The sequence below is a fragment of the Collinsella aerofaciens genome, assembly GCF_018785265.1.
Classification (GTDB): Bacteria; Actinomycetota; Coriobacteriia; order Coriobacteriales; family Coriobacteriaceae; genus Collinsella; species Collinsella aerofaciens_AI.
On the sequence record NZ_WQPK01000017.1, the window covers coordinates 1 to 57,671 of the forward strand.

The window sequence follows — 57,671 nt, forward strand, 5'->3', positions numbered from 1 at the left end:
TACGACGTCTACTACCGCGTCCACGCCTCCAACATCGGCTGGATGGCCTGGGCCAAGGACGGCGAGGAGGCCGGCACCACCGGTATGTCGTGTTCCCTCGAAGCTATTCAGATTAAGCTCATTAAGAAGGGCGCCTCCCATCCTGATACATCGGGGTATTCCCATCTTGAATTACCTACGGTGACGTATTCCTCTCAGGTGAAAGGTGCTTGGCAGAATTCTGTCCCCGCTGGAGAGGTGTCCGGTACAACCGGTCAGGGAATTCCCATCACCGGGTTTTCAGCTAAAACTACTTCATCTGTTGCCGGCGGGATTTATTATCAACTGCATCTTTCGAATGTGGGCTGGACGTCTGGTAAGTCAAACGGAGTGCAGCTTTCGTCTACCGCTGAATCCAATTCGGTTGAGGCTATTAAAATTTCTCTTTCTGGTGACTTGGCAACCTATTTTGATGTTTGGTACAGGGTCCATGTCGATAACGTCGGCTGGCTTGGTTGGACTAAAAATGGCTCCGTTGCCGGTAGTACTGGCTATGGGGCCCATGTCCAAGCTATCCAAGTTCGACTTACGAGGAAGGGCGCCAATGCCCCCGGGAGCACCGTTTCGCCGTGTTTGCTTGGGGAACCAACCGCGTTTGCAAATCCCATGCAGAAGAAAATTGTAGATCTTGCCCGACAGGTGCCGTCTCCTGGCCCTGGTTTGTGCTCTGAGTGGATTGCAGACATTTATGAGCGTGCCGGATTTAGGAACGTCCATACAGATGCCTGCGATTACTACTGGGATTATTGTAAATTCACCGATTATTCTCAGCTGAAAGTTGGAATGGTCATTGCCGTTCCTTCGCATACGCATACCCGCATGGGCAGCATTTACGGTCACGTTTGTCTCTATATTGGCAATAACCAGGTTATGGATAATGTCGGTCAGATCAGGACGCTCGATATGGCGTACTGGTTGGATTATTATTCCACCTCATATAAGCCAAAGTGGGGTTGGTATGACAACGTGCCGCTTGCATAGCTGATCGAAAGTCATGCCTTCGCACAGGTTCTAGCAGTTACTCTGGTTAAAAACGAACGGGTCGTTTTGCAACGGTCCGTTCGTTTCTATTTAAGTGCCATTCACGTTTTCGGTATTTAAGCAATTGCCGAAACGATAAATAATGATGCTAAAGATGGTCGATTGATGGGGAAGTCGAATGAAAAAGACGCAACGACTGCTAGCAACGGCAATGACGCCATTACTGATTCTTCATTGTCTTCTGACGCCCCTTTCTGTCTGGGCTGATTCTTTACCGGTGCAGCCGGAGTCTACTGATTATTCCAATAGCGCCGCCAGCAGCTCGGAAGACGAGAGTTTCGTCCTAAATGATGAACAGCAGGGGGTTGAAGTCGAGCAGCCGACTGTGTCAGACAATGATTCTCCCTCATCCGTTTCTAGCGAGTCTGCTTCCAATGCGACTGATTCGCCGAAACCCGAAAATGATGTATCCGCTGTCTTTGGTTCTGTTTCATACCAGACTCATGTACAGGATATTGGCTGGCAGGCTCCCGTTTCAAATGGAATGACGGCTGGCACAACAGGTCGTGCTAAGCGCGTTGAAGCCCTCAAGATCAATCTGCTTTCACAAGATGGCACCCCTTTGGGGAATGACAGCATTTCGGTCCAATCACACATTTCCGGGATCGGCTGGGAGCCTCAGCCGGTGGGTAACGGGCAGACATCTGGAACAGTTGGAAAGTCGCGAGCCATCGAAGCGATCAAGCTATCTTTGTCGGGCGGTCTTTCTGACTCGTATGACATTTGGTATCGCGTTCATTCTGCAAATGTTGGTTGGCTTGGCTGGGCCTCAAATGGTGAGCCTGCTGGAACACAGGGCTATGCTTATCAGATCGAAGCTATTCAGATAAAGGTGCTTCCAAAAAATGCTCAAGATGCGCCAGCGCGAGGCGATGCCTTTAGGGACCATTCCCAGGAACCGCCTACTGTTTCCTATCGATCTCATATCTCCAATGTTGGATGGATGGGTGTTGTCGCGGACGGAAAGACATCGGGGGTCATTGACTCAAGAAATGCAATCGAGGCACTGTCGCTTAGTGTTAATTGGTATGGCCACGGAGGCTCTATTTCCTCTCGCGCGCACGTCTCTGGCATTGGTTGGCAAAGCTGGTCTTCAGGTACTGTTGGCACGACCGGGCAGTCTCGGTCAGTTGAGTCCGTTCAGTTTAAGCTCAATGACGAGATATCTGCAACTTACGACATTTGGTACCGTGTGTATGCTTCCAAATTGGGCGGATGGTTGGGCTGGACGTCCAACGGGTCTCCTGCGGGCTCGGTGGGGAAGGGTGCCGCCATTCAGGGTATTCAGGTTATGTTGGTCGAAAAGGGCTGCTCTGCTCCCGGCGATACGTTGAACCATTTCATTGGAGCTACGGGTGTTCTAAGCGGGAGCTCGCTTGGTCTTAACGGTAAAAGCCTGGGCTCCGTACAAGGCAAATCAATCCTATTGGGCTCCGAGAACGGCTCTGAACCTTTAACCTCGCTCTCCATTTCGTTTGATAATCAAGAGATTTTAGGCTCAATTGACTATTCCGGCTTTTTTGAATTTGGCGGATGGAGCGGTGCTGTTTCTGACGGTGCTGCGCTTAACTCTAAAAACGATGGGCGTGTTCTAAAGGCGGTGAGATTGGCTCTTACTGGAGATTTGTCTAATGCCTATGACATTTGGTATCGCTGCTTTGACTCCAAAAAAGGATGGCTTGGTTGGGCATGCAATGGCGCGGATGCAGGGGCAACGATATCGGGTTCATTCCTTAAGACTGTCGAAGTAAGGATTGTCAGTAAAGGCGGCGGCGCTCCCGGAATAACGGACGGAGCATTTGTTTCCGATACTTCCGCCGATTGCGCTCACGTTGTATATCAGGCTCATTCGGCTAACCGTGGGTGGTCTCCTTCTGTATTTGATGGGCAGGTAACCGGCACAACGGGACAATCGCTTTCTCTTCAAGCTTTGAATGTGTCGTTGTCCGGTGTGGATGACGATTCTCAAATTGAGGCAAGAGCACATGTTGCCAATATTGGTTGGCAGGAATGGCGATCTTCCGGTTATATTGGGACCGTTGGACAAGGATTGGCCATTCAGGCTCTTGAGCTGCGCTTAAATGGTTCCCTCGCGAATCAGTATGACATTTACTATCGAGTTCATTCGGCGGGCTATGGTTGGTTGGGTTGGGCAAAAAACGGCGATTCCGCTGGAACTACCGGGCTTAATATCCAGATAGAAGCTGTCCAAATTGAACTTGTTGCGAAAGGCGGGGATCCAGGCGCGTCGTCTGCGCCCGCGTTTATCACGGCACCAGCCCTAACGCTCCAGGCGCATGTCGCCACGCTTGGTTGGATGAATCCGGTTGGCAACGGCGATGTTGCGGGCACGACCGGTAGGGCACTTGCGATTGAGGCTCTGAAGCTAAATGCCTCCAGTAGCGTATCGGGCGGTATAGAGTACTCCGCCCATGTGCAGGATGTCGGTTGGCAAAGCTGGACTTCCAACGGGGATATCGCTGGAACGGTAAGCCGCGCAAAGCGTATCGAGGCTATTAAGATTAGGCTGACCGGTGGCTTATCGAACTACTTTGATGTCTGGTATCGGGCATATTGCCAAGACTTTGGATGGCTCGATTGGACTTCTAATGGGCAACCTGCGGGCACATCCAAGATTGGATATAGGATCGAGTCGGTTCAAGTGACGATTGTGCCTAAGGGTGCTGGAGCTCCCGGTTCAACTGGGCGTCCGTATACCGATCAGCCTTTGCTGCCTGCCGACATGATGGCCATGCTTAATCGGGCTAATAGATATTCGAGCAATACAAACTGGCTCATTATGGTTGACAGGCAAGCATGCCGCCTTGGAGTTTTTCGTGGACAGCGCGGGTCGTGGAGTTATGCTCAATACTGGACTTGCTCTGCCGGCGCCCCTAGTACTCCAACGCCTACGGGTGAGTATACCGTCACCGGCAAGGGCTACTCGTTTGGACATGGGTATACTTGCTACTACTATACGCAGTTTTACGGGGACTACCTGTTCCATTCAATACCGTATTACCAGGGAACTTTTAATCCCATGGACAGCCGGATGGGAATGCATATTTCACAAGGCTGCGTGCGTTTGCCCATCGATCGCGCTAAATGGATTTGGGATAACGTGCCTCTTGCTACCAAGGTGGTAATCTACTAGTTATTCCTGTAAACGCCGAGAGTTTGTTAGGGGGCCCTTTCCTGTTGCCGTTGACTTGGCAACGGAAAGGGCCCTTGCCTTTGGATAGGGCTTCTATTTCTTCGTTCACCTAATTGGTGGCCTTAATGAAGCTAACTCCCGATAGTATGGTTATTGACGGCTGTCTATCTAGGAGGCGATTCTCTTGAAAAGGCAATTTAGAGCATTTGTTGTTCTGATTTCCTGCTTCATGTCGATGCTGCTTTTGAGCCCTTTGGCTTGTTGGGCGGATCAAAATATTGGTGCCAACGAATATGAATCCGTTCCAGAGACACAATCCGACTCCTCGGATCAAACTGCTGCTGCAGCCGATGAAACGGCGCCTTCGATTGATGTTGCCGTGGAGCCCAAAGAGGCGGCCCCGGACGTCAGCTATAAATCTCACATTTCAGGCATTGGCTGGGAGTCGACGTTTACATCGAATGGTTCGACCTCTGGTACAACGGGCCAGTCTCGTAGGCTTGAGGCGCTCAGGGTTACTCTCCCTAATTCAGAAGACCTTGGTATCGAATACCGCTCTCATGTTCAAAATGAAGGCTGGCAGGATTGGGTTTCTAATGGAGCCGTCTCCGGCACAACGGGAAAGGGCCTTCAGATTGAAGCCGTCGAGCTCAAGCTGACGGGTGAAAGAGCAACTTCTTATGACCTGTATTATCGCGTTCATGCTTCTAATTTCGGTTGGCTTGGATGGGCCTCAAATGGGTCGACTGCGGGAACCACCGGTTGGTCTTATGCCGTTGAAGCAATACAGATCGTCATTGTAAAGAAGGGCGAAGCGGCGCCCGGCGATACTGCTGGAGCCTATGTCCCGTATGTCTTTAATTGCTCTCTTTCTCAGGTTGGGGAGACGACTAAAGTAACCCTGAATATTCCGCAGGTCGAGGATATAAAACGACTCGGTATTGCCGATTCGGTAAAGGTGTCTGGCTTCATGTCGTATGGAGGGAAGGTTACCCGATCTGTTTCCAGCACGATTGCATTCGGAGACCTGGGCTCTAGCTCCAGTGAAATTGACTTTAGCGATTATGGTCCGTTTGACGTTACGTTGCAGTATTTGAAGAACGGAAACATCGTTCATGAGGACCATCAGTCAATTGGCATTTCTGCGAGCGAGTACAACCTTGCCCCTTTGAGTGCTTCTTTCCCCGTTGTTCTCTATTCGCTATCTTTCTGGGATATCAGCACCTCTTCTGCTGGAACGACCATTCCGTCGATCGTAATGCTCGATCGTCCAGGTGCCTATAACTGGAACTCGCTTCCATCCGGGATGTATGGTCTTCCGTATCTGACTCATGAGGAAAATGCTTCTAGTTCGAGCTATCAGGCGTTCGCGGATTATGTCGCTGCTCTCTATAAAATCAACCCCAAGGCAAAGTTCAATCTGTATATCAATGACATCACCTGTTCGTTGATTCATAGGATGATTTACGCCAATAAGATTCCCACTGGCCAATACTCCATTCGGCTGTTGTCGGATGGATCTGCCACGTATGTTTTTACCAACGAGGCTTTCGATGTTAAGGATCCAGATTCTAAGCAAGCGGAGCTGATTGCTTTATGGAACGCTGCCAAGAATAAGGAATACGAAACCGGTGAAGTCTCAATGTCGTATAGCGATTATCACGATCACTGGGATTCTATGTATGCCGTGCTGAGTATTGAGCCCGGCACTCAGTGGTGGATGACTCGAACGAATCTGTTTACGAGCGGTGACGATAATGCCTTTGCGAATAAGATCGCATCCGATCCTAACGTTAAGAAGATGAACGTTTCGAGCATGCTTACGAGCCTGCAGAATAGGGGAGAGTACACGGTCCAAGCGTTTAAGGCTCTGTACAACTTTAACGATGGTTATTTTGATGCGGCTACTCAGCAGGGCAAAAAGGTAATGATGCTGCTTGGAACGTATGTTACTTACGAGCAGAATTTTGACGACTATGCCAACTTGACCGAGGTTATCTATGGCGATGACTATTTGTATTATTACAAGGGGCATCCAAACACGCCGACGGGCATGTATCCCCAAAAGCAGGAACAGCTTGACCGTCTGAGCATTACCGATGTCGATTCTTCCGTTGCTGCAGAGCTGATTCTCTTCTTTAATCCGGAGATCGGTCTGTCTGGATATGGGTCTAGTACGTATAACTCGGCCAGCGCCGATGCTGCTGGTGGACTTTGGAATTCAACGAAGGCCGAGGCCTTGAAGCCGGGTGCCGTTATCGATTATTCGATTATGGATTGGTTTGCTTCTCCGGTTACCGAAGACACGGATGCTGCAATCAGATCCCTTTGCAAGCAGGGTGACTCTTGCTATCTCGTAGAATTTTCGGATTCCATCCTTGCTTCGGCAAATTACGACTTTGCTATTTATTCGCACAATAGCGGCGCTCTGACTTATTTCAAGAAGGACGAGTCGGGCTACGACGTCGTCAAGGTGTCACGAGGCTCGCTTGATGTTTTGGCAACTTCGCATGTTTCGAATGACGGTTGGCAGTCGGCTTCCAAGGGCGGAAATGTTTCTGGCACCGTTGGTCAGTCCAAAGCTGTCGAGGCTATAACTCTCAATCTGCAGAATGCTCCCTACGATGGCAGCTTGGAGTACAGGACGCATGTTTCCGATTACGGTTGGCAAGACTATGTGAAAGAGGGAGAAGTCTCCGGTACTACTGGTCAGAGCAAGTCTGTCCAGGCTATCCAAATTCGACTTACTGGTGAGATGGCCAATCGTTATGACGTTTACTATCGCGCTCATGTTCAGGACAAGGGCTGGCTTGGCTGGGCCTGCAATGATCAAGTTGCCGGAACGACTGGGTTTGGCTTGAGGCTCGAGGCATACCAGGTCGTTTTGGTTGAAAAGGGTTCGCCTGCACCAGGGGATACGAGTCAGCCCTCTATTCAGAAAACTTTTTCAATAAAGGCTCATGTTTCAAACCTTGGTTGGCAGGAACCTGTTTATGAGGGCATGACGGCGGGCACAACTGGTCGAAATCTTGCTGTTGAGGCGTTGGCTATTAGCAAGCCCGAACTCGGGTATTCCGGTAACATCGAATATCGAGCTCATGTTCAGAATATCGGCTGGCAAAAGTGGGTCAAGAACGGCAAGCTGGCCGGCACCACGGGTAAGTCTCTTTCTATTGAAGCTGTAGAAATTAAGCTTACGGGTGATCTCGCCAAGCATTATGACGTTGTCTATAGGGCGCATGTGCAGGGTAAGGGTTGGCTCGATTGGGTTAAATCGGGCGAGTGCGCAGGTACAACTGGAGAGGCCCTACATATGGAAGCGATTGAGGTTAAGTTGGTTGATAAATAGTAAGTGATGCAAGTCTATCATCTATCCGCTATTGCAGTAATTCAGTGGTTTAGTCCAACTGTATTAGTTTAATCTTGAAGGAGTTTATGATTTTTCGTAAACTCCTTTAGTTTAGCTATTAATTAATTATAGGGACTCGTTTATGAATTCATGTGCAAAACGATGCAAGTTTTATGGCGTTTTATTTGCTGTAATGTTTGTGGCTGCGTTATTAGTCGCAATTTATTATTGCAATTTGAAAACAGGGTTTCATGTTGACGAGCTGTGGACTTTCGGTCTCTCGAATAGTTTTTATTTTCCACATATTTTTTGGGAAAACAATATGGATGCCAACTGGATGGATCCTACGTTCATTCAGTCTTATTTGACAGTTGATACAGGGCATGTGTTTCGGTTTGATTCGGTTTTATATAATCTGAGTAATGACGCACATCCTCCTCTCTATTTTTTCATTATTCATACCGTTTGCTCACTGTTTCCGAATGAATTTAGCAAATGGTTTGGCTTGGTTCCTAATCTATGTTTCTATTCACTCAGCTTAGTATTTTTATTTAAGCTTTCTTACAAAGTGTTTCAGAGTAAGCCAGTCGCCCTAATTTTAATGGCTCTTTGGGCTTTCTGTCCCATAGCGTTAAATCTAGTGACCTACATTCGAATGTATCTGTTATTGGTGACACTTGCCCTAGCATTTCTTGATGCGTTATTCGATATGTTTAATGCTTCCTTCGCCAATCGATCGGTTTATTTCCGCCTATTTGTTATTTCTTTATTGGGGTTTTTAACTCATTTCTATTTCTATATTTATCTCTTTTTTGTTTCCTGTTTTTTTACTATTTATTTTTGGGCAAGAAAAGGGTGGAGGTTCTCCTTTAAATATGGAGTCACGATTGTCTTATCGGTTTGTCTGTCATTTATCATATTTCCTCCAGCATTAAGCAACATGTTTGGGAATCACTATGTCGAATCGGCCTCATCGCAATCAGGGGTAATGGTATTACTTAGACGAATTTGGCAATTTCTAGGGTCGTCGTCCGTTGATTTGTTCTTCGGATCAAGGCTTCTTTTGATTGCCTGCTTCTGTTTGTCAATTGCCCTTTGTTTCTACTTGCTATGGAATAAAAAAATTAATCGTGAGCATCCTGAGTCGATTTATATAGTTTTATTATTTAATTCATCCCTTGTTTTTTACGTCACAGCTTGCTATGTATCTCCTTTTACTTCGTCAAGATACATATGCTTGGCATATCCAGGATTACTGTTATTTGGATTTGGAATGTTCTTGTATCTATTTAGATATTTGCAAATTCGCTATAGAAATAATACTGATTTCAATTTTCGGGGCACTATTTTAGTTTCTGTTGTATTTGTTTGCGCAATTATTGCTGCAGATTCTGTTTTCTTTTCTTCCAATGCTTTGTATTTATATCCGAAATCTGCTGACAATGAAGCCGCAGTAGAGAAGTACGCGGGTTCAACGGGGCTCTTTGTCTCTTATGATTACTATCAGCTCACTGCGAAGCTACTAGAAGTTGCCAAATTGTCTCGCATTCATGCGCTGATTCCTGATCAGAAAGCTATTAGCAGTTTTTGCGATAGAAATTATATTGATTCTGATGATCTGGTTGTTTACATGAATAATCACGACTGCGAAGAAGAGGTTCTTTCTCAACTGAAAGATGAACTAGGATATAGTGGTTTTAAAAAACTGCCCGGATATACTCAAATCGATGATGGAACCTCTTGTTTTGTTTATGTCCTTTATAGATAACAGTAGGAAAAGGGTCTTTAATGAAACGAGATTCGGTGATTCAATTTCTGAAGTTTTCGATTGTTGGACTTTCAAATACAATCGTTTCTTACTTAGTTTACGCGGCACTCCTTTTTATTGGAGTGAACTATATTGTCGCCAATATAGTTTCATATTTTGCTGGTGTCATCAATTCCTTCTATTGGAACAATAAATATGTTTTTGATAATGAGAGATCGGATTTGAGTTCACTTATTTCAAGTTTTTCCAAGCTACTTGCTTCGAGTGCTTTTACTGGATTGATTATCAACAACATCCTTTTGTACTTTTGGGTTAGTGTGCTTGGAATTTCTTCTATTCTTGGTCCACTGCTTAACTTGTTTGTAACTTATCCTCTTAATTATATTTTAAGTAAGTATTGGGCATTTAAGTGATAGGTGCTTGCATGACAAAGATGGACATATTGCCGATTCTCTATCTCGTGGTTCCTTGTTATAACGAGGAGAGCGTTTTGCGGGAAACCTCTAAAAGGCTTTTTGAGAAGTTTTCCACTTTAGTAAAATTGTCTCAGATTAATGCGAACAGTAAGGTTTTGTTAGTTGACGATGGGTCATCCGATAAGACTTGGGAGATCATCGAAAGTCTTCATCAGTCTAATTCCTTATTCTGTGGACTTAAGCTCTCTAGGAATTGTGGCCATCAGAAGGCTTTACTTTCTGGGTTACACAAGGCAGCGGAGTTTGCTGATTTAATAGCATCGATGGACGCTGATTTACAAGATGATATCAATGCGCTTGATGAAATGGTTTCAAGAGCTCGCGAAGGCTATGAAGTTGTATATGGTGTACGAAATGATCGTTCTAGCGATTCCTTTCTAAAACGTTTTACCGCACAGTCTTTTTATCGCTTACAGTCTTCGTTGGGTGTCGATGCTGTTTATAACCATGCTGACTATAGATTGATGTCCAAGCGTGCTGTTCTTGCATTGTCTCAATTCCGTGAGGTTAATCTATTTCTTCGTGGTTTGGTTCCTTTAGTTGGTTTCAAATCTTGCTGCGTGTATTATTCGCGAGGGAAACGGTTTGCCGGCGAATCTAAATACACGCTCGGTAAAATGCTGTCATTTGCTTTTGAAGGTATAACGTCTTTTAGTACTAAACCGATTAGGATAATTACTCTCACCGGTTTAATCATTTCTATTTTTAGTTTATTTGCACTTGTATATCTTTTAATTGGTCATTTTATTGGCGATGTACAAGTTGGCTGGACAAGCATTATTATGTCAATTTGGTGTCTTGGCGGACTTCAACTTTTGGCTTTGGGTGTCATCGGCGAGTACGTTGGAAAGACTTATATGGAGACGAAGCATCGTCCTCGCTATTTTATTGAGGAATTTTTGTCCGATAAGGAGGACAAGGATGCCTAAAGTTAGTGTGTTGATGCCTTGTTTTAATGGTGCTAAGTACATTTTGAAGGCAATTGATTCGGTGTTAAGCCAGTCTTTCCGCGATTTCGAATTATTAATTTTCGATGATCAGTCAACTGATGGAACATTTGAGATTGTTTCCAAGCTAACGGATTCTCGAATTAAGGTATTTAGAAACGCCAGTAATCTCGGTCTTGTTGGAAACTGGAATAATGCCATTGAGAAATCTTCTGGCGAGTATATTCATTTCCTCTTTCAGGATGATATTTTGTTACCCGGGGCTCTTGAGTCTGAGGTTGCAGCACTGGATGCTAATCCAAAGTGCTCCCTCTGCTTCAGCGCTTCATGTGTTATTGACTCGAATGGTGCCATTACAATGAAGAGGAGACCTTTTAAGCGGGATATGGTTTTAAAAGGCTCTGATTTTGCCCGCAAGACATTTCGAACTCATAATATCTATGGAGAGCCTTCTAATGTCATGTTTCGTAGAGATTGCTGGCAAAAGGTTGGACCCTTTAATGATTCTTTGTGTTACTCCCCTGATTGGGAGTATTGGATTCGTCTATCACTTAATAGTGATGTCTGCTATCTAGACTCAATTTATTCCTATTTTAGAGTGTGCAACGAATCTACTACGAACTCACTTTTTAAGGATAAAAAAGAGCAATTGAAACGCGATGAGTTTGATTTTGTGCGAGCAATCTGTTCACTCGATGGTATCAATATATCGTCGGTTGATTTAACCGCTCGTAAATTGTCGCTCTCAATCAGGAACATTGCTAAACGGATTTATTTTTCCGTTCACTGACTTTGGAAGTGATTGAATGAAAGGCATCATCCTCGCCGGCGGGTCCGGCACGCGCCTGTACCCGCTCACGCTCGTGACCTCCAAGCAGCTGCTGCCGGTCTACGACAAGCCCATGATCTACTACCCGCTCAGCACACTCATGCTGGCGGGCATCCGCGACATCCTGGTCATCTCCACGCCGACGGACCTCCCCAACTTCGAGCGCCTGCTCGGGGACGGCTCGCGCTACGGCGTGAACCTCTCCTACGCCGAGCAGCCGAGCCCCGACGGCCTGGCGCAGGCCTTCACCATCGGCGAGGAGTTCATCGCCGGAGAGCCGTGCGCGCTGGTGCTCGGCGACAACATCTTCTACGGCAACGGCCTGTCCCGCCACCTGACGCGCGCCGTCCAGAACGCAGAGTCGGGCCGCGCCACGGTCTTCGGCTACCACGTGGACGACCCCGAGCGCTTCGGCGTCGTGGAGTTCGACCGCGAGGGGAGGGCCGTCTCCATCGAGGAGAAGCCCGCCGAGCCCAAGAGCTCCTACGCCGTCACCGGCCTGTACTTCTACCCGGGCGACGTGGCCGCCAAGGCGCATAGGGTGGAGCCGTCCGCGCGCGGCGAGCTGGAGATCACCGACCTCAACCGGATGTACCTGGAGGAGGGGACGCTGTCCGTCGTGACCCTCGGCCGCGGCTACGCCTGGCTGGACACCGGCACCATGGAGAGCCTGCACGAGGCCGCCGAGTTCGTCCGCGCCGTGGAGCACTCCCAGGACCTGCCCGTGTCCGTCCCCGAGGAGATCGCCTGGGAGAACGGCTGGATCACCACCGAGGGGCTCAAGCAGGCCGCCGAGGCCTACGGCAAGTCGGTCTACGGCCAGCACCTGAAGAAGGTCGCCGCCGGCGAGATCGTCAACAGCCCGCGCGAGTACTAGGAACAAGGAGATACGAACATGGCAGAGGAGACCTTCTCCCCCAAGAACATCATCGTCACGGGCGGCTGCGGCTTCATCGGCAGCAACTTCGTGCACTACGTCGTGGACAACCACCCCGACGTGCACGTGACCGTCCTGGACAAGCTGACCTACGCCGGCAACCCCGAGAACATCGCGGGGCTGCCGTCGGACCGCGTGGAGCTCGTCGTCGGCGACATCTGCGATGCCGAGCTGCTGGACCGCATCGTCCCGGGCCACGACGCGATCGTGCACTACGCCGCCGAGAGCCACAACGACAACTCCATCGCGGACCCGGAGCCGTTCCTGCGCACCAACGTCGAGGGCACCTTCCGACTGCTGGAGGCCGTGAGGAAGTACGGCATCCGCTACCACCACGTCTCCACCGACGAGGTCTACGGCGACCTGGCGCTCGACGACCCGGCCAAGTTCACCGAGGAGACGCCCTACAAGCCGTCCTCTCCCTATAGCTCGACCAAGGCGTCCTCCGACATGCTGGTCCGCGCCTGGACCCGCACCTACGGCCTGCGCGCCACGATCTCCAACTGCTCCAACAACTACGGCCCCTACCAGCACGTGGAGAAGTTCATCCCCAGGCAGATCACCAACATCGTCGACGGCGTCCGCCCCAAGCTCTACGGGAGGGGCGAGAACGTCCGCGACTGGATCCACACCGAGGACCACTCCTCGGCCGTCTGGGACATCCTCACCAAGGGCCGCACGGGGGAGACCTACCTCATCGGCGCCGACGGCGAGAGGGACAACATCACGGTCCTGCGCATGATCCTTACGGCCATGGGCCGCGACCCGGAGGACTTCGACTGGGTCGCCGACCGCCCCGGCCACGACCGCCGCTACGCCATCGACTCCACCAAGCTCCAGCGCGAGCTGGGCTGGAGGCCGGCGCACACCGACTTCGCCGAGGGCCTGAAGCAGACGATCGACTGGTACGTCGAGAACGAGTCCTGGTGGCGCCCGGCCAAGGAGGCCACCGAGGCGCGCTACCGCGCACAGGGCCAGTAGGAGGGGAGAGACAGATGGCAGACATCGCATTCGAGAAGGACCTGACCGTCGCCGAGACCGGCATCGGGGGCCTCAAGGTCGTCGACCTCGCCGTCCACGGCGACTCGCGCGGCTGGTTCAAAGAGAACTGGCAGCGCGCCAAGATGTGCGCCCTGGGCATCCCGGACCTAAAGGTCGTCCAGAACAACGTCTCCTACAACGAGAAGAGGGGCGTCACCCGCGGCATCCACGCCGAGCCCTGGGACAAGTTCATCTCCGTGGCCCGCGGCTCGGTCTTCGGCGCCTGGGTCGACCTGCGCGAGGGCAGCGCCACCTACGGCAAGGTCTACACGACCGTGCTGGACCCCTCCAAGGCCATCTACGTCCCGCGCGGCGTGGGCAACTCCTTCCAGGCCCTGGAGGACGGCACCGCCTACACCTACCTGGTGGACGCCCACTGGTCGCTGGAGCTCAAGAGGACCTACACCTTCGTGAACCTCGCCGACCCCGAGCTCGCCATCCAGTGGCCCATCCCGCTCGACCAGGCCACCGTCTCCGAGGCCGACCTCAACCACCCGATGCTCAGGGACGTCGTCCCCATGGCGCCCAAGAGGACGCTCGTCACCGGCTGCAACGGCCAGCTGGGGCATGCGGTCCGCAGACTCGCCGAGGAGCGCGGCGTCGCCAAGGACTTCGACTTCTGCGACATCGACACCTTCGACATGTCCGACCCGGACGCCTACTCCAAGTACGACTGGTCGCTCTACGGCACCGTGATCAACTGCGGCGCCTACACGGCCGTGGATAGGGCGGAGACCCCCGAGGGCCGCGCGACCGCCTGGAAGGCCAACGCGACCGGCCCGGCCCTGCTCGCCCGCACATGCTCTGATCACGGGATCACCCTCGTCCACGTGTCCTCCGACTACGTCTTCGACGGCACGGCCGAGGTCCATACCGAGGTCGAGCCCCTCAGCCCGCTTTCCGTCTACGGCCAGACCAAGGCCGCCGGCGACATCGCCGTGGCCGGGTGCCCGCGCCACTACATCATGCGCTCCAGCTGGGTCATCGGCGAGGGCCACAACTTCGTCAAGACCATGAAGGGGCTGTCCGACCGCGTCGCCGACCCCGACGACAAACTCACGCAGGTCACGGTCGTCGACGACCAGCTGGGCCGCCTGACCTTCACGCGCGACATGGCCGCCGCCATCTTCCACGTGCTGGGGACGCACGCCCCCTACGGCACCTATAACTGCACCGGCTCCGGTGCGGTCAAGTCCTGGGCGGACATCGCCCGCGCCGTCTTCGAGGCAGCCAACGGCAACGGGGAGAAGGTCGTGCCGGTCAGCACTGCCGACTACTACGCCGGCGCCGTCGGCCCCATCGCCCCGCGCCCGGTCCACTCCGCGCTCGACCTTTCCAGGCTCGAGTCGGTCGGGTTCCACATGCCCGACTGGGAGGAAGAGCTAAAACTTCATTTTGATTAGATGCCTTTAGTACATTGTTTGCATTCTTAAAATCAGTGAGAATGCAAACAATGCCATGGGCATTTATGCCATTTTGCCAAGTTGCACCAGGAATTTTTTGGATGGTTTTCAATGCATTTTAAACTTGCAAATTTGATTTTTAACGGATCTGATGCGATGTTGCAGTATCCATTGCTTTGCTATAGGGCAACGGAGGGTCTTGTTATTCCAACTTCGAATGGCGCTATTGAAATCATGAAATCGACCAATGTTGATTTCACAACATATTTTAATGCGCTATCCATTTATAAGTGGCGAAAATACACTACTGCAAAGGCGTTTTATCTTCATATCGAGTATTGCGGCTCCGCCTTAACGCTTCAGCAGACGTATGCAAATAATTATTCTTGGATTCCTTCTACAATTGATGGCTCTGCGGTTAGTTTGCAACGATCCGATGAATGGAGTACGGCTGAAATCGAACTCTCCCTTTGTGAGGGAGAGATTCTGCACGCTTTTAATATCAGTACTGAAGGCCCTGTTAATATTCGGAATGCGTATTATTATTGCGATTGTGAAGAACTGGATATTCATCCAGTTGAGCTAGCGCTTGCAACTACTACGTTTAAAAAAGAAGACTATATTGTCCGTAACGTATCTCTTTTACAAAAGAACATTATTGATTCTGATGAAGAGATTGCTGATCATTTCCACGTACACATTATTGATAATGGCCGTTCGCTGAATAGTGCAAACCTGGATTCATCGCGTGTTACTGTTCATCCAAATCCTAATGTCGGCGGGTCTGGTGGTTTTGCTCGGGGGATGATTGAGTCACTTGAGCAGAATCCTAAAGCGACTCATGTTCTCCTGATGGACGATGATGTCGAGGTTCTTCCCGAGAGTTTTATCCGCACTTTCAACCTGCTCTCTCTTCTCAAAGAAGAATATGCTGAGGCCTTTTTATCGGGTGCCATGATGAGCTTGGAAGAGCCCAATTTGCGTACCGAGGATTTAGGGTTCTTTACTGCTAAGGGAACTTTTTCTCCCCTTAAGCCTGCAGGCTATATGACCTCACTTCATGATGTCGTTGAGACCGAGATATATAAGGCCCCAACTGGCCTTTATGAGGACACTGCCCAACAGTATGCTGGCTGGTGGTATTGCGTTATACCTACCGCAACGATTGAACGTGAGGGGTTGCCCTTGCCCTTATTTGTTCGTTCTGATGATGCTGAGTATGCGCTTCGTTGCAAACCCAAGTTCATGTCCATGAATGGTATTTGCGTTTGGCATAATTCCTTTAAGTTTAAGTATAGTGCTGCCGTGGAGCGTTATCAGGTAAGCCGAAATACGCTAATCAGTCAGGCGACAACTGGCGCTGCGCCTCTCTCTGATTTTCTTTATGAGATTCGTCGTGAAGTTGAGCTCGACTTGAAGAAATTTAATTACGATGAAGCTGCTCTTGCCGTAAAAGGTCTTGAAGATTTTTTGAGAGGTCCGGAGTGGATTTCTCATCCTGTCGCTGAATCCCGTTTTATGGCGGCAAATCGTGAAAGGGAACAATTGATTCCCATCGAGCAGCTCATCCCTCAGGCACAAGAATTGGGTGTCGACTTGACGCAACTGACTTTTGGCAATTTGAGCCTTGGGGGCGACAGGTCTAGGCTGCAGGCATTTAAGGATTATCTGACCATTAATGGCCACCGTTTTGTTAACGACTCCGCTAAACGTAACGGTAGGGTTGCTGTTATTGATGCTGCGGGATGGGTTTATCCCGCAGGTAAAATCAGGGATGTTGACACGCTTATTGTGGTAGATATGCCTAATAAAAAGGGTGCCATTAGACATATGGATAAGAAGCGATTCAAAGAGGTTTGGAGTCGTTTTCGTAAAGCCGAGAAGGAATTCAAGCGAAACAAAGATAAGATTTATACCGAATACGCTTCGTATAGAGATGTCTTTACTTCGATCGATTTCTGGAAACAGTATTTGAAAGAGGCGTCGGAGTAGTCTTCATGTGAGTGGGTTTCAAGGTGGGACCCACTCATTCTTTTGTATCATATGAGTAATTGTGCTTCGTTCATTGTTTGTTGTTGCGAAGGTTAAGCCATGTCCTTGCTTTCTACTATTAAAAAGATCCTCCCTGGCTCATCCCGATCGTTGCATGCTATGCATGAGGATATGGACCGTCGTTTTGACGAGGTTTTCGCCCGTATTGAGCAGGCCGATAACGGTATCAATATGAATATCAATTACAAATTCGATACTCGGCTATTTCCAGAAATTGAATTGCTCAAGCAACGCCAACAAAGTCTGTCAGAACAAATGAGGCTTCGCTTTGAATTGTTAGCGCGACGTGCGTACCCCGATCTCACCCCTTTTGAGCTCCGTTGCAAAATCTTTGATGCATTGCCCGACGCCGAGGGTGATATTCGATTGATGCAGCAGGCAAACGCGGCGTTGATGAGTAAGCTAGACGCGATTTGTGCTGCCAATAATATTCAATACTGGCTTTCTTATGGTTCTCTTGTTGGCACCTTGTCTCGATCGGGTTTTATTCCTTGGGACGACGATATTGATATCTGCATGCTTAGGTCCGATGTGGATAAGCTCACTGCCGCTTTAAAAGACGACCCTGAATATCAAATCACTCTTGTATATGACTGGTTTGTAAAGTGCCGTCAAGTTCGCTTTTGTTCAACTAATTCGCTTATACCTTGTTTTGTGGACATTTCGATTTACGACCGTGCGGCCGAGAATTCCAAGCGCGCGAACGATCGACTTAGGCAACTCAGAATTGAGCTTATGGATTTCTTTGACCAGCATGAACTTGATTTCAGTTTTTGGAGAGACAATCCTTGGATGTTCCATCCCGAGAGCGGTTATTGTGTTCAATGCGGAGATGTGGACCTAAAGACGCAGAGAGCTGCCATAACTAAGGCGGATGTCGATCGAGTTCAGGAAGTATTTGATCAATTTAATGATAAGGCTCATGAACTCTGCTTGTTGACTAGTGATCCTTGTGGCGATTTTGCATATGCAATAGACAATATGTTTAATGCACCAAAGCGGAAAATCATCTGGGACCATAACGATATCTTGCCCGTCGGTAAGCATGCTTTTGAGGATTTCTCCTTTTCAATTCCTTCGAACGCTGAGGGAGTTGCGGATGATTGTTTCCCTGGATGGCCTTACATGCCAATGGACATCTGTGGGCATGATCATTTTGCAAAGGATGTTTTGTCTGATCCCGATGTTCGCTCCGCGATGGCAAGGTTTGTCGACGAATGTAATTAATAGTTACAACGGCTTTGATTAAGGTATTTAAAATGCAGTTTAAACTTGCGAATGTTGTACTTAAAGTTGAAAAGCATGCAAAGGATTTTCCTGAACTCTACTATCGCGTGCTCTCTGGTGATGCTTCGTATGATGACGACATTCATTCACTTCATGTCAATGGACATGTTGACTATCTGACGTATGTAAATGGCTTATCTGCTGGCAAATGGCGTCAGTATGCGTCTGTTGACGGCGTCGTCTTGCATATGGCTTTATTTGGCAGGGGCCGGGTTGTCGTTCATGGAGTGAGATCTGGCGAGCTGAATCCTGTCGAGCTTAAATCGAATCCTTTTTATGGTGATGAAGTTGATCCTTGCGTTCTCGATATTGATATCGATACAACCGGCTACGACTTGATCGGTTTTAGGATTGAGTGTGATAGGGGCTGTTCTGTTGACCTCTTGAACGCCTCTTATCTGACCGATGTTCCTGAGGACTCAATTAACCAGATCAATCTTGCTCTTTCTACTACTACATTTAAAAATGAGCAGTACATTCTTCCGAATATTGAACTCGTTAAAGCAGGCATCTCCAAAGAGGACGGTCCGATTCGCGACCACTTCCACATGTTTGTCGTCGACAATGGGCAGACGCTCGATTCTGCATCACTTTCCGATGGGCTAGTCACCGTGCTCCCGAATCCCAATACGGGCGGTTCGGGGGGATTCGCGCGTGGAATGATGGCGGCTACTGAAACTCCTGATCGGTTCACCCATATCATCTTGATGGATGACGATGTCTCTATCATGCCCGAGAGTTTGATTCGTACGTTCAACCTGCTCTCTCTTGCTAGGGGCAAATATAAGGATGCCTTTATTAACGGCGCCATGCTTTCGATGGAGGATCCCACTCGTCAGTTTGAGGATGTCTCGTATGTGACGACTACTGGTGCCTATCGTCGAGTAAAAGAAGATCTGAATGTTGGCAAGCTGGCTGACATTCTCGAAAACGAGCGTACGAGTGTTGAGGTTGACCAGGCCTATGGAGCTTGGTGGTATAGCTGCATTCCGGTGAAGGCTATCGAAAAGAACGGTCTTCCCATGCCTTTCTTCATCCGCTGTGACGATGTTGAGTTTGGCATGCGCAATAAGCCTGTCTACATGACCATGAATTGCATTTGCGTGTGGCATGCAAGCTTTGAGGGGCGTTTCCGCGCTTCGGTTGACTGCTACCAGTACTTCCGCAACTTCTTTGCCATGATTTCACTCGATGATTGTGCTGATGAGAAAATGTTTGTCCTTCGTATTCAGCGAGGGGTACGTCAGAACTTGCGCGATATGGATTATCAGGCTGCTGAGTTTATCCTTGATGGCTTTGAGGACTATCTGCGCGGCCCTGAGTATCTCCAGAAGCTTGATGGCGCCGCGACGATGATTGGTAAGGGTAAGTTAAACGAAAAGCTGATTCCTGTTTCCGAAATGGATCCAGAGCTTCTTCGCAAGGCTGGGGTTACGGAGCAAGTGCTCGCTAATGTTAATCTGGAATTCCATCCTTCGAAATTTATGAAGTATTGGAGATCTATTCCTTACGACAAACACTATCTTCCCGATGCGCTGTTGCGCGGAAAGCCCGGCTATGTGGTCAAGAACGGCAGCTGTACGCTTGAGGGCAACTCGACACGTTGCAAGACGCTGGTATTTCTTGATCCGACCCGCGAGAAGGGGGCGGTCCGCACGATGGATCGAGCGCGGTTCAAGAGTATTCGCCGCCGAGAGCACGAACTGATGGCGCGATATCGTAAAGAGGGCGAGAGCGTCAGGGGGGCATGGAAAGATGCCATGCCGTACATGACTTCGCGAGAGTTCTGGGAACAGTATTTAGGTCTGAAATAAGAAGAGGTCCGGATTAAGTCCGGACCTCTTCTTATTTTGAATAGGTTTTATAGGCTTGTAGCTCCCATTGTTTTCTTTCGACTTTTGCTACTGAGTCGAGGATTAGTCCCGTTGCTAGGCTCAACCCACACAGGAACATGAATGAGGCCGCAAGTATGGCCGTGGGGAAACGGGGGACTAAGCCGGTTTGGAAGTACTCCCTAACAATTGGAATTCCGAGGGCAAGGCCTATGATGGCGAAGATGAGCGCTATAAGTGTAAAGAACTTGAGCGGACGATAGTCTTTAAAGAGCGTTCCAATCATTGCGATGACCTTGATGCCGTCGCTAACGGTGTTGAGCTTGGACTCGGAGCCTGCGGGCCGATCGCGATACTCCACCGGCACGTCTTTAATTCGCCAGCGGTGATCGACAGCGTGGATGGAGAGCTCGGTTTCGATCTGGAAGCCCTCGCTCAAGACGGGGAAGGTCTTGACGAAAGGCTTGCTCATGGCTCGGTAGCCGGTCATCACGTCGTCAAAGCTGTAGCCGTAAATCCACTTAATCATAGCGCGAACAAGGTTGTTGCCAAACCCGTGAAAGGCTCGTTTATTCTCTTCGGCATAGGTGCCGTTTGACAGGCGATCGCCAACGGTCATATCCGCTTCGCCGTTAAGGATGGGCTCACAGAGTGGCTTGGCGGCCTCAGCAGGGTAGGTATCGTCGCCGTCGACCATCAAGTAGCATTCGGCGTCGATATCGCGGAACATTTGGCGACATACGTTACCTTTGCCCTGCCTGGACTCATGGCGCACCGTAGCCCCGTGCTGTTTGGCGATTTGCGAAGTGTCATCGGACGAGTTGTTGTCGTAAACATAGACAACTGCACCGGGTAGCTCTCGATGAAAATCGTCGACAACTTTGCCAATCGTCAGCGCTTCGTTGTAACAGGGAATTATGACGGCGGTATTCGAATAGTCCATGTAGGACCTCCTTTAATGACTCATCTGGTCGAAAGTATACCTATCGCTTGCCCCTTTGCTTAGATATGGGTTAGTTCTCCAGATTTGTTGCGGTGAGTTATCGTCATCGTGGGAGGGCTATACTTTCTACTGTTATGTTTTACGAGACAAGGAGATGGTCCGTGGCTGACAACGTAGAGAGTCAGAAAGCGGTGGCTAAACCGGCCTCTCACGCTAAAAATGATTTTGAAAAGGACAAGTTCATTCTTAAGCAGCTTGTCACCAAAGATTTTAAAATCAAATATCGTCGCAGTGTTCTGGGTGTGGCATGGTCCGTGCTTAATCCGCTGTTGATGATGGTTGTTATGTCGATCGTGTTCTCGACAATCTTCGCGCAAGGTCGCAATGGTTCTATTACGCCCGAAATGTATCCGCTTTACTTGATCGTCGGTAACGTGACTTTCTCTGTCATGTCCGAGTCGACGAACCAAGCGCTTATGTCCATCATTTGGGCTTCCTCGCTGCTTAAGAAGGTCAAGGTGCACCGTTGGGTCTTTCCGGTGCAGAAGGTGCTGTTCTCGCTCGTTAACTTCGCCTTCTCTTTGGTTGCCGTCGCCTTGGTTATGCTTTGGTTCCACGTGCTTCCCACCTGGCATTTAATTCTTCTGCCGGTTTGCTTGCTCCTGCTTATGTGTTTCTGCATGGGCTTGGGCATGATGCTGTCTGCGCTGGCGGTTTTTTTCCGCGATGTTATGCACCTGTGGACCGTTGTTATCACGGCCTGGATGTATCTGACGCCGATTTTCTGGACGACCGACTTCATTAGCCAGATGGCACATTGGATTCAGGTGCTCGTGGTTGTCAATCCCATGTACAACTACCTTCAGTTTATGCGCGATATTTTCCTGTTTAACACCATGCCCTCTGCGCTTACCTTTGGGCTGTGTGTTGTTTGGGCTGTTATTGCTCTTGCTATTGGTTACGCCGTCTTTCACAAGACCGAGCACAAGTTTATCCTCTACATCTAAGGAGTGCTGCTCATGACTGAATCTGCTATTGATTACAGCAAGCAGCCCCTTGCTGTTGAGGTCAAAGACGTCACCATGATCTTTAACATGGCGTCCGAGTCGCTTACGAACCTCAAGGAGTACTTTATTAAGCTCGCCAAGCACGAGCTGTTCTTTGAGGAGTTCCGTGCGCTTAAGCACATTTCGTTTAATGTGCATCGCGGCGAGGTCGTTGGCCTTGTTGGTACTAACGGCTCCGGTAAGTCTACGATGCTCAAGATCATCGCTGGCGTTTTGGAGCCCAGCGAAGGCGAGGTTAAGGTTCACGGCAATATCGCGCCACTAATTGAGCTTGGTGCTGGCTTTGATCCGGAGCTTACCGCGCGTGAGAATATCTATCTGAACGGTGCGCTGCTTGGCTATACCAAGGAGTTTATCGACGCTAGTTTTGACGAGATCATCGAGTTCGCTGAGCTCAAAGACTTTGTTGACATGCCCTTGAAGAACTTCTCTTCGGGTATGGTTGCGCGCATTGCCTTTGCCATCGCTACGATTACCGAGCCCGATATCCTAATCGTCGATGAGACGCTTTCTGTTGGCGATGTCTTTTTCCAGCAGAAATGCGAGCGCCGTATTCAGCACTTTATTGAGAGTGGCGACGTCACGGTCTTGTTCGTTTCTCACTCCATGGAGCAGGTTGAACGCATTTGCCAGCGTGCTGTTTGGATCGAGAAAGGCAACCTACGCATGGATGGTCCCGTGGATGAGGTCTGCAAGGCGTACCACGACCAGTTCAAGTAGGTTATAATTTATTGGCCGTGTGAACTTGTACCCGCTTGGACGTGCGGCCTTATGCTCCATTAGCTCAGTTGGATAGAGCAGGGGACTTCTAATCCCAAGGTCGACGGTTCGAATCCGCCATGGAGCACCAGAGAGTTTTTGAAGACCCGGTTATTGTGCCGGGTCTTTGCTTTTTGGGACGCGTGCGCGTGCAGTGCTCCCTCAACAATAAGCCCGGTGTAGCATCGCTGCACCGGGCTTATTGCTTCTTGCGAATTTGGTTGTCGGTCTCGAGTCGTTGAGCTCCCTACGCCTCTGTCGGCTCCACGCCCAGCTCGTTGCGGACGAGCTCGAAGGCGGCGGCGATGGCCTTGTCCATGTCGTAGTACTTGTAGCCGCCCAGGCGACCGGCGAAGACCACGTCGCCCTCCTGCGCTGCCAGCTCCTCGTACTGCTTGTAGAGGGCCTCGTTCTTGGCGTCGTTGATGGGGTAGTAGGGCTCGTCGCCGGGCTTCCAGTCCGCCGGGTACTCACGCGTGATGACGGTCTTCTCCTGCGTGCCGAACTCGAAGTGCTTGTGCTCGATGATGCGGCTGTAGGGGACCTCGCGCTCGGTGTAGTTGACCACGGCCACGCCCTGGTGGTCCTGCTCGTCGAGCGTCTCGGTCTCAAAGCGCAGGCTGCGGTACTCGAGCGTGCCCAGTTTAAAGTCGTAGAACGCGTCGATGGGGCCGCAGTAGATCGTTTTGGCGGCGATATCGGGCTCGGAGGCGGCCAGCTCCTTGTACTCCACGCCGCAGCGCACCTCGACGCCCTCGAGCATGTTGGCGACCATCTTGGTGTAGCCGCCCATGGGGATGCCCTGGTAGCGGTCGTTGAAGTAGTTGTTGTCGTAGGTGAAGCGGCAGGGGAGGCGCTTGATGATGCTGGCGGGCAGGTCCTTGCAGTCGCGGCCCCACTGCTTCTCGGTGTAACCCTTCACGAGCGTCTCGAAGATGTCACGGCCGACGAGTGACAGCGCCTGCTCCTCGAGGTTCTGCGGCTCGCCGATGTTCTCGGCGGCCACCTGCTCGGCGATCTTGGCCTTGGCGTCGGCCGGCGTGACGACGCCCGGCCACATCTTGGCGAAGGTGTTCATGTTGAAGGGCATGTTGTACATGTTGCCGTGGAAGTTGGCGACCGGCGAGTTGACGTAGTTGTTGAACTCGGCGAAGCGGTTTACGTAGTCCCAGACGTCCTTCATGGAGGTGTGGAAGATATGCGCACCGTAGCGGTGGACCTGGATGCCCTCGACGTCCTCGGTATAGATGTTGCCGGCGATGTGATCGCGGCGATCGATGACTAGGACCGACTTGCCGGCGCGCTTGGCGGCATTGGCAAAGACGGCGCCCGAAAGGCCGGCACCGACGACAAGGTAATCGAACTGTGACATGGATATACTCCTTTGTATGTCAATTGGACAGTTGCAAATGATTCGGGATTAACGCCACTGGCTTATTTACCCCAAAGATTAGTGTAGCAGATGCTCTTTCAGCAGCTCCAGCGCGTGGGCGTAGCCCTGCAGGCCCTCGCCGGTGATGGTGGCGAAGCAGGCCAGGCGGGCGTAGCTCACCTGGCGGAAGTCCTCGCGGGTCTCGACCGCGCTGATGTGGACCTCCACAGCCGGGATGGCGACGGCCTTGAGGGCATCGAGGATCGCCACGCTCGTATGTGTGTAGGCGGCCGGGTTGATGACGATGCCGTCGACCTTGCCGTAGGCCTCCTGGATCTTGTCGACGATGCTGCCCTCGTGGTTGGACTGGAAGACCTCGACCTCGTCGAAGCCCTGCGCGGCACCTGCCTCCTGGCAGATCTGGACCAGGCGGTCGTAGTTGTCACTGCCATAGATGCCCGGCTCGCGAATGCCGAGCATGTTGAGGTTGGGGCCGTTGATGACGAGTGCTTTCATGGTTGCTTCCTTTGCAGTCGAGAAACCACCACAAAGGTGCCTGTCCCCTTTGTGGTGGTTTTGGTTAGAGAGCGGGTGGGAGGGTGTCGAGGAGGGCTTGGGCGGTATTGGCGGCGCAGTCGCGTGAGTCGATGATGTAGTCGGCCCAGGCGCGGTAGCGCGGCATGCGCTGTTCCGCCAGCTTATCGATGCCATCGCGGGCGGTGATGGGGCGACCCTTGTGGGCAAGTTCGTCGAGCTTGCGGTTGAGCATCACGATCTGGCTGTTCTGGTGCAGCAGCGGATAGTTTTCGTCGCGCGTGACCACGCCGCCGCCGGTGGAGAGCACCAGGCCGCTGCGCTTGGAGATGTCGGCCAGCGCCGCCGTCTCCTGCTCGCGGAAGGCCGCCTCGCCGCGCTCGACGATAAAGTCGGCGCAGGGCATGCCCAGGCGCTCCTCGAGGGCGCGATCGAGGTCGATGTGCTCGCGTCCCGTGAGCTGGGCGATCTGCTCGCCCACGCGGGTCTTGCCCGAGCCCGGCATGCCGATTAGCGCGATGTTCTGCTCGCGGCGGGACAAGCGCTCCGTTACGTCCAGGATGCGCTCGCGCGGGGTGGCTTGGCTGGTGTAACGCTCGACGGCCTGTGCTGCCTGGGCAACAAGCATGAGCAGACCGCCGATGCAGGGGATCCCGCGGCGCTCGGCCTCGAGCATCAGGCCCGTGCGGGCGGGGTTGTAGACAATGTCGATAACGCCTTCGAGCGCATCGAGCCCTTCGAGCGTGCAAGGTGCGTCGGGGCAATGGGGGAACATGCCGGCGGGCGTGCAGTTGACGAGTAGGGCGGCGTCGGACTGCTGCGCGATGTTGCCGTAGTTGACCTCGCTTGTGCGGCCCACGGGCACCACGGTGGCGCCCAGGTCGCCGAGCACCATGCTTGCCGTGGTGCCGGCACCACCGGTGGCTCCGAGCACGAGGGCCTTCTTGCCGGCAACCTCAACCCCCAGCTCCTCGACCAGACACTGGAAACCAAAGTAATCGGTGTTGTCACCGCGCAGGCGGCCATCGGGCAGGCGTGTGATAGTGTTAACGTTGCCCATGCGCTCGGCCAGCGGGCTCAGCTCGTCCAGGTATTCTATGACGGCACGTTTGTAGGGGATGGTCACGTTGGTGCCCTCCCACTCGTCGCCTGTCATAAAGGCCGCGAGGTCCTCGGGCTCGCGCTCAAATCGCACGTACTCGAGCCCAGCGAGCTCCTTGTAGATGGTTGGGGTGTAGCTGTGGCCCAACACGCGGCCCAGCACTCCGTAGGGGCGGGTTGCGGCGGTATCGGTCATCTAGAGCACCTCCGTGTAGCTGCCAAAGTAGGTGAAGCTTTCGCACACGTCGTCGATGGAATCGAGCAGGTCGTCGAGGGCCTTGCTGCCAAAGGGGCAGTCCAGATCAAAGTAGAACATAAACTCAAAATCGCGACCGGGGATGGGGCGGCTCTCGAGCTTGATGAGGTTGATATTGAGCGCGTAGAAGCGCTCGAGTACGCGATAGAGCGCACCCGGTTCGTTGGCCGTGGTAATCATGAGCGAGGTGCGGTTGGCGCCGGGGTAGACGCGCGGTTCGCGGCTGATGACGACAAAGCGCGTGTAGTTGTTGTCCGAGTCCTGAATGTTGGGCTCCAGCACCTCCAGGCCATAGAGTGCCGCGCAGCTGCGCGAGGCGATGGCGGCGACGTCGGTGCGCTCGGAGTTGGCGACCATCTCGGCCGACATGGCGGTGTTGGGGTACTTGGTGGCGCGCAGGTCGTGGGACTCGATAAAGCCGGCACACTGGGCAATGGCTTGGCCGTGGCTGTAGACCTCGCGCACGTCCGCGAGCTTGGTGCCGGGCTTGACGAGCAAGTTGTGGTCGATCTTGAGGCGAAGCGAGCGCACGATGTGAAAGTCGAACTGGGCGAGCAGGTCGTAGACGGCGTTGACCGATCCGGCGGTGGAGTTCTCGATGGGCAGCACGCCAAACTCGCAGAAGCCGTCGCGCACAGCGCGCATAACGCCTTCGAAGGTCTCGAAAAACGCGATGTCGGGCACGTCGAAGAGTTTGCACGCGGCGATCTGGCTATAGGCACCTTCCACGCCCTGGCAGGCGACGGTGGCAGTTTGAGGGAAGGGCGTGTCGGAGGCTGCAGCCGTGGCGTGTGCCTTTTGCGAGACGGTGATGCCCTTGAGCTCGTTGATGTAGCGCTGCTGCTCGGCCTTGCTCATGCTCATGAGGAGGCGGAACAGGGTGATAGTCTGCGCCTCGTAGCGCTCGGGCGCGCGGCTGGCGAGATTGTTGAGCTTGGAGCGCTCACGGGCGGGGTCGAAGACGGCTTTGCCCATCTCGATTTTTGACTTGGCGACCTCGGTGGCAATGTCCATACGCTCGACAAAGCTGTTGAGGAGCGTAGTGTCGATGCCATCGATGGCCTGGCGGATGTCAGCAAGGTCCATGGAGGCCCCTTTCGTGAATGGTTGCCTGGGGTAGTTAATTTGGGACGGGGCTTTTTTAGCTACCCTTTGATTGTCGACGAATCGATGAGAGCCAGGGCAAATATCAACTGGCATATGGGGGTAGCTAAAATAGCCCCGTCCCAAATTAACTACCCTTGGGGTGGGTGGACTAAAGCTGGGCGGCGTCCTCGAGGAGGGCGTCCCAGATGGCCAGCGCGGCGGCTGCTTCGGCTACGGGGACGGCTCGGGGGACGATGCAGGGATCGTGACGGCCGTGGACCGAGAGCTCGGCATTTTCCATGGCGTCCATGTCTACGGTCTGCTGCTCGCGGCCAATGGAGGGCGTCGGCTTTACGGCCATGCGCCACATGACGGGCGCGCCGGTGGAGATGCCGCCCAGGATGCCGCCGGCGTTATTGGACTCGACCTCGATCTCGCCGGTCTCGGCATCGATGCGATACGGATCGTTGTTCTCACTGCCGCGCATGGCGGCGACGGCAAAGCCCATGCCAAACTCCACGCCCTTTACGGCGGGAATGCCAAAGGCGATTTGCGCGATGCGGTTCTCGATGCCGTCGAACATGGGGTCGCCGATGCCCGCGGGAAGCCCGTAGATGCCGCACTCCACGATGCCGCCGATGCTATCGAGTTCGTCGCGCGCGGCTAGGATCTCCTCGCGCATGCGGCCGGCTGCGGCGGCGTCAATGCAGGGCAGGTCGTTCGTAAGGATCGCCTTGCGGTCGGCCTCGCGATAGACCATATCATCCATGGGCAGGTCGGAGATGCCGCCGATTTGCGCGACGTGCGCCATGACCTGAATGCCGCGGGCCTCGAGTGCCTGCAGCGCGATCCCGCCGGCGATGCACAGGGGTGCCGTCAGGCGGCCGGAGAAATGCCCGCCACCAGCGACATCGTGCATATTGTGATACTTCACGCGCGCAGGGAAGTCCGCATGTCCGGGACGGGGCTTGCGGCGCAGTTCGGAATAGTCCTTGGAGCGCGTGTTGGTGTTCTCAATAATCGCGGCGATGGGCGCGCCGGTGGTATGTCCATCGACAACACCGGCGATGATGTGGGCGGCGTCGGCCTCACGGCGTTTGGTCGCGGTCTCGTCGCGACCGGGGGCGCGACGGTCCAAAAAGGCCTGCAGCGCTTCCTGGTCCACGGCGATGCCCGCCGGAATGCCATCGAGCGAGCAGCCGATTGCGGGGGAGTGCGACTGGCCGAAGATGCTTAAGTGCAAGACGTTGCCAAAGGTCGAGGACATGCTATTCCTCCTCGAGCGTGACCTTGCCGCCCAACAGGCGGTAGTGGTCGAAGAAATCGGGATAGGACTTGTTGACGGCCTCGGCGCCGTGGATCACGACCTCGCCGGTGGCGCGACTTGCGGCGATGGCTGCCATCATGGCGATGCGATGGTCGTTGTGCGAATCGACCTCGCCGCCGGTAAAGGCATCGACGCCCTTGATGATGAGGTCGTCACCGGCAATGCGCACTTGTGCGCCCAGCGCGGTGAGCTCACGGGTGGTGGTGGCCAGGCGGTCGGATTCCTTGATGCGCAGGCGGGCACAATCGCGGATGAACGTGCGGCCTTGCGCCAGCGATGCCACGGCCGAGATGACGGGCACCAGGTCTGGAATGTCGTGGGCGCTCATCTCAAAGCCGGCGAGTTTGTCGGACTGCACGGTGGCGGCGTTGGTGGAACGCACGATGCGGGCGCCAAAGCGCGAAAGCGCGGCGAGCACGTTGCGGTCGCCCTGCGCGGAGCTCAGGGACACACCCTCGACGGTGATGGGATCGGTGCCGATGGCGCCGGCACACAGCCAAAAGGCGGCGTTGGACCAGTCGCCCTCGACGGCCACGCTGCCGGGCGTGCGGTACGAGCCGCTGCTCACGCGGAAGTTCGTGACCTCGGGCTGGCCGTCCTTGGCCGGAATACGCTCGACGTTGACCTCGACGCCAAAGGCCTTCATGGCCTGGATGGTCAGGTTGATGTAGGGGCGGCTCTCGATGAGGCCGGTTACCTGCACGCAGGAGGGCTGGGCCAGCAGCGGGGCTGCCAGCAGCAGGCCCGAGATGTACTGCGAGCTCACGTTGCCCGGCAGCACAAAGGTACCCGGGCGCATGCGGCCGCTCGTCTTGAGCGGAAAACCGCCCAGGCCCTGCAGGTCGCAACCGGCGGCGACGATCTCGTCCGAGAGCGGGGAGAGCGGGCGGGCGCCCAGGCGGCCCTGGCCCACGAAGGTGGCATTCGCACCCAGCGCGCAGGCGACGGGCAGCATAAAGCGCAGCGTGGAGCCGCTTTCGCCGCAGTCAAGCGTGCCGCCGGCAAGGGCCTTGAGCAGGCCAAACTCAACACTCTTCATGGTGGGGTGGACCTGGAAGCCGTCCTCGACGGTCTCGATGCGAGCGCCCAGGGCCGTAAGGCAACGCACTGTAGCCTCGATGTCTGCGCAGGTGGTGTTACAGGTGACGTGTGTTTCGCCGTTGGCAAGCGCGGCGCAGATGATCAGGCGATGCGCCATCGACTTGGACGCGATGGCAGGAACGGTGCCCTTGAGCGGGGACGGGGTGATGCGGGCTAGCATGCGGATGCGTCTCCCTTCTGGCCGAGGCCCTCGGCAATGAGTTCGTGGAAAGTGGAAAGCGGTGTGCGGTCGATGCTGCAGCGGCCAATGCCGTGCGGAATCACCAGGTCGATGGTGTCGCCCGCGCGCTTCTTGTCGTGGAGCGCCTCGGCAAAGACGGCATCGGCATCTAGGTCGCAGCGGGTCTTGAGGCCATGGCGGGCGCAGAGCTCCTCAATACGACCGGGCAGTGCAGCATCGCAAACGCCGTGCAGGGCTACGGCGCGCGTGATGATGCCCATGCCGATCGACACGCAGTTGCCGTGTCCGAACTCAAAGTGCTCGCAGGCCTCGACGGCGTGTCCGGCGCTGTGTCCAAAGTTGAGGAGCTTGCGTTGGTTGGTTTCGCGCTCGTCGGCGACGACCACGGCGCGCTTGATGTCGATATTGCGGGCGATGATGAGCGCTACGCGGGCCACATCGCGGTTGAGCAGCTCCAGCGTGAGCGGGGTCTTCTCCAGCTCGGCGAAAAGCTCCGGGTCGGCGATCACGGCATGCTTGATGACCTCGCCGCAGCCGTCGGCGAACTGCTCGGGCGTGAGGGTGGCCAGGCACCCCACGTCGGCGATAACCACGCTCGGCTGCCAAAAGGCGCCGGCCAAGTTCTTGCCGGCAGCCAGGTCGATGGCGGTCTTGCCGCCCACCGACGAATCCACCATGGCGAGCAGACTCGTCGGGATCTGCACAAACTTGCAGCCACGCATGTAGGTGGCGGCCACAAAGCCCGCCACGTCGCCCACGACGCCGCCGCCGAGTGCCACGATCACGTCGGAGCGCGAAAGCTCGTGCTCGGCCACAAACTCTAAAATGGCAACGTAGGTCTCGGCGCGCTTATGGGCCTCGCCAGCCTCGAAGGTGCAGATGCTCACCTCGTAGCCTGCGGATTCGAGGCTCTGCTTAACAGGCATCTGGTAGAGGGGGCCTACGTTGGTGTCCGTCACGATGACAGCGCGCGAGCCGCCGGCGGTGGCTCGAACGAGCGGTCCCGCCTGCTCCAGCAAAAACGTGCCAACATGCACCTGGTAGGGGCGTGCAGTGTCGATATCGATGGTAATCGCCATAAGCTATGGTCCTTTCGACCTGGCGTGATAGGTGGTCTAGTGGGAGGCCTCGTCGTCGAGTGCGCGCTTAATGCGGTCGCCCTCGGCAAGGAGATTCTCCAGATAGCGCTGGTCGCGGTCCTTGAGCGCACGGCTGTAGGCGCCGAGCGACTCGATCAGATGGTCGATCTCGAAGGCGAGCGCGTCGGCGTCGTCGATCATGAGCTCGGACCACATTTGCGGGTTGAGGTGCGCCACGCGGGTGAGATCGCGGTAGCTACCGGCCGAAAAGCCGTGGTGAACCTGGGCGGTGGGGCTTTTGACGTAGGCGTTGGATACCACGTGCGCAAGCTGGCTCGTGAAGGCGATGACGCGGTCGTGCTCGGCGGCGCTGGTCACGCTGAACTTGCCAAAGCCCAAGGGGCGCACCATCTCGCGCACCTGGCCCAAAAGCTCCAGCTTGAGCGCATCGTCTACCGCGGGCGGTACGAGCACCAGCGGGGCGCCCTGGAACAGGTCGGCACGAGAGTTAGCGTAGCCCGAGAACTGGGTGCCCGCCATGGGGTGCGCACCCACAAAGTAAAAGCCGTGCTCGCGGGCAAGCTCAAAGGCGCGCTCGCACACGATGCCCTTGACGCCCACCGCGTCGATCACCACGGGACCCATGATGGCGTCGGTGTCGGTGGCGTCGGCGAGCGCCTTGGCGTGCGTCTCGAGCCACTCGATGCATGCCTCGGGGTAGCAAGCCAGGACGATGATGTCGCACTCGCCGAGTGTCTTGTCGTTGAGCTCTCCGGCGACAGTGCCCATGCTAGCGGCCGTCATGACATCGTCATCGGGGTCCCAGGCCAGCACGCGGACGCCCGCCTGCGCATAGCCGCGGGCAAAGCTGCCGCCGATGAGGCCCAGGCCCACGATGCCCGCGCATTTGGGGCCGCCCTGGTTAACGCGTGCGTTTCTCACCGTACCCATGGGCTACTCCATGGTCTCTTGGCAGACAACCTCGCGGATGGCTCGGATGCGGCGCATGGTGTCGTCGAACTGATCGGGGGTGAGGGCCTGGGCGCCGTCGGACCAGGCGCGGCTCGGTTCGTCGTGGACCTCGATCTCCAGACCGTTGGCGCCGCAGGCGGTCGCGGCGAGCGCCATGGGCTCAACGTAGCGGGTGTAGCCGGTGGCGTGGCTGGGGTCGGCGACGACGGGCAGGTGCGACAAGTGGTGCAGCACCGGCACGGCGTTGAGGTCGAAGGTGTTGCGGGTGCGGGTCTCGAAGGTGCGGATGCCGCGCTCGCACAGGATGACGTTGTCGTTGCCCTCGCTCATGATGTACTCGGCTGCCATGAGCAGTTCGTCGATCGTGCCGGACATGCCGCGCTTAAGCAAGATCGGAGTCTTGGTCTTGCCGACCTCCTTGAGCAGGGGGAAGTTCTGGGCGTTACGGGCGCCGATCTGCATGACGTCAATCTTCTTGTCCAAGAAGACCTGTACGTCGCGTGGGTCCATGATCTCGGTGACGATCGGCATGTCGAGCTCGGCAGACGCCTCGCACAGCAGGTCGAGGCCGGCGGGGCCCATGCCCTGGTAGGCGTAGGGGGAGGTGCGGGGCTTGTAGGCGCCACCGCGCAGCATCGTGGCGCCGGCGGCCTTCACGCGGCGTGCGATGCGGATGAGGTTCTCGCCCTCGACGGAGCAGGGACCGGCGATGACCTGGAACTGGTCGCCGCCGATCTTGACGCCGTGGCCGCAGTCGATGACGGAGTCCTCGGGGTGGAACTTGCGGTTGGCACGCTTAAAAGGCTCGGAGACGCGCTGCACACGCTCGACGACATCCATGGACTCGAGCAGGAACGGGTCGATCTTGGTCGTATCGCCCACCAGGCCGATGATCGTCTCGTTCTCGCCGCGCGAGACATCGGTCTTCAGACCCTTTTTCTCAATCCAGCTGACGATATGGCTTACGGCCTCGTCGCTGGCGCTTTGCTTTAGAATTGCAATCATGGTGTGCCTCTCACCTCGATGGATAACTTTTGCAAAAACGGCCCGCATCGCGAGCCGTGTATATATGGTGCATGAGAGTTTATACTATCTGACTCGCTTTTGCCTTTTAAAGTGGGCCGTTGCGCCGCGTCTTCCTCGGAATTGCAAAGCTTTTTCTATTATTTTGATAGCCCGTGGTGCACTTGGGTATAATGCCAAACGTTGGCCCTATTAGCTCAGGGGATTAGAGCGTCTGCCTCCGGAGCAGAAGGCCGTTGGTTCGAATCCAACATGGGGCACCATCGAACGTAAGACCGTCCGAACCTCGCATGGTCCGGGCGGTTTTTCTTATACCGACGCGACGTGATGGGACGTGGTATGGCAGCAACGGATATCGAGCGCGGGCTTTCGACCGCCGAGGTCGAGGAGCGCATCGCCGCCGGTAAGATCAACCGCAACATGGAGCTCAAGACCAAGTCGGTCAAAGAGCTCATCATCGAGAACCTCTGCACGTTGTTCAATTTGATCAACGTGATCTTGGCGTTCCTGGTCATTTTGACCGGTTCGTTTAAGAATCTGACGTTCCTGTTCGTGGTGTTTCTCAATACCGCGATTGGTGTCATTCAGTCCATGCGTTCCAAGAAGATGGTCGATAAGCTCACGCTGCTGACCTCCAAGAAGGCCATCGCAGTGCGCGACGGCGCCGAGGTGGAGCTCGACCTGGACCAGATCGTGCTCGACGACATCATCCGCCTGGGGCGCGGCGACCAGATTCCCGCTGACGCCGTGGTGGTTTCGGGCGAGGCGCTCGTGAACGAGAGCCTGCTGACGGGCGAGAGCGACCTTATTAAGAAACAGCCCGGTTCCGAGCTCATGAGCGGCAGCTTTATCGACTCGGGCCTGCTGCGCGCCCGCGTGATCCATGTCGGCGCCGACAACTACGTGGCCAAAATTAATAACGAGGCCAAGTACGTCAAAAAGGTCAATTCCGAGATCATGAACGCGCTTAACGCCATCGTGCGCTTTGCGAGCATCATCATGATCCCGCTCGGTTTGGCGTTGTTTGCCTCGAGTGTGAGCGGGCTGTGGGATGCCGCGGGAACCCCGGGCGATAGTGCGCTTTCGTGGTGCTTCTCCGAGCTGTTGGCTGGTCATGTGCCTTCGTCGGCTCTGCTGTCCACGGTGGGCGCCCTGCTGGGCATGATCCCGCAAGGCCTGGTGCTGCTGACTTCGTCGGTGCTCGCCATCGCCACGGTGCGCCTGGCCCGCCGCAAGGTGCTGGCGCAGCAGCTCTACTGCATCGAGACGCTCGCTCGCGTCGACGCGCTGTGCCTGGATAAGACGGGCACCATCACGTCGGGCCGCATGGAGGTCGAGGGCACGTATCCGCTGCCGGTTGAGGGCGTGAGCCTAGGCGCCGGCTCGGACGAGGCGGCTGTTCCCGTCGATACCACAGTGCTCGATTTTGCGCTGGCTAACGTGGCACGTGCGACTTCGGCCGATGCCAACGAGACCTGCCAGGCGCTGCTCAACTATTACGCCGATCGCCCGGTCGAGGTGTCTGAGCCGCTGTCGGTCATTCCGTTCTCGTCGTCTAAAAAATGGAGTGGCGCTTCGTTTGCGCAGGGCTCCTATGTGATGGGCGCCGCGCAGTTTGTGCTTTCGGAGCGTGTGTTTTCGCAGGTCGAGAACCGTGTCGCCGAGCTTGCCGATACCTGCCGCGTGCTCGTGGTGGCGCGCGTGGACGGCTTTACACCCGATGGCGATATGGTGGGCGAGGCCGAGCCCGTGGGCTTTGTGACCATCCGCGACGAGATTCGTACCTCGGCGGCCGAGACCATCGGCTACTTTAACGAGCAGGGTGTGACCCTCAACGTGATCAGTGGCGACGACCCGCGTACGGTGTCGTCGATCGCGCGCGTGGTGGGCGTGCCGGGGGCGGACGCTTATGTGGACGCCACGACGCTCGATACGCCTGCCAAGCTCGATGCCGCAGTGGACCGCTACCATGTCTTTGGTCGTGTGACCCCGCAGCAGAAGCGCGAGCTCGTGCAGGCGCTCAAGCGCCGCGAGCACACCGTGGCCATGACGGGCGACGGCGTCAACGATGTGCTGGCGCTCAAGGAAGCCGACTGCTCCGTCGCCATGGCGGCCGGCTCCGATGCCGCGCGTAATGTGGCCGAGATCGTACTCGTCGACAACGACTTTGCCTCGATGCCCGCCGTGGTGGCCGAGGGCCGTCGCTCCATCAACAACCTGCAGCGTTCGGCCTCGCTGTTCCTGACCAAGACGCTGTTCTCGATGGGGCTGGCGGCGCTGTGCATTGCGCTGCCGCCGTACCCCTTCGAGCCCATCCAGATGACACTCATCAACTTCTTTTGCATCGGCGCGCCGGGCTTTGTGTTGGGCCTGGAGCCCAACAATGCTCGCGTGAAGGGTGCGTTTTTGACGAATGTACTCAAGCGTGCACTGCCGGCGTCGATTGCGGTCATTCTGGCTGCGGCGCTCGATATCTTTGTGGCGCGCGTGTTTGGCTTTAGCCAGCTCACGCTGTCTACGATGTGTCTGCTTACGTCGTGCGCGGCGAGCGTCAGCCTGATCTGGCGCATCTCGCAGCCTCTCACGCCCTTACGTGTGGTGCTCTTTGTGTTTGTAGTCGCCGGCATCCTGGTGGGCGTTATCGGATTCCCGGGGCTGCTGTCTATTGCCAACCTGTCGATGGGCCAGATGGTTATCTTGGCTGTCATCGTGGTCTTTACCTGCTCGGTGTTCTTTAAGCTCGCCACGATGATGGATTCGCTCAAGCCGCGTCGTCGTCATGCCGCAACTGGTTTTGGCCGCGGTGTGCGCGTCCACCTGGGTCGCGGTGGCGGCAAGGTGAGCTCGACGGGCTCGACGGCCGAGCGTTTTGCCAAGCGCGTTGCCGCCGACATGGCGCAGCGACGCGAAGATCGCACCGCTCGCGAGGCCGAGGCCCGCGCACTCGAGGGCGTGGCCCAGGCCCAGCCCAAGAAAAAGAAGAGTGCCGGAGCCAAGCGCTCTCGCGTGACCAAGTCCGCCCAAGGCATCAAAGTCTCGATGCCAAGCAAAAAGAAGAAGTAACTACGCGCCCTGCCGATGTTGAATTGGTGCCTTGCTCCTGTGGGGCCGTGGCGATGTTATGCTCTAACCTCGATTGTTTGAATTGCTTCGAAAAGAGGATGCCGTGATCTGCCCGCATTGCCTTAAGACTATCGAGGACGGCGCCTCGTTCTGCCCCTACTGCAACGCCTATGTGGGTCCGGGCGATGGTCCCGAGCACACCGAGTTCGTGTTCTGCGAGGGCTGCGGTGCCCGTCTTTCTCCGCATGATCGTACGTGCCCCAAATGCGGACGCCCCGCTCCGGGTATCCTCTCCGAGGACGCGGCCGCATCCGACCTGGCAGCGGGCCGCACGGCGGGCTTTCCGCGCCTAACGCAAGAGCAGATCGATACCGAGGTGCCGCATGCGCCCGCCTCGGCAGCCGCGGTGCTTTCGGACGCCGCCGATCCTAACGAGACCTGCGTGTTGCCGGCTTTCGATAAGGATTTCGGTATCCCCAAGGTCGATATTCCCACGCCCGTTTCCCTGCATGACGATGCTCAAAAACCCAAGCGCAAGGTGCATCCCGACGAGGACGCCTATCACAAGCACAAGCGTCATATCCCCAAGCCGCTCATCGTCATCGCGGTCCTTGCCGTCGTTTGCGGCGGTGCCTATTGGTTCGTGACGGCCGATCCCATGGGTGTCATGCCTGGCTTCTATGACCAGTTTGGCCAGGCCGCGCAGACGACCTTCCCTACGCGCCAAAAGGGCGAGGCGACTGAGGACGATACCAAGCAGGACGATGCTGCCGAGGTGGTCCAGGAGGAAACCGTGCTCACCGATGATCAGCTCTATACCAGGCTCGACGGTCTGTATCAGACTATCGTGTCCTACGGTGACGAGGATCAGATCGGCGAGGTCATCGATTCCTTTAACAACGGCTATCTCCGAACGCCGCTGTCCACCCGTCAGGAGTTGTCGCAGAGTGCCTACGCCCTGCGCGACCAGATCAAAAAGACGCAAGATGAGCTTAACAACCTTAAGTATCAGGACGATACGGTCTATGCGGACGACATCGCCCACTTAAAGCAGCTTGCCGAGTGGATGTACGAGCGTGTCGACGTGATCTGCCAGAGCTGGGATATCTCGCTGGCCATTCCCGATGGCGAGTCGATGAGTTCCCACCAAAGCGAGATCCTGGCGCCCATCGCGCAGGGCGGCAACAGCGCGCTGAACCAGTACGACGCCAATGTGGGTTCTTGGAAGCCGCAGCAGCATTCCTAAAATTAGTTCGCCATAGTCGGCATAACCTACGTGCGCAATTGATGTAAGCCCGTGCTTATTGCTACAATTCGTACAAATATGCTTTAAACGCACGAGGAAGGAACCACATGTTTGGTTTTAAGAAAGAGCTCTACACGCCCGAGTATCAGCTTGCCGGCGACGAGTGCGCCGTAATCGAGACGTCGAAGGGTACCATCAAGGTCAAGTTTGACGGCGAGGGCGCTCCCATTCATGTCGCGAACTTCTGCGAGCTTTCCACGATGGGTTTCTATGATGGACTTAAGTTCCATCGCTATGTGCCCGGCTTTGTCATTCAGGGCGGCGACCCCAATACCCGCGATATGTCCGGCGCCGACGTCGCTGCCGGTCTTGAGGGCCCCGACGGCATGCCCGGTACCGGTGGCCCCGGCTACTGCATCAAGGGCGAGTTTGCCACCAATCCGCGCAACAGCCATGTCGATGGTGCCCTTGCCATGGCACGCTCCATGGACCCCGATTCCGCGGGTTCGCAGTTCTACTTCTGCCTGGGCGCCCAGCATAACCTCGATTCCGGTTACACCGTCTTTGGTACCACGGTCGAGGGTCTCGATGTGATTTCGCAGCTGCGTGCCGGCGACGAGATCGTCCATGTCGAGATCGTTCACGAGTAAAGGGGACTTCCTTGAATAGCCAGCTGATCCAACAGGGCCGCGCCGCTTACCGCGCGGGTGATTTTTCCGCTGCAGCCCAGATGCTTGGGGCGGCAAAAACTCCCGATGAGATTATGGGCGAGGCCGATCACCTTCGCGGCAACGCCTTGATGCACCTGGGCATGTATGCCGAGGCCGCCGAGGCCTATGCCGCCGCCCTCAACGACGGCACCTATGGCAAGCGCGGTGCGCTGCTCACCAACCGCGGCAAGGCACTCGCCGCCGTGGGCGACTACACGACGGCCGCCCAGGCGTTTTCTGCCGCTACGCAGGATGCTTCCTACGCCACGCCGTTCAAGGCCTATCTGGGCCTGGGTAACGCGCTGTTCCAGTCGGGCGACTATGCCAACGCGGGTACTGCTTTCCGTCAGGCTGCCATCGACGGCGCCAATCCGGCTCCTGCCGCCGCACTCGGCGAGCTCGGTCGTTGCTTCATTAAGCTCGGCCGTCCGGCGGATGCCGTGGAGACCTACCGCACGGCTATCGACTTTGCCGGCCCCCGCGACGATACGCGTGCGCTCAACGCCGGCATGGGTCAGGCACTTTCTGCCGCCGGCCGTCCCTCCGACGCACTCGACGCCTTTAACGCCGCTACTGCCGATGGCATCTATCAGCTCACCTCCGAGCAGGCCGATGAGCTTGCCCGCGTGCACGATTCGCTTGCCGCGCTGTCTGCCCAGACGGCTATGGCCACGGCTCCGGCGCCCGCGATGGACGCTCCTGCCGTCGATCCGCTCGATCCTACGGGCGCGACCGGTCAGTTTATGCCCGATCCCTCGGACACCGGCTTCTTTACGCTGTCCGAGTCCGAGATGGTCCAGCAGGACCGTCAGGATCGTAAGCAGGCCAAGGTCCGTCGTCGCCATCGCCACACGGGTCTCAAAGTCTTCATCGTACTGCTTCTGCTCATTTTGATCGCCGCGGGCGGTCTGGGCTTTGCCTACACGCGCGGCTTTGGCTTCCCGTCCCAGGAGTCTGTCGTTACCGATCTGTTCCAGGCTGCCGGCGACGGTGACACCGCCAAGGCCGAGTCTTGTCTGGCCTCGAGCTTGTCCGAGGACGCCAAGTCGATGATCATCTCCTCGATTCCGCAGGGTGCCACCGTGTCCGTCGAGGGCATGGATCAGTCCATGACCGAGACGACCGCTAAGGTGAAGGCATCGCTGTCCAAGGGCGGCGAGCAGGAGTACACCGTCAAATTCGTGCGCTCCGACAACCATATCGGCTGGGCCGTTTCCTCGCTCGATTTGGATTTCTCGGCTGCTGACAACCAGTAGTGACCTTATGGGATTTAGCTTTGCCCGGCGCTTCACCGCAAGTGAGGTGCCGGGCTTGCGCTAGTATGATGAGCTAGTAGTTTTCCAGCAATCATCCAACACATCAGGAGTTGCGTTGTTTTCTTTGATGGATATGTTCTTCGGTAGCTATGCGGGCGATCTTGCCATCGACCTCGGCACCGCAAATACGCTTGTCTCCGTGCGCGGCAAGGGCATCGTCATCCGCGAGCCCTCTGTTGTTGCCATCGACAAGAACGACGAGCGCATCTTGGCGGTCGGTATCGAGGCAAAGCGCATGCTCGGCCGTACGCCCGGCAACATCGTGGCTGTTCGTCCCCTGAAGGACGGCGTCATCGCCGACTTCGATGTTACCGAGGCCATGCTTCGCTACTTTATCGACAAGGCGTCCGAGAAGCGCTACCCGTGGACCCCGCGTCCGCGCGTTGTCGTCTGTGTTCCCTCCGGCGTCACGTCGGTCGAGAAGCGTGCCGTCTTTGAGGCCACGATCCAAGCCGGCGCTCGTCAGGCCTACCTGATCGAGGAGCCCATGGCCGCCGCTATCGGCGCCGACCTGCCCGTCGAGGAACCCACCGGCTCCATGGTCATCGACATCGGTGGCGGTACCACCGAGGTTGCCGTTATCGCTATGGGCGGCATCGTCGTCTCGCAGTCCATCCGTATTGCCGGTGACGAGTTCGACCAGGCCATCCTCACGCACGTTCGCGATGCCTATAACCTGGCCATCGGCGAGCGTACGGCAGAGGACATCAAGATCAAGGTCGGCTCCGCCGTGCCGCTCAAGGACGAGCTCGATGTCGAGGTCAACGGCCGCGACGTGATCACCGGTCTGCCCAAGACCGTGCGCATCGAGAGCGAGGAGATTCGTCGCGCGCTCAACAAGCCGCTCGACGAGATGGCCAAGGCCGTTAAGGATGCACTCGACGCTACGCCTCCCGATCTCGCCTCGGACCTTATGTACTACGGCATTTTGCTGACCGGTGGCGGCGCGCTGCTGCGCGGTCTCGACGTGCGCCTGCGCGATGAGACCGGCGTTTCGGTCAACGTCAGCCCCACGGCGCTCGATAACGTCGTTAACGGCTGTGCCCGCGTGCTCGAGGCCAATGCGTTTGATGGCGGCTTCGTCCAGACCAATGCTTAATTTCCAAAAGGTGGATTCCATTTGGCACGATCTTCGGGTTTCTCCACAAATCTGAATACCAAGCGACAATCAACGGGTATGCGCCCGTTGATTGTTTTCAGCCTGATTTCGGTGTTGCTGCTCACGTTTTACATCCGCGAGGGCGAGGCAGGACCGATTCATGCCGTACGTTCGGGCGTAACGACGATTACCTCGCCGGTGCGCTTTGTGGGCTCGGCCGTGGCGGCTCCCTTCAATGCGATCGGCAACGTGTTCTCTAACCTTACGGCGTCGCAGGACACGCTCGACGAGCTCAAGAAGCAAAATGAGGAGCTGACCTCTAAGGTTGCCGAGCTCTCCGAGGCTCAAAAGACTGCCGAGCGCCTGGAGGGGCTGGTCGGCCTGCAGTCGACCTACAACCTCAAATCGACCGCTGCTCGTATCGTTGGTGCCTCGGGCGATGCCTGGACCTCGACCGTAACCATCGACAAGGGCTCTGCCGACGGCCTTACCATCAACATGCCCGTGACGAGTTCTGCCGGTGTTATCGGCCAGATTATCGAGGTATCGGCCAAAACGTCGACCGTGCGCCTGATTGGCGACGAGAACTCGGGCGTGTCCGCTATGGTGCAGGACACGCGCGCTCAGGGCATGCTGCAGGGTCAGGCTGACGGCACGCTGCGTCTTGAGTACGTGAGCGTCGACTCTGATGTTAAGGTTGGCGACATCATCGTGACCTCGGGTATCGGCGGTGTGTTCCCCAAGGGTTTACCGCTCGGCACCGTCTCGTCGGTTGAGAAATCGGCAAACGACGTGTACTACACCATTGTGGTGCGCGCTCAGACCACGGCCGAGAACAACGAGGAAGTGCTGGTCATTACCTCGCTGACCGATGAACAGTCGGCCTCGGATGAGGACGTGAGCACGGCCAACAGCACGCCGCAGGGAACGTCGCGCGATGCTGCAACCAAGACGAAGGACGAGAGCTCGGATGACAGTTCCGACACGTCTGAGACGACCGATTCTGGCTCGAACGAATAGGGGGCATGTCCATGGATCTACACGAGCAGGGGATGAGCTCCCGCACGTTTGTGATCGCCGCCATCGTGTGCGTGCTGCTGCAGGCAGGCCTGGCACCGCAGATCTCCATTGCGGGTGGTCGCGTCAACTTCATGATTATCTTGGTGTGCCTGAGTGTGTTCTCGGGCGACCCGACCCGTGCCGTCGTGTGCGGTTTTTGCAGCGGCTTGTTTTATGACCTGTCCGCTGCCGTGCCGGTGGGCATTATGTCGCTCCTGCTGACCGTGGGTTCTTTTGCCCTGGTGCACAGCGCCGTCGGTCAGACGGGCGGTACCCCAAGTGCGCGCGGCGTCACTGTGGGCGCCTTCGCGCTCGTCATTAATGTGATCTACAGCATCATCTTGCTGTTTATGGGTTTGGAGACGAGCTTTGTCGTGGCGATCTTCGGCCATGCGCTGCCGTCCTCGATCCTGACGGGTCTGGTTGCCATTCCGTTTTTGATGTCCGGCGTCGTGCCACAGTCCGGCTATGGATTCTCCGCACGTGGCGGACGCCAGACGGGTATGCGCTTTAAGCCCAAGACCCGCAAGCTCAAATAGGGGAGGCCCGTAGATGTCTTCCCAGTTGACGGTTATTATCGCCGGTATCGTGCTAGTTGTGGCCATCGTGGTCGCACTGGTCATCATGCGTCGCGGCGATTCCCGTTTTACCTACGATACGCAGCATGGAACGACCCCGCGCGCCACCGAGGGCGAGGGCAATACCGCGGTGACCGCCTTTAAGGGCCGCTTTTCCATCCTCACCACGGGTGTGGGCGCGATGTTTGCGGCGCTCGCCGTCAAGCTGTGGGGCATGCAGATGGTCTCGTCGGACTATTACGAGAAGCAGGCCAATAGTAATCAGACTCGCACCGTTACCACTCCTGCTGTGCGCGGCCGCATCCTCGACCGCAATGGCGTGGCGCTTGTCCAGAACCGTCCCTCACTTGCTGTCGTGGCCTACCGCGACCTTGCCGAGGATGAGGTCCTGGTTCGCCATCTTGCCAACGTGCTTGGAATGCCTTACGTGGCGGTCCTTCGCAATATTCAGGACAATACAGAGGGCGCTCAGAGCCTGCATACCATCGCGACGGACGTCCGTCGCTCCACGGTTGCCTATATTCAGGAGCATGCCGGCGAGTTCCCGGGCGTCAAGATTGCCGAGCGTACCGAGCGCCAGTATCCATATGGCGAGACGGCATGCCATATTTTGGGCTATACCGGCACCATTACCTCCGAGCAGCTCGAGGCCCAGAATAAGAAAACCTCTGGGGATGATGATGCTTCTGCTGGCAAGATTACGTACCAGTCGGGCGATATCGTGGGCCAGGCGGGCGTTGAGAGCTACTACGAAAACCTGCTGCAGGGTATTCGTGGCGAGCAGACCGTCAAGGTCGATGCCTCGGGCAATGTGACCGGTCAGGCCGGCGCCGTGCCCGCGAAGGCCGGCTCCGACATTAAGCTCACGCTCGACCTTAAGATCCAACAGGCCTGTGAGACGGCGCTAGCGAGCGCTATCGAGCTTGCCAAGACCACTGGCTACAGCAATGCCGGCAACGGCGCTGTGGTGTGTCTCGATCCCAACAATGGCGAGATCCTGGGCATGGCGAGCCAGCCCAAGTTCGATCCGTCCGTCTTTATCGGCGGCGTCTCAAATGACGTGTGGACCGAGCTCAATGATGACAAGGGTTCGCACCCGCTGCTCAACCGCGCCATTAGCGGACAGTACATGTCGGCCTCGACCATCAAGCCGCTCTCGGCACTGGCCGGTCTTGAGTTTGGAACCTACACGTCGGGGCAGACGACCAACTGCACGGGTTATTGGACGGGTCTGGGCAAGTCGTGGGGCAAGTACTGCTGGCTGCATTCCGGCCACGGCACCATGACGCTGCAGTCGGGTATCGCCAACTCGTGCGACCCCGTCTTCTACGACATGGGCAAGGCGTTCTTTTATGACGAGAAACATTCCGAGGGCCTGCAGGAGGTCTTTCGTCGCTGGGGTCTAGGCAAGACCTGCGGTATCGATCTGCCGAGTGAGGGCGCGGGCCGTATTCCCGATGCCGAGTGGAAAGAGTCATACTTCACTGACGCTTCTGCCGAGGACCGCAAGTGGAATGCCGGCGATATGACCAACATTGCCATCGGCCAGGGCGACATCCTGGTGACGCCCCTGCAGATGGCGTGCGCCTATATGGGTCTTGCCAACGGCGGCAAACAGTACGTGCCCCACGTGTTTTTGTCTGCCGTGTCGCGCGATGGCGACGGCGATGCCTATAAGTACAACGGCAAGGGCAAGAAGAAGCGCCTGGAGGCAAAGATCAACAGCGATTCGGATTTGGCTCTTGTTCGCAACGGCATGCACGACGTGATTTACACGGCATCGACGTCCCTGGCGGCTCACTTTGGAACCCTGACGCCGCAGGTATACGGCAAGTCGGGCACGGGCGAGAAAAGCGGCGAGGACGAATACGCGTGGTTCTGCGCCTATGCACCGGCCGATGATCCCAAGTATGTCATCGCTACTGTCCTGGAGCAGGGCGGCGGTGGCTCGGATACCGCGATGCATGTCGTGCGCGACGTGCTCGGCGTGATTTATGACGAGCCCGATACCTCTTCGGCCTCGGGCGATTCTTCGGTTCGATAGGAGGTTGCGATGGATTTTTCTCCGGCGGATCTGTTCCGTTCAACCAAGACCGGTTCTCGCAGCAGCCTGGACCGCGTCAACAAACAACTTTCGGCTTCGCGCGGCACGTTTCGCCAAAAGGTGCATATCGGTGTGCTCGTGGCTACAGTGGCGCTCGTCGCCTACGGTGCCATCATTATCTGGTCGGCTTCGCAGTTTAAGGCCGATGCCTCGTTCTCACGCCATCTGCTGGGAATTGGCATCGGCACGGTGCTGGCGGTGCTGGTCTGGCGCTCCGACCTGCGCGGTATTTCCAATTTCTCGACGGCGTTGCTCGTCATCGACCTGATCGTGATCTTCTCGCCCAAGATTCCGGGTCTTTCCTATACGGGCGGTCTGGGCATGACGGGCTGGATCAAGATTCCCGGTATCGGCTTGACATTCCAGCCGGTTGAGCTTGCCAAGCTCATCACCATCTTCTTTATTGCTACGCTTGGCTCGCAGTATAACGGTCGCATCGATACCGTTCGCGACTACGTCAAGCTCTGCGGCATGCTGTCCATTCCGTTTTTGGCCGTCGTTGCCATGGGCGACCTGGGCTCGGGCCTGGTCGTGCTGGTTTCGGGCGCCATCGTCATCTGTATGAGCGGTGCACGCCGCGAATGGGTGCTGTCGACCCTGGCCCTGCTCGTGGGCCTGGTGGCCCTCGTCCTGGCGCTCGATTCGGTCTTTGATTCGTTGCTCGGCCACGATGTGCTCATCAAGCAGTATCAGATGAACCGTCTGACGGTCTTTATCGACCCCGATAATGCCGATTCGGACGATGCCTACAACCTGCAGCAGTCGCTTATCGCCGTTGGCTCGGGCGGCTTCTTTGGTAAGGGTTTGGGCCATGCGACGCAGTCGGCCGGCGGCTTTCTACCTGAGTTCCACACCGACTTCGTCTTCGCCTTCCTGTCCGAGACCTTTGGCTTTTGCGGTTCCTTTTTGCTCCTGTGCCTCTACGTGCTGCTGATCTTTTCGACGATTCGCGTCGCCTTTAAGTGTGAGTCGCTCTTCTTGCGGCTCTCATGCGTAGGTATCGTCGGCATGTGGGCATTCCAGACCTTCGAGAACATCGGCATGTGCATCGGCATGATGCCGATTACCGGTATTCCGCTACCGTTTATTAGCTTCGGTTCGTCTTCGATGATGATCCAGCTGCTGACGGTGGGTATCGTACAATCCATATGGCGGCATCGTTCGGGCGCCGCGTAACCGCTGGAGGGGTTTGCTATGAAAATTCCCGTAGATAAGCTGACCCGCGCTTTTAAGATGGGCGCGTCCGTTAAGAAGGATTCCGATACGCCGGTGCGCGTTTCGGTCTATCTGGATTCGTCCGCCTCGCGCTTTCTGGCCGAGACGGTGCGTGACGCCTTCGTGCCGCAGACGACCTCGGGCATTGTGCGCGTCGAGCGTCTGGGGGAGGAGCGAATTGCTCCAAAGACCGATACCGATGTGGTACTGGTGCTCTCGTGTGGTTCCGACCGCTTGGAGAGTGCCGTACAGGAGCTCGTGATCGCCGGCGCGCCCGTGTGCGTGCTTGCCGAGTCTGCTGTGGAGGTGCCGTTTATCGAGGAGTCCACGCCCATGCTCGGCGTGGTGGCGGCAACCGATAAGACGTATCTGCTCGAGACGCTTGCCCGCTGGATTCTCGATCGTACGGACAAGGAAACGGCTTTTGCGGCGAACTTTGCCTTCATGCGCATCGCTGCGGCCAATCGTATCATCACCTCGTGCGCGCTCACCAATATGGCGACCGGTGCACTGGTGTTTTTGCCGGGCGCCGATTATCCCGTTATGGCGCTGGCGCAGGTGGGCATGCTCTTTGAGCTCGCTGCTGTCTTTGGACGTGGCATTAAGCCTGAGCGCGGCTACGAGGTCGCGGGCGTGCTTGCCGGCGGTCTTGTGATCCGCGCGGTTACCCGCGCGCTCGTTAAACAGACGCCGCATATTGGGTTTGCCGTCAAGGCGCTCACTGCTGCCGCGGGCACCTATGGCATGGGCCGTGCGCTCGTTTCGCTCTACGAGCGCGATGTCGACTACAGCCGTGCCAACGAGGCGGTCACTGCCACGTTCTCCCGCGTTCGCGATCTGGTGACCACGGTCGCGGGCGCTACCCGTCCCATGGCGTCCTATCAGGACGCATCAGATCTCGCTGCTTAGGGGTTTTCCGTTGCGCGTTGCATACCAAGACTGTTTTCATTTAATTGAGCCGTTGCTCGCCAAGGTCGAGAAGCCGAGTCGCTATATCGATCACGAGTGGGGCACGCTTTCCAAGGCCGATGCCGACTACCGTTGCTGCCTGATCTACCCGGATGTGTACGAGGTTGGTCTGCCCAACCAGGGCATCGCCATCCTCTACAACATCCTTAACCAGGCCGAGGGCATCTCCTGCGAGCGTGGCTATGTGCCGTGGCCCGATATGGGTGACGCTATGCGCGAGGCAGGCATTCCGCTGCTCTCGCTTGAGGGTGCAGCGCCGGTCGCTTCGTTTGATATCGTCGGTCTGCATGTGCCGCACGAGATGGCGGTGACGAACTTCCTCGAGGCACTCGACCTCGCTGGCATTCCGCTGTTAGCGGCCGACCGAGGTGAAGATGACCCCATCATCATCGCCGGCGGCCCCTCGGTGTACAACCCCGAGCCGTACGCGGCCTTCTTCGATGCCATCCTCATCGGTGAGGGCGAGGAATCGCTGCTCGAGACCTGCCAGCTGCATCGCCGCCTGCGTGACGAAGGAGTCCCGCGCGCGCAGATTGTCGAGCAGCTCGCATCCATTGCCGGCAACTACGTGCCGTCGCTCTATGAGGTTCGTCACGACGAGCCCTGCTCGCCGCATGGCTACACCGTGCCGCGTGAAGGCAAGGATGCGCCTACTGTGGTCTACAAACGCGTCGTCGAGGATTTCGGCGCCACGAATCCGCTGTCGCAGTCGTGCGTACCCTATGCGCAGCTCGTCCACGACCGCCTGTCTATCGAGATCCTGCGCGGCTGCGCCCGCGGCTGTCGTTTTTGCCAGGCCGGCATGACGTATCGCCCGGTGCGCGAGCGCTCGGCCGACCAGATCGTCTCGTCGGTGATTCAGGGTCTGGAAAAGACCGGCTATGACGAGGTGTCGCTGACCTCGCTCTCCACGACCGACCACTCCTGCATTCGCGACGTGCTCGGCAGGCTCAACCGTCGCCTGGAGGATACGGGTATTCGCGTGTCTATTCCGTCGCAGCGCCTGGATTCGTTTGGCGTGGATATGGCCGAGTCGGTCGCCGGCGAAAAGAAGGGCGGCCTGACGTTTGCGCCCGAGGCCGGCAGCCAGCGCATGCGCGACATCATTAACAAGAACGTGACCGAGGAGGACTTGGACCGTGCGGCCAAGGCGGCCTTCGAGGCCGGCTGGAACCGTATGAAGCTCTACTTTATGATGGGCCTTCCCGGCGAGCGCGACGAGGACATCGTGGCCATCGCCAATCTTGCCGATCACGTGCTGGAGCTCGGTCGTTCCGTGGTGCCCAAGGCTCGTCGCGGCTCGATCTCGGTGTCCATCTCGGTTTCGGTCTTTATCCCCAAGGCTGCCACGCCGTTCCAGTGGTGCCCGCAGCTCGACTACGACGACGTCAAGCGTCGCCAGAAGCTGCTTATCACGAGCGTTCGCAACCGTGCCGTCCGCGTGCATTACCACGATGCCGAGACTTCGCTCATCGAGGCCGCGCTGTCCCGCGCCGGTCGCGACATGACGCCCGTCATCATCGATGCTTGGCGCTCGGGCTCTCGCTTTGACGCCTGGGTAGAGCATTTCTCGCTCGATAACTGGAAGGAGGCTGCTGCCAAAAACGGCATCGACCTCAATGAGCTCGTGCACCTGCCCTACGAGTTGGACTGGCGCCTGCCGTGGGAGCATGTGAGCCCCGGCTGCACGCGCGGTTTCCTCGAGCGCGAGTACCGTCGCTCGCTCGAGGGCGTCACGACTCCCGACTGCACCCGTACGTCGTGCACCGGCTGCGGGATCTGCCCCACGCTCCACGCCAAGAATGTATTGATGGGTGATCGCGCATGAGTGAGCGCCTGACCGACAACCCCACGCTCTTTAGACTTCGTGTTCGCTATGGCAAGCGCGATCGCCTTAAGTACCTGGGCCATCTCGAAGTGATCCATACCATTGAGCGCATCGTGCGCCGTGCGGGACTTCCCTATGCCGTCACGCAGGGCTTCTCTCCGCACATGCGCGTGGGCTTCTCTTCGGCGCTACCGGTTGGTACGTCGTCGACCTGCGAGTGGTATGACCTGTTTATGACCGAGTTCGTGGCGCTCGACGAGGCGTTTGAGCGCCTGGCTGCGGCGTCTCCGGCCGATCTGGCGCCCATCGAGGCGGCGTACATCGACGTGCGCACGCCGGCGTTGACGGCGCAGCTCACGCGCCTGTCGTATCGCATCGACCTGCACTTGGATCCCGAGGCGCCCGTAAGCGCCGACGAGGTGCGTCGTGCGATCGACACACTGCGCGCGGACCATGGCATCGACTACGCGCGCGGAAAAAAGAGCAAGCGCTTGGATTTGGATCACACGCTCGTTGGCTATGAGCTCGCGGCGGGGGAGCGCCCGGACCATTTGGTGCTCATGCTCGACACCCATGCCGACAACGAGGGCTCCATGCGTCCGGAAATTTTGCTTTCTGCTGCTGATGTTTTGTTGCAGGGCTTGACCCCGGGCGTGGATGCACCTATTGTTTCCACCGGTATGCAAGACCTCGTGACCATCTGCTCCTACGATGTCGAGCGTCAGAATCAAGCATGCGAGGACGACGAGGGCCGACTCGTCAGCCCCATACCTGTGCGAACTTGTGGATTTGCTCCACATACTCGTTGACGGGGGTATTTTCGCCTGCTACTATATTCGGCTGTTGCACTAACTGATGCATGAAGGGCAAGTAAACATGTACGCAATCGTTAACACGGGCGGCAAGCAGTACAAGGTCGCCACCGACGATGTCATCACCGTCGAGAAGATCGAGGGCAATGAGGGCGACAAGGTCACCCTGCCGGTTATCTTCCTCAACGATGGTAAGAAGATCGTCACCGATCCCGACAAGCTGGCCAAGGCCAAGGTTACCGCTCAGATCGTTGAGCAGTTCAAGGGCGAGAAGCAGCTGGTCTTCAAGTTCCACAAGCGCAAGCGCTATCGTCGTCTGAAGGGTCACCGTCAGCAGCTCACCAAGCTGAAGATCGTGAAGGTTCAGGCTACCTCCCGCGCCAAGAAGGCTGTCAAGGCAGAGGCTGAGGCTGTTGCCGAGGCTCCCGTCGCCGAGTAGATTACACTCGTAACGAAAGAGTAGGTATACACAATGGCACACAAAAAAGGACTCGGTTCCTCCCGTAATGGCCGTGACTCCCGCGGTCAGCGCCTTGGCACGAAGCGCTATGCCGGCCAGACGGTAACCACGGGCACGATTCTCGTCCGTCAGCACGGCACGCACATCCACCCGGGTGAGAACGTTGGCCGTGGTAAGGACGACACGCTGTTCGCGCTGGTCGACGGTACCGTTGAGTTCCACAAGGGTATCAAGCACAGGGTCAGCGTACGCCCGCTCGCGAACGCGTAATTCACCCTTCATAGAGCACATATGTGGGAGGCACTTGAGTTTTAGGATTCAAGGGTCTCCCTCTTTTTTGTAGGAGGCGATTCTGTTGTCACAGTTCACCGATATCAGCCGCATTAACGTGTGCGGCGGCGACGGCGGAGCCGGATGCATGTCGTTTAGGCGCGAGGCATTTGTCCCCAAGGGCGGCCCCGATGGCGGCGACGGCGGTCGTGGCGGCAATGTCGTCATCCAGGCCGATGCTCAGCTGTCTTCGCTGATCGATTACCGCTTTAAGCATCACTTTCGCGCCGAGCGCGGCACGCACGGGCAGGGTGCCCGTCGTAACGGCAAGAGCGGCGAGGACCTGATTCTCAAGGTCCCTATGGGTACCGTGGTGCGCGAGCTCGACCCCGAGACGCAGACCCCGATGTTCGAGATTGCCGATCTGGTGCATGATGGCGAGCGCGTTGTCGTGGCCCCTGGTGGCGCCGGTGGTCTCGGCAATACGCACTTTGTGACGTCGGTGCGCCGCGCGCCCGCGTTCGCCCAGCTGGGCGAGCCGGCCGAGGAGCACTGGATCGAGCTCGAGATGAAGCTTATGGCCGATGCCGCGCTTGTGGGCTTTCCCTCGGTGGGTAAGTCATCGCTCATTGCGCGCATGAGTGCCGCCCGCCCCAAGATCGCCGACTACCCGTTTACCACACTCGTGCCGAACCTCGGCATGGTGCGTGCCGGCGAATATTCTTACGTCGTTGCCGACGTCCCCGGTCTTATCGAGGGCGCGAGCGAGGGCCGTGGCCTGGGTCACCAGTTCCTGCGCCACATCGAGCGCACGGCACTCATCATGCACGTCGTCGATATGACGGGTGGTTTTGAGGATCGCGATCCGGTCGAGGACTATCGCATCATCAACCGTGAGCTCGAGCAGTATGGCGCCGAGCTTTCGGAACGTCCGCAGATCGTCGTCGCTAACAAGTGCGATGCGCCGGGCACGGCTGACAAGATTGCCGACCTTAAGCGTGCGGCGCTCGACGATGGCCATATGTTCTTTGCCGTGTCTGCTGTTACGGGCGCCGGCCTCAACACGCTGATGCTTGCCGTGGGCGAGCAGGTGGCTAAGCTGCGCGCCGAGTTGGCTGTCTCCGATGAGCCGGTCGTTCTGCGCGACGATGAGTGGGAGCGCCGTCGCCTGCAGCGTGAGAAGCGTTTCCGCATTGTCCAGGAAGAGCCCGGTGCCTTCCGCGTGGTCGGTCGTGCCATCGAGCGCATGGTCATTCAGACCGACTGGGAAAATGAGGAAGCCGTCATTTACCTGCAGCATAAGTTTGCGCGTATGGGTGTTGACGACGCGCTCGAGAAGGCCGGTTGCCGTGCGGGCGACGAGGTCCGCATTTGCCAACGCGCCTTTGACTTTGAGGGCGCTGAGGACTTCTCGGAGTACGAGGAGCTCGAGGATGCTGGCGAGGACGTTGCCGTTGAAGCCATTAACGTGGTCGATGCTGCGGATGAGGGCGTCGAGGTTGTCGATGCGGCGGATGCCGAGGACGATGCCGAGACCTCGGAGGGCGAGTAAGCCATGTCGCTGCGCGGTGGAATCGGTTTGCCCGAGCTTCCTCTAGAGGACGGGCAGGAGTTTAGGCTCGGCATTATGGGTGGCACCTTTGATCCCATCCATTACGGGCACCTGGTGACCGCCGAGCAGGCGCGCGAGTCGCTCGACTTGGACGCTGTGCTCTTTATGCCGGCGGGCTCTCCTGCCTTTAAGCTTGACAAGCCGGTGACGCCTGCCGAGGACCGTTATGCTATGACGGTCCTCGCCACCGCCGCGAACCCGGCCTTTTTGGCGAGCCGGTTCGAGATCGACCGCCCGGGCGTAACCTATACGGCCGATACGCTTCATGCCCTTCGCGACTTTTACCCGCCGCAGGTAAAGCTCTACTTTATTACGGGCGCCGACGCGATTATCGATATTGTGACCTGGCATGATGCCGAACGAATCGCTGAGCTTGCTACCTTTATTGCGGCGACGCGACCGGGTTTTGATATCGATACGGCGCGTGCCCGAATCAAAGAGTCGGGGCTGCCGTTCGACGTGCGCTATATTCAGATTCCGGCGCTGGCGATCAGCTCGACGAACATTCGTAAGCGAGTTGCCCGCGGCATGAGCGTGCGCTATCTTACGAGCGAGTCCGTGCTCGGCTACATTCGCAAACGCAGGCTATATGCCGATTTGGGCCAAGAAGATTTTGAGTGATGGGGGTCTACGTTGTCGGTAGAGGATCAGTTTGAGGGCGATGAGCGCGCGCTGCTCAAGCGCATTCAAGAGCTGCTCGATGTTCGCATGAAGGATAAGCGCAAGCGCTATGTGCATTCGCTGGGTGTTGCCGAGACCGCACTTCATCTGGCCGAGGTCTACGGCGTTGACCGCTTTGATGCCGCTGCTGCCGGTCTGATCCACGACTGGGACAAAGTGCTCTCCGACGACGAGCTGGTTACGCGCGCTCTGCATTACGGCATTAAGATTGCCGGCTCTCCTTCCGCCGCGACGCCGCTTTTGCATGGTCCTGTTGCCGCCTATGAGCTTCCGCAGCTTTTCCCCGAGTTGTCGCCGGCCGTTTTCCAGGCTGTCGACCGTCATACCGTGGGTGCCTGCGACATGACGCCGCTCGATATGGTGGTCTTTGTGGCCGATGCCATCGAGCCCAACCGCCACGGCGACTATGCCCATGCGCTGCGCAAGATGGTGGGGGAGTCGTCGCTCGACGAGTTGTTCTTCTCCTGTTTTGCGCAGGGTTTGGTCTATGTGATCCAGTCCGGGCGCTATCTTTATCCCACGGCTATTTCGATTTACAACCATTACGCCCAGCTGCGCTAGCTCGGGCTGTCTAGAAAGAGGTATTCCATGGCCGACGAGACCATGACCGACGAGCAGATTCTTGAAGGCGTGGAGCACAAGAGCTTCGCCGCCACGTCCGACCGCACTGCCGCCTCGCTGTCCGCGAGCGGTGTCGCCGCCGAGGATGTCGCCCGCGCCGCCGCGCAGGCCGCCTACGACAAGAAGGGCGAGGACGTTCAGGTGCTCGACCTGACCGAGCTTTCCGATGTGTGCGACTACTTTGTGCTTGCCGCCGGTGCCAACAACCGCCAGGTCGATTCAATTGTCGACGAGATCGAGGAGAAGGTCGCCGAGGCTTGCGGCGAGCATCCGTTCTCCATCGAGGGCCGCGAGCAGAAGACTTGGATGCTCATGGACTACGGTTCGGTTGTCGTCCACGTCTTCACTCCCGAAGCCCGCGACTTCTACCGCCTCGAGAAACTCTGGGGAGACGCCCCCCAGCTCCCCCTCAACCTCCTCTAGTAGCTCATTTGAGACGGGGTTTAGCTACCCTCACGCATATCGCCGGGCAGGTGCGGTTTTCCGCACCTGCCCGGCTTTCTTTTTGCCCAAAGGCGGTTAATCGTTGAAGCGGGATTGGCGGCCGAAGGAAAGGGCGGTGTCGCCGAATTTGTCTCGGACGGCGTCGATGGCGACGGAGAGGTCGCGGCGGTCGCTGGATTGGGCTCCGCGGTCATCGATCTCGCAGAACAGGTCAGTCTGTATGCCGCCTTGGTGGTCGAAGTCGCTCATGCCGATGCCCGCTAAGCGAACATGCATGCCATCCTGCCAGATGTTGTCGAGCAGTTCGAGTGCAACCGCCACGAAGATGTTCTCATCGTCGGTCGGATGAGGCAGCCGGCGCTGTGCCGTACGCCCGCTGCCATACGAATACTTAAGCTTGAGCGTTACCGTGGCACCCGTCAGCCCCTGACGGCGCAGGCGGCGTCCCACTGACTCTCCCAACAGCGCAATCGCCGCCTCAATATCCCCACGCTCAGTCAAATCTTTCGCAAAGGTGCGTTCATTGCTGACCGACTTGACCTCGCGCTCTTCATCGAGACTCGTGACTTCAGAGATTTCGAGTCCCAGCGCACGCTGGCGCATGCGTTCGCCGTTGACGCCAAAAATAGAGGCCAGTGTGGACTCCGACGCACGTGATAGCTCGCCGAGGGTGTAGATGCGCATGCGGCGCAGTCGCTCCTCGGCCGAGCGTCCGATGCCGCTCATGGCAGATACCGGCAGCGCGGCCAAAAAGCGCTGCTCGGTTCCGGGGCGCACAATCGTCAATCCAAACGGCTTGTCACGCTCGCTTGCGATCTTTGCGACCGTCTTGTTGCAGCCCACGCCAATGGAACAGGTCACTCCCAGCTCTGCCACGCGATCGCTTATACGCCGCGCAACCAGCAGCGGGTCTTCGGGCGCAAAGCGACCCGGTGTGATATCGATGAAGGCTTCGTCGATGGATACGCGCTCAACGCGCGGGGTCTCGTCGGCGAGAATTGCCATAACGTGCGCGCTCACCTCGCGGTAGCGATCAAAGTGCCCGTGCGTCCAAATGGCTTGCGGGCACAAGCGCCGCGCCTCGGCTGAGGGCATGGCGGAGTGCACGCCAAAGCGACGTGCCTCATACGAACACGTGGACACGACGCCACGCGAATCGGCGTCTCCGCCCACGATGAGCGGCTTTCCGCGCCATTCGGGATGATCGAGCATCTCCACGCTCGCAAAAAACGCATCAAGGTCCATCAGACCCACCGCCGGACCCGTCCAGGGAGGCGGCGTGACGCCCATGGCATCCTCATAACCGTATGTATGTTCGCGTCTTTCCATGTCATGAGTATACCGCGCAGCTCATGTGGGGTGCGTGTATGTGCTTGCAAATCCCGAATTCTTGTCTAAGATATGGATTTGCCCTCGACTACACCGAAGAAGTTGGTCTCACGGACTTCACCTGCCCGCGTCGATGGCGTATTATGTTCAACTGTTTGTTTGTAGTTGCAGCCTAAAGCTGCTTGGTTGGAGGAGTTTCCTTTGGCAGTCAAGATTCGCCTTGCTCGTCACGGCGCTAAGAAGCGTCCGTACTACCGTGTCGTCGTCGCCGATTCCCGCGCCCCGCGTGACGGTCGTATCATCGAGGAGGTTGGCCGCTACAACCCGATGACCGCCCCCAAGACCATCAACCTTGACCTCGAGAAGATCGCCGACTGGCAGTCCAAGGGCGCTCAGCTCACCGACGCCGTCGCCGCTCTGGTCAAGGCCGCCAACGAGGGCGAGAAGACCGAGACCGTCGTCAAGAAGTCCAAGAAGCAGCTCGCCAAAGAGGCCGAGGCCGCTAAGGCTGCCGCTGAGGCCGCTGAGGGCGCCGAGGAGTAAATCGTGCCTGAGGTTGACGCTGCACAGCTCGAGGGTGAGGCAATGCTCTCAGATCGCATCGCCGATCTCGTCGAATATCTCGTTGTTCAGATCGTCGACGACCCGGATTCCGTGAGCCTTGAGGTCATCGATGGTGATGACGCCTCTACGATTGAGGTTTCGGTCGCCGAGGATGACGTCGCTAAGGTCATCGGCCGTCGTGGCCGTACCATCAAGGCCATTCGCACGCTCGCCCGTGCACTGGCTGCTCGCCTCGACACTGCTGTCGAGGTAGAGGTTCTGGGCTAGGACCTTGAGGTCCCAGTACAAAAACATCGCCCGTGTGGTCAAGCCGCACGGAAGGAAGGGGGAGGTCCTCGCGCAGCCGCTGCGGGGGCTTCCTTCTGTATTAGAGCCGGGCATGCGCGTCGCCCTGACGCCGCCGGCGCTCAAGCGCGACCGCTTTTGCACGGTCGTGTCCGTCACTGATACGGGCGATGGCGATCTGGTCTCGTTTGAGGGCATTGACGACTTGACGGCCGCCGAGGGTATCACGGGATGCTACGTGCTGGCAAATCGTGAAGACTTTGAGCTCGATTCGCTCGACGCTGCCTATACCGACCTGATGGGTCGCGAGGTGGTCGACGAGCGCTTCGGTTCGCTCGGCACGATCGTCGAGATCATGTCGACGCCCGCTAACGATGTTTGGGTTGTCGAGGGTGATCGGTACGGCGAGGTACTGATTCCCGTGATCGAGCAGGTTGTGCTCGATCTTCCCGACAAAGGAACAATTTCCGTCCACGTTATGGACGGCCTGATCGATATGGACAAGTAGGGAGGACAACATGCTGATCGAGACCCTTTCGGTCTTTCCCGAGATGTTTGAGCCCGTCATGTCCACATCGATTTTGGGCCGCGCCCGCAAGGCCGGCCTTTTTGATTTTAAGGCGTATAACCTGCGCGACTGGACGCACGACCGCCATCGTACCGTCGATGACGAGCCGTACGGCGGCGGGCAGGGCATGCTCATGAAGGTCGAGCCTATCGCGGAGGCCATCGAGGCCATTAGCGCAGAGGGTCCTAAGCCGACGGTGGTGTTCTTTACCCCCTGTGGCGAGCCTTTTACGCAGCATGTGGCCGAGCGTCTGCTCAAAAGCGAGCGCCTGCTGTTTGTGTGCAGCCGATACGAGGGTGTCGACGAGCGCGCATATGCGTATGCCGATGAGCGTCTGTCGATCGGCGACTATGTGCTAACGGGCGGCGAGCTCCCCGCCATGGTCGTTGCCGATGCTGTTGTTCGCCTCATCCCCGGCGCTCTGGGAGATGAGATGAGCAACGTCGACGAGTCGTTCTCGACCGCCGAGGACGGAGGCCTGCTCGAGTACGCGCAGTACACCCGTCCCGCCGAGTTCAACGGCGAGGGCGTGCCTCCTGTGCTCGTGAGTGGCGATCACGCCAAAGTTGACGCCTGGCGCCGTAAGAATGCCATCGAGCGCACCTGCCGCTGGCGTCCCGACCTGATCGAGACGGCGCGGCTTACGCCCCAGGAGCGCGCATACGCGCAGGAGATTCTGGACGCTTCGTATTCGCAGAGCGAGGAGTGAGAATGGTTCCATCGCAGCATTCCGCGTTGAGGGGCGCCTTTGAGTGGATCGCGGTCATCGCAATCGCGCTCGTGGCCACCTTCCTGATTCGCACCTTTGTGGTCGAGCCCTTTGTGGTGCCCACCGGCTCCATGGAGGACACGATCGAGATTGGCGACCAGATCCTGGCACAAAAGGTGAGCCTCGAGCTCGGTCAGCCCGTCAAACAGGGTGATATCGTGGTGTTCCACAACCCCGATGTCACGTCCGAGCATGACGTGCTGGTAAAGCGCGTCATCGCCACGGCCGGTCAGACGGTCGACCTTCAGGACGGCAAGGTCGTCGTCGACGGCCAGGCGCTCGATGAGGACTATACGACCGGCATGAGCTGGCCGCTTTCGGTCCAGGCGCCCGCCGCCCAGGTGAGCTATCCCTACACCGTCCCCGATGACTGTGTGTGGGTAATGGGCGACAATCGAGAGAACTCTGGCGACTCACGCTACTTTGGTCCCGTCGATCGCTCTGATTTGATCGCTGTGGCGCTTGTGCGCTACTGGCCGCTCAACCGCATCGGCGCTATCGACTAAAAACCGCTATAGTACAGTACCTAACCGTGTAATCGTTTCGACGAGGGGATATTAGAGGCATGAACGCTTCATCGCTTTCCTTCCAAGACATCATCCTGCGCCTCCAGCAGTACTGGGGCGAGCAGGGCTGCGTCATTATGCAGCCCTATGACTCTGAGGTCGGTGCCGGTACCTTCCATACCGCGACCACGCTGCGCTCGCTCGGTCCCGCCGAGTGGCGCACCTGCTATGCTCAACCTTGCCGCCGTCCCGCCGACGGCCGCTACGGCGAGAACCCTAACCGCATGCAGCACTACTATCAGTTCCAGGTGCTCATCAAGCCGTCGCCGGTCAACGCCCAGGAGCTTTACCTGGGGTCTCTTGCCGCCATTGGCCTGGACCCCAACGACCATGACGTCCGCTTTGTCGAGGACGACTGGGAGAGCCCGACCCTGGGCGCCTGGGGCCTTGGCTGGGAGGTCTGGCTCAACGGCATGGAGGTCACGCAGTTTACGTACTTCCAGCAGGTGGGCGGTATCGAGGTCGACCCCGTGCCCGTCGAGATCACCTATGGCCTGGAGCGTATCGCCATGTACGCCCAGGGCGTCAACTCGGTCTACGATCTGGT

General features: G+C 56.8%; 49 protein-coding genes, 2 tRNA genes and 1 pseudogene (1 of these 52 running past the window's edge). 41 read left to right on the forward strand and 11 right to left on the reverse strand.

Annotation, left to right across the window (positions count from 1 at the left end; translation table 11 throughout):
• From GPK42_RS02670 to GPK42_RS02730, 13 genes and pseudogenes are all read left to right on the forward strand, one after another.
• Positions 1–1,020, forward strand: a pseudogene (locus GPK42_RS02670) (hypothetical protein); the annotation flags it as partial.
• A 178-nt stretch (positions 1,021–1,198) separates the two neighbouring features.
• Complete coding sequence (locus GPK42_RS02675; RefSeq protein ID WP_215693355.1) at positions 1,199–4,234, forward strand: L,D-transpeptidase family protein; 3,036 nt, start codon at positions 1,199–1,201, stop codon at positions 4,232–4,234.
• 184 nt (positions 4,235–4,418) lie between these two features.
• Positions 4,419–7,583 carry a hypothetical protein gene (locus tag GPK42_RS02680; protein ID WP_196025446.1) on the forward strand — a complete coding sequence of 1,055 codons (3,165 nt, stop codon included), beginning with the start codon at positions 4,419–4,421 and terminating at the stop codon, positions 7,581–7,583.
• A 142-nt stretch (positions 7,584–7,725) separates the two neighbouring features.
• Positions 7,726–9,351, forward strand: coding sequence for a glycosyltransferase family 39 protein (locus tag GPK42_RS02685; protein ID WP_215693357.1), 1,626 nt, complete (start codon positions 7,726–7,728; stop codon positions 9,349–9,351).
• 20 nt (positions 9,352–9,371) lie between these two features.
• Positions 9,372–9,764, forward strand: coding sequence for a GtrA family protein (locus GPK42_RS10205; RefSeq protein WP_118406019.1), 393 nt, complete (start codon positions 9,372–9,374; stop codon positions 9,762–9,764).
• An 11-nt stretch (positions 9,765–9,775) separates the two neighbouring features.
• A complete protein-coding gene (locus tag GPK42_RS02695) occupies positions 9,776–10,756 on the forward strand; it encodes a glycosyltransferase family 2 protein (protein ID WP_117776177.1) in 981 nt (326 codons plus the stop codon).
• Entirely contained in the window at positions 10,749–11,564 is an 816-nt protein-coding gene (locus GPK42_RS02700; protein ID WP_195534814.1) for a glycosyltransferase, read from the forward strand. The genes GPK42_RS02695 and GPK42_RS02700 overlap by 8 nt, the downstream gene beginning before the upstream one ends.
• 16 nt (positions 11,565–11,580) lie before the next feature.
• Complete coding sequence (gene rfbA, locus GPK42_RS02705) at positions 11,581–12,480, forward strand: glucose-1-phosphate thymidylyltransferase RfbA (RefSeq protein WP_215693359.1); 900 nt, start codon at positions 11,581–11,583, stop codon at positions 12,478–12,480.
• An 18-nt stretch (positions 12,481–12,498) separates the two neighbouring features.
• On the forward strand, positions 12,499–13,521 hold the full coding sequence (gene rfbB, locus GPK42_RS02710) for a dTDP-glucose 4,6-dehydratase (RefSeq protein ID WP_215693361.1): 1,023 nt from the start codon (positions 12,499–12,501) through the stop codon (positions 13,519–13,521).
• Between the two features lie 14 nt (positions 13,522–13,535).
• Positions 13,536–14,984 (forward strand): sugar nucleotide-binding protein, encoded by a 1,449-nt coding sequence (locus tag GPK42_RS02715; protein ID WP_215693363.1) that lies wholly within the window; start codon positions 13,536–13,538, stop codon positions 14,982–14,984.
• Positions 14,985–15,095: 111 nt separating this feature from the next.
• Positions 15,096–16,976: a glycosyltransferase gene (locus GPK42_RS02720; RefSeq protein ID WP_196025452.1), complete on the forward strand. Its 1,881-nt coding sequence runs from the start codon at positions 15,096–15,098 to the stop codon at positions 16,974–16,976.
• 99 nt (positions 16,977–17,075) lie between these two features.
• Positions 17,076–18,263, forward strand: a complete 1,188-nt coding sequence (locus tag GPK42_RS02725; protein ID WP_215693365.1) for a LicD family protein — start codon at positions 17,076–17,078, stop codon at positions 18,261–18,263.
• Positions 18,264–18,295: 32 nt separating this feature from the next.
• Positions 18,296–20,137, forward strand: coding sequence for a glycosyltransferase (locus GPK42_RS02730; RefSeq protein WP_215693367.1), 1,842 nt, complete (start codon positions 18,296–18,298; stop codon positions 20,135–20,137).
• 31 nt (positions 20,138–20,168) lie between these two features.
• On the opposite strand, the gene GPK42_RS02735 is transcribed toward GPK42_RS02730, so the two are convergent.
• Positions 20,169–21,098, reverse strand: coding sequence for a glycosyltransferase family 2 protein (locus tag GPK42_RS02735; protein ID WP_215693369.1), 930 nt, complete (start codon positions 21,096–21,098; stop codon positions 20,169–20,171).
• A 161-nt stretch (positions 21,099–21,259) separates the two neighbouring features.
• Between GPK42_RS02735 and GPK42_RS02740 the strand changes: the two genes are divergently transcribed.
• From GPK42_RS02740 to GPK42_RS02750, 3 genes are all read left to right on the forward strand, one after another.
• A complete protein-coding gene (locus GPK42_RS02740) occupies positions 21,260–22,105 on the forward strand; it encodes an ABC transporter permease (protein WP_338404315.1) in 846 nt (281 codons plus the stop codon).
• 12 nt (positions 22,106–22,117) lie between these two features.
• Entirely contained in the window at positions 22,118–22,885 is a 768-nt protein-coding gene (locus GPK42_RS02745) for an ABC transporter ATP-binding protein (protein ID WP_215693371.1), read from the forward strand.
• Positions 22,886–22,938: 53 nt separating this feature from the next.
• Positions 22,939–23,015: transfer RNA gene (locus tag GPK42_RS02750), tRNA-Arg, on the forward strand.
• 156 nt (positions 23,016–23,171) lie between these two features.
• On the opposite strand, the gene glf is transcribed toward GPK42_RS02750, so the two are convergent.
• The 9 genes from glf to aroF form a co-directional block, all read right to left on the reverse strand.
• Positions 23,172–24,296 carry a UDP-galactopyranose mutase gene (glf, locus tag GPK42_RS02755; RefSeq protein ID WP_215693373.1) on the reverse strand — a complete coding sequence of 375 codons (1,125 nt, stop codon included), beginning with the start codon at positions 24,294–24,296 and terminating at the stop codon, positions 23,172–23,174.
• Positions 24,297–24,374: 78 nt separating this feature from the next.
• Entirely contained in the window at positions 24,375–24,812 is a 438-nt protein-coding gene (aroQ, locus tag GPK42_RS02760) for a type II 3-dehydroquinate dehydratase (RefSeq protein ID WP_118079766.1), read from the reverse strand.
• A gap of 64 nt (positions 24,813–24,876) precedes the next feature.
• Positions 24,877–26,127, reverse strand: coding sequence for a shikimate kinase (locus GPK42_RS02765; RefSeq protein WP_215693375.1), 1,251 nt, complete (start codon positions 26,125–26,127; stop codon positions 24,877–24,879).
• Positions 26,128–27,273, reverse strand: a complete 1,146-nt coding sequence (gene pheA, locus GPK42_RS02770) for a prephenate dehydratase (RefSeq protein WP_215693377.1) — start codon at positions 27,271–27,273, stop codon at positions 26,128–26,130. It abuts the gene before it with no gap.
• Positions 27,274–27,442: 169 nt separating this feature from the next.
• The gene (gene aroC, locus GPK42_RS02775) at positions 27,443–28,540 is read right to left on the reverse strand and encodes a chorismate synthase (RefSeq protein ID WP_215693379.1); all 1,098 of its coding nucleotides are present in this window, start codon (positions 28,538–28,540) and stop codon (positions 27,443–27,445) included.
• Position 28,541: 1 nt separating this feature from the next.
• Positions 28,542–29,861 carry a 3-phosphoshikimate 1-carboxyvinyltransferase gene (gene aroA, locus GPK42_RS02780; protein ID WP_215693381.1) on the reverse strand — a complete coding sequence of 440 codons (1,320 nt, stop codon included), beginning with the start codon at positions 29,859–29,861 and terminating at the stop codon, positions 28,542–28,544.
• Complete coding sequence (gene aroB, locus GPK42_RS02785; RefSeq protein ID WP_215693383.1) at positions 29,855–30,961, reverse strand: 3-dehydroquinate synthase; 1,107 nt, start codon at positions 30,959–30,961, stop codon at positions 29,855–29,857. The genes aroA and aroB overlap by 7 nt, the downstream gene beginning before the upstream one ends.
• A gap of 36 nt (positions 30,962–30,997) precedes the next feature.
• The gene (locus GPK42_RS02790; protein WP_215693385.1) at positions 30,998–31,912 is read right to left on the reverse strand and encodes a prephenate dehydrogenase; all 915 of its coding nucleotides are present in this window, start codon (positions 31,910–31,912) and stop codon (positions 30,998–31,000) included.
• A 3-nt stretch (positions 31,913–31,915) separates the two neighbouring features.
• Positions 31,916–32,938 (reverse strand): 3-deoxy-7-phosphoheptulonate synthase, encoded by a 1,023-nt coding sequence (gene aroF / locus GPK42_RS02795; protein ID WP_117629151.1) that lies wholly within the window; start codon positions 32,936–32,938, stop codon positions 31,916–31,918.
• A gap of 204 nt (positions 32,939–33,142) precedes the next feature.
• On the opposite strand from aroF, the gene GPK42_RS02800 reads away from it, so the two are divergent.
• The 19 genes from GPK42_RS02800 to rsfS all read left to right on the forward strand — a co-directional run bounded on the left by GPK42_RS02800 (position 33,143) and on the right by rsfS (position 53,022).
• Positions 33,143–33,219, forward strand: a tRNA-Arg gene (locus GPK42_RS02800).
• 76 nt (positions 33,220–33,295) lie between these two features.
• Positions 33,296–36,019 (forward strand): HAD-IC family P-type ATPase, encoded by a 2,724-nt coding sequence (locus GPK42_RS02805; RefSeq protein ID WP_215693387.1) that lies wholly within the window; start codon positions 33,296–33,298, stop codon positions 36,017–36,019.
• 103 nt (positions 36,020–36,122) lie between these two features.
• Positions 36,123–37,265 (forward strand): zinc ribbon domain-containing protein, encoded by a 1,143-nt coding sequence (locus tag GPK42_RS02810; protein WP_215693389.1) that lies wholly within the window; start codon positions 36,123–36,125, stop codon positions 37,263–37,265.
• 107 nt (positions 37,266–37,372) lie between these two features.
• Complete coding sequence (locus GPK42_RS02815; RefSeq protein WP_006236059.1) at positions 37,373–37,915, forward strand: peptidylprolyl isomerase; 543 nt, start codon at positions 37,373–37,375, stop codon at positions 37,913–37,915.
• A gap of 11 nt (positions 37,916–37,926) precedes the next feature.
• Positions 37,927–39,231 (forward strand): tetratricopeptide repeat protein, encoded by a 1,305-nt coding sequence (locus GPK42_RS02820; protein WP_252200055.1) that lies wholly within the window; start codon positions 37,927–37,929, stop codon positions 39,229–39,231.
• A 127-nt stretch (positions 39,232–39,358) separates the two neighbouring features.
• A complete protein-coding gene (gene mreB / locus GPK42_RS02825) occupies positions 39,359–40,390 on the forward strand; it encodes a rod shape-determining protein (protein WP_006236061.1) in 1,032 nt (343 codons plus the stop codon).
• A gap of 78 nt (positions 40,391–40,468) precedes the next feature.
• Positions 40,469–41,410 carry a rod shape-determining protein MreC gene (mreC, locus tag GPK42_RS02830; RefSeq protein ID WP_117820550.1) on the forward strand — a complete coding sequence of 314 codons (942 nt, stop codon included), beginning with the start codon at positions 40,469–40,471 and terminating at the stop codon, positions 41,408–41,410.
• 11 nt (positions 41,411–41,421) lie between these two features.
• Complete coding sequence (locus tag GPK42_RS02835) at positions 41,422–41,988, forward strand: rod shape-determining protein MreD (protein WP_138112715.1); 567 nt, start codon at positions 41,422–41,424, stop codon at positions 41,986–41,988.
• A gap of 13 nt (positions 41,989–42,001) precedes the next feature.
• A complete protein-coding gene (mrdA, locus tag GPK42_RS02840) occupies positions 42,002–44,071 on the forward strand; it encodes a penicillin-binding protein 2 (protein WP_215693391.1) in 2,070 nt (689 codons plus the stop codon).
• 9 nt (positions 44,072–44,080) lie between these two features.
• Entirely contained in the window at positions 44,081–45,307 is a 1,227-nt protein-coding gene (locus tag GPK42_RS02845; RefSeq protein ID WP_117861950.1) for an FtsW/RodA/SpoVE family cell cycle protein, read from the forward strand.
• Between the two features lie 18 nt (positions 45,308–45,325).
• Positions 45,326–46,255 carry a YcjF family protein gene (locus GPK42_RS02850; RefSeq protein ID WP_215693393.1) on the forward strand — a complete coding sequence of 310 codons (930 nt, stop codon included), beginning with the start codon at positions 45,326–45,328 and terminating at the stop codon, positions 46,253–46,255.
• 10 nt (positions 46,256–46,265) lie between these two features.
• Complete coding sequence (locus GPK42_RS02855) at positions 46,266–48,143, forward strand: TIGR03960 family B12-binding radical SAM protein (protein ID WP_055309861.1); 1,878 nt, start codon at positions 46,266–46,268, stop codon at positions 48,141–48,143.
• On the forward strand, positions 48,140–48,952 hold the full coding sequence (locus GPK42_RS02860) for a TIGR03936 family radical SAM-associated protein (RefSeq protein WP_215693395.1): 813 nt from the start codon (positions 48,140–48,142) through the stop codon (positions 48,950–48,952). Before GPK42_RS02855 ends, GPK42_RS02860 begins: the two co-directional genes overlap by 4 nt.
• A gap of 67 nt (positions 48,953–49,019) precedes the next feature.
• Positions 49,020–49,394 carry a 50S ribosomal protein L21 gene (rplU, locus tag GPK42_RS02865; protein ID WP_035138585.1) on the forward strand — a complete coding sequence of 125 codons (375 nt, stop codon included), beginning with the start codon at positions 49,020–49,022 and terminating at the stop codon, positions 49,392–49,394.
• 33 nt (positions 49,395–49,427) lie between these two features.
• Complete coding sequence (rpmA, locus tag GPK42_RS02870; RefSeq protein WP_006236075.1) at positions 49,428–49,685, forward strand: 50S ribosomal protein L27; 258 nt, start codon at positions 49,428–49,430, stop codon at positions 49,683–49,685.
• An 85-nt stretch (positions 49,686–49,770) separates the two neighbouring features.
• Positions 49,771–51,237: a GTPase ObgE gene (obgE, locus tag GPK42_RS02875; protein ID WP_215693397.1), complete on the forward strand. Its 1,467-nt coding sequence runs from the start codon at positions 49,771–49,773 to the stop codon at positions 51,235–51,237.
• 3 nt (positions 51,238–51,240) lie between these two features.
• On the forward strand, positions 51,241–51,918 hold the full coding sequence (gene nadD / locus GPK42_RS02880; protein WP_055285119.1) for a nicotinate-nucleotide adenylyltransferase: 678 nt from the start codon (positions 51,241–51,243) through the stop codon (positions 51,916–51,918).
• 87 nt (positions 51,919–52,005) lie between these two features.
• Positions 52,006–52,539, forward strand: coding sequence for a bis(5'-nucleosyl)-tetraphosphatase (symmetrical) YqeK (gene yqeK, locus GPK42_RS02885; RefSeq protein WP_192934390.1), 534 nt, complete (start codon positions 52,006–52,008; stop codon positions 52,537–52,539).
• 27 nt (positions 52,540–52,566) lie between these two features.
• Positions 52,567–53,022: a ribosome silencing factor gene (gene rsfS, locus GPK42_RS02890; protein WP_215693405.1), complete on the forward strand. Its 456-nt coding sequence runs from the start codon at positions 52,567–52,569 to the stop codon at positions 53,020–53,022.
• Positions 53,023–53,118: 96 nt separating this feature from the next.
• Here rsfS and dinB read toward each other — a convergent pair whose 3' ends face one another.
• A complete protein-coding gene (gene dinB / locus GPK42_RS02895; protein ID WP_215693407.1) occupies positions 53,119–54,372 on the reverse strand; it encodes a DNA polymerase IV in 1,254 nt (417 codons plus the stop codon).
• 201 nt (positions 54,373–54,573) lie between these two features.
• Between dinB and rpsP the strand changes: the two genes are divergently transcribed.
• The 6 genes in view from rpsP to GPK42_RS02925 are tightly spaced (at most 59 nt apart) and all read left to right on the forward strand, a layout consistent with a single transcriptional unit that may run on beyond the window.
• Positions 54,574–54,915, forward strand: coding sequence for a 30S ribosomal protein S16 (gene rpsP / locus GPK42_RS02900; protein ID WP_022094749.1), 342 nt, complete (start codon positions 54,574–54,576; stop codon positions 54,913–54,915).
• A gap of 42 nt (positions 54,916–54,957) precedes the next feature.
• Complete coding sequence (locus GPK42_RS02905; RefSeq protein ID WP_171021534.1) at positions 54,958–55,203, forward strand: KH domain-containing protein; 246 nt, start codon at positions 54,958–54,960, stop codon at positions 55,201–55,203.
• 4 nt (positions 55,204–55,207) lie between these two features.
• Complete coding sequence (gene rimM / locus GPK42_RS02910) at positions 55,208–55,729, forward strand: ribosome maturation factor RimM (protein ID WP_215693409.1); 522 nt, start codon at positions 55,208–55,210, stop codon at positions 55,727–55,729.
• Positions 55,730–55,739: 10 nt separating this feature from the next.
• On the forward strand, positions 55,740–56,498 hold the full coding sequence (trmD, locus tag GPK42_RS02915) for a tRNA (guanosine(37)-N1)-methyltransferase TrmD (RefSeq protein ID WP_117654832.1): 759 nt from the start codon (positions 55,740–55,742) through the stop codon (positions 56,496–56,498).
• A 2-nt stretch (positions 56,499–56,500) separates the two neighbouring features.
• On the forward strand, positions 56,501–57,064 hold the full coding sequence (gene lepB, locus GPK42_RS02920) for a signal peptidase I (RefSeq protein ID WP_215693412.1): 564 nt from the start codon (positions 56,501–56,503) through the stop codon (positions 57,062–57,064).
• A gap of 59 nt (positions 57,065–57,123) precedes the next feature.
• Positions 57,124–57,671: the 5' portion of a glycine--tRNA ligase subunit alpha gene (locus GPK42_RS02925; protein WP_006236091.1), read on the forward strand. It continues 364 nt past the right edge of the window; only the first 548 of its 912 coding nucleotides appear in the window; the start codon lies at positions 57,124–57,126; its stop codon lies off the right edge, out of view.

Coding starts and splice junctions, on each gene's coding strand:
- nadD (WP_055285119.1), top strand. CDS start 51,241: ATGTCGCTGCGCGGTGGAATCGGTTTGCCCGAGCTTCCTCTAGAGGAC.
- mreC (WP_117820550.1), top strand. CDS start 40,469: ATGCGCCCGTTGATTGTTTTCAGCCTGATTTCGGTGTTGCTGCTCACG.
- pheA (WP_215693377.1), bottom strand. CDS start 27,273: ATGGACCTTGCTGACATCCGCCAGGCCATCGATGGCATCGACACTACG.
- trmD (WP_117654832.1), top strand. CDS start 55,740: ATGCTGATCGAGACCCTTTCGGTCTTTCCCGAGATGTTTGAGCCCGTC.
- GPK42_RS02735 (WP_215693369.1), bottom strand. CDS start 21,098: ATGGACTATTCGAATACCGCCGTCATAATTCCCTGTTACAACGAAGCG.
- GPK42_RS02815 (WP_006236059.1), top strand. CDS start 37,373: ATGTTTGGTTTTAAGAAAGAGCTCTACACGCCCGAGTATCAGCTTGCC.
- GPK42_RS02745 (WP_215693371.1), top strand. CDS start 22,118: ATGACTGAATCTGCTATTGATTACAGCAAGCAGCCCCTTGCTGTTGAG.
- GPK42_RS02685 (WP_215693357.1), top strand. CDS start 7,726: ATGAATTCATGTGCAAAACGATGCAAGTTTTATGGCGTTTTATTTGCT.
- GPK42_RS10205 (WP_118406019.1), top strand. CDS start 9,372: ATGAAACGAGATTCGGTGATTCAATTTCTGAAGTTTTCGATTGTTGGA.
- aroC (WP_215693379.1), bottom strand. CDS start 28,540: ATGTCCTCGACCTTTGGCAACGTCTTGCACTTAAGCATCTTCGGCCAG.
- GPK42_RS02720 (WP_196025452.1), top strand. CDS start 15,096: ATGCATTTTAAACTTGCAAATTTGATTTTTAACGGATCTGATGCGATG.
- GPK42_RS02725 (WP_215693365.1), top strand. CDS start 17,076: ATGTCCTTGCTTTCTACTATTAAAAAGATCCTCCCTGGCTCATCCCGA.
- GPK42_RS02905 (WP_171021534.1), top strand. CDS start 54,958: ATGCTCTCAGATCGCATCGCCGATCTCGTCGAATATCTCGTTGTTCAG.
- rpmA (WP_006236075.1), top strand. CDS start 49,428: ATGGCACACAAAAAAGGACTCGGTTCCTCCCGTAATGGCCGTGACTCC.
- GPK42_RS02805 (WP_215693387.1), top strand. CDS start 33,296: ATGGCAGCAACGGATATCGAGCGCGGGCTTTCGACCGCCGAGGTCGAG.
- GPK42_RS02765 (WP_215693375.1), bottom strand. CDS start 26,127: ATGACCGATACCGCCGCAACCCGCCCCTACGGAGTGCTGGGCCGCGTG.
- GPK42_RS02860 (WP_215693395.1), top strand. CDS start 48,140: ATGAGTGAGCGCCTGACCGACAACCCCACGCTCTTTAGACTTCGTGTT.
- aroA (WP_215693381.1), bottom strand. CDS start 29,861: ATGCTAGCCCGCATCACCCCGTCCCCGCTCAAGGGCACCGTTCCTGCC.
- rplU (WP_035138585.1), top strand. CDS start 49,020: ATGTACGCAATCGTTAACACGGGCGGCAAGCAGTACAAGGTCGCCACC.
- GPK42_RS02700 (WP_195534814.1), top strand. CDS start 10,749: ATGCCTAAAGTTAGTGTGTTGATGCCTTGTTTTAATGGTGCTAAGTAC.
- rsfS (WP_215693405.1), top strand. CDS start 52,567: ATGGCCGACGAGACCATGACCGACGAGCAGATTCTTGAAGGCGTGGAG.
- mreB (WP_006236061.1), top strand. CDS start 39,359: ATGGATATGTTCTTCGGTAGCTATGCGGGCGATCTTGCCATCGACCTC.
- aroF (WP_117629151.1), bottom strand. CDS start 32,938: ATGATTGCAATTCTAAAGCAAAGCGCCAGCGACGAGGCCGTAAGCCAT.
- rfbA (WP_215693359.1), top strand. CDS start 11,581: ATGAAAGGCATCATCCTCGCCGGCGGGTCCGGCACGCGCCTGTACCCG.
- GPK42_RS02850 (WP_215693393.1), top strand. CDS start 45,326: ATGAAAATTCCCGTAGATAAGCTGACCCGCGCTTTTAAGATGGGCGCG.
- GPK42_RS02695 (WP_117776177.1), top strand. CDS start 9,776: ATGACAAAGATGGACATATTGCCGATTCTCTATCTCGTGGTTCCTTGT.
- dinB (WP_215693407.1), bottom strand. CDS start 54,372: ATGGAAAGACGCGAACATACATACGGTTATGAGGATGCCATGGGCGTC.
- GPK42_RS02835 (WP_138112715.1), top strand. CDS start 41,422: ATGGATCTACACGAGCAGGGGATGAGCTCCCGCACGTTTGTGATCGCC.
- glf (WP_215693373.1), bottom strand. CDS start 24,296: ATGTCACAGTTCGATTACCTTGTCGTCGGTGCCGGCCTTTCGGGCGCC.
- GPK42_RS02845 (WP_117861950.1), top strand. CDS start 44,081: ATGGATTTTTCTCCGGCGGATCTGTTCCGTTCAACCAAGACCGGTTCT.
- mrdA (WP_215693391.1), top strand. CDS start 42,002: ATGTCTTCCCAGTTGACGGTTATTATCGCCGGTATCGTGCTAGTTGTG.
- yqeK (WP_192934390.1), top strand. CDS start 52,006: ATGAAGGATAAGCGCAAGCGCTATGTGCATTCGCTGGGTGTTGCCGAG.
- lepB (WP_215693412.1), top strand. CDS start 56,501: ATGGTTCCATCGCAGCATTCCGCGTTGAGGGGCGCCTTTGAGTGGATC.
- GPK42_RS02715 (WP_215693363.1), top strand. CDS start 13,536: ATGGCAGACATCGCATTCGAGAAGGACCTGACCGTCGCCGAGACCGGC.
- aroQ (WP_118079766.1), bottom strand. CDS start 24,812: ATGAAAGCACTCGTCATCAACGGCCCCAACCTCAACATGCTCGGCATT.
- aroB (WP_215693383.1), bottom strand. CDS start 30,961: ATGGCGATTACCATCGATATCGACACTGCACGCCCCTACCAGGTGCAT.
- rfbB (WP_215693361.1), top strand. CDS start 12,499: ATGGCAGAGGAGACCTTCTCCCCCAAGAACATCATCGTCACGGGCGGC.
- GPK42_RS02790 (WP_215693385.1), bottom strand. CDS start 31,912: ATGGGTACGGTGAGAAACGCACGCGTTAACCAGGGCGGCCCCAAATGC.
- GPK42_RS02675 (WP_215693355.1), top strand. CDS start 1,199: ATGAAAAAGACGCAACGACTGCTAGCAACGGCAATGACGCCATTACTG.
- GPK42_RS02730 (WP_215693367.1), top strand. CDS start 18,296: ATGCAGTTTAAACTTGCGAATGTTGTACTTAAAGTTGAAAAGCATGCA.